This is a genomic window from Streptomyces sp. NPDC093149 (genome assembly GCF_044754145.1).
Classification (GTDB): domain Bacteria; phylum Actinomycetota; class Actinomycetes; order Streptomycetales; family Streptomycetaceae; genus Streptomyces.
Genome location: NZ_JBIVON010000005.1, coordinates 338594 through 396264, shown reverse-complemented (window position 1 = coordinate 396264; position 57671 = coordinate 338594). Strand labels below are relative to the sequence as shown.

At 67.7% G+C, this 57671-nt stretch carries 51 protein-coding genes, 1 pseudogene and 1 riboswitch (2 of these 53 running past the window's edge); of the genes and pseudogenes, 30 read left to right on the top strand and 22 right to left on the bottom strand.

All coding sequences use genetic code 11. The features are described from left to right. The 4 genes from cydD to hisC all read right to left on the bottom strand — a co-directional run. Positions 1–1460: the 5' portion of a thiol reductant ABC exporter subunit CydD gene (gene cydD, locus ACIQCZ_RS18325; RefSeq protein ID WP_402283360.1), read on the bottom strand. 2059 nt of this gene lie to the left of the window's left edge; 1460 of the gene's 3519 nt are visible here — the first part of the coding sequence; it begins with the start codon at positions 1458–1460; the stop codon falls past the left edge of the window. A 43-nt stretch (positions 1461–1503) separates the two neighbouring features. Continuing rightward, positions 1504–2505, bottom strand: a complete 1002-nt coding sequence (cydB, locus tag ACIQCZ_RS18320) for a cytochrome d ubiquinol oxidase subunit II (RefSeq protein WP_402283359.1) — start codon at positions 2503–2505, stop codon at positions 1504–1506. An 18-nt stretch (positions 2506–2523) separates the two neighbouring features. Further along, positions 2524–4035, bottom strand: a complete 1512-nt coding sequence (locus ACIQCZ_RS18315; protein WP_402283358.1) for a cytochrome ubiquinol oxidase subunit I — start codon at positions 4033–4035, stop codon at positions 2524–2526. Positions 4036–4342: 307 nt separating this feature from the next. Next, entirely contained in the window at positions 4343–5422 is a 1080-nt protein-coding gene (gene hisC, locus ACIQCZ_RS18310) for a histidinol-phosphate transaminase (RefSeq protein ID WP_376274506.1), read from the bottom strand. Between the two features lie 371 nt (positions 5423–5793). On the opposite strand from hisC, the gene ACIQCZ_RS18305 reads away from it, so the two are divergent. From ACIQCZ_RS18305 to ACIQCZ_RS18295, 3 genes are all read left to right on the top strand, one after another. Next, positions 5794–6906 (top strand): LacI family DNA-binding transcriptional regulator, encoded by a 1113-nt coding sequence (locus tag ACIQCZ_RS18305; protein ID WP_351076280.1) that lies wholly within the window; start codon positions 5794–5796, stop codon positions 6904–6906. A 173-nt stretch (positions 6907–7079) separates the two neighbouring features. Continuing rightward, positions 7080–8138, top strand: coding sequence for a metallophosphoesterase (locus tag ACIQCZ_RS18300; RefSeq protein WP_402283357.1), 1059 nt, complete (start codon positions 7080–7082; stop codon positions 8136–8138). 182 nt (positions 8139–8320) lie between these two features. Beyond that, positions 8321–9145: a hypothetical protein gene (locus tag ACIQCZ_RS18295; protein ID WP_402283356.1), complete on the top strand. Its 825-nt coding sequence runs from the start codon at positions 8321–8323 to the stop codon at positions 9143–9145. Between the two features lie 191 nt (positions 9146–9336). Here the strand turns inward: ACIQCZ_RS18295 and thiC are convergent, their stop codons facing one another. Then, on the bottom strand, positions 9337–11112 hold the full coding sequence (gene thiC, locus ACIQCZ_RS18290) for a phosphomethylpyrimidine synthase ThiC (protein ID WP_402283355.1): 1776 nt from the start codon (positions 11110–11112) through the stop codon (positions 9337–9339). After that, positions 11105–11238: riboswitch (TPP riboswitch) on the bottom strand. (Overlaps the previous gene by 8 nt.) Before the next feature lie 70 nt (positions 11239–11308). Between thiC and ACIQCZ_RS18285 the strand changes: the two genes are divergently transcribed. Continuing rightward, positions 11309–12631: a YibE/F family protein gene (locus tag ACIQCZ_RS18285; protein WP_402283354.1), complete on the top strand. Its 1323-nt coding sequence runs from the start codon at positions 11309–11311 to the stop codon at positions 12629–12631. 80 nt (positions 12632–12711) lie between these two features. Here ACIQCZ_RS18285 and ACIQCZ_RS18280 read toward each other — a convergent pair whose 3' ends face one another. The 4 genes from ACIQCZ_RS18280 to ACIQCZ_RS18265 all read right to left on the bottom strand — a co-directional run bounded on the left by ACIQCZ_RS18280 (position 12712) and on the right by ACIQCZ_RS18265 (position 14945). After that, on the bottom strand, positions 12712–13149 hold the full coding sequence (locus tag ACIQCZ_RS18280; protein WP_376275169.1) for an SsgA family sporulation/cell division regulator: 438 nt from the start codon (positions 13147–13149) through the stop codon (positions 12712–12714). Positions 13150–13250: 101 nt separating this feature from the next. Further along, positions 13251–14021: an IclR family transcriptional regulator gene (locus ACIQCZ_RS18275; RefSeq protein ID WP_402283352.1), complete on the bottom strand. Its 771-nt coding sequence runs from the start codon at positions 14019–14021 to the stop codon at positions 13251–13253. Positions 14022–14264: 243 nt separating this feature from the next. Further along, positions 14265–14477: a DUF5326 family protein gene (locus ACIQCZ_RS18270; RefSeq protein WP_093895169.1), complete on the bottom strand. Its 213-nt coding sequence runs from the start codon at positions 14475–14477 to the stop codon at positions 14265–14267. Positions 14478–14627: 150 nt separating this feature from the next. Further along, a complete protein-coding gene (locus tag ACIQCZ_RS18265) occupies positions 14628–14945 on the bottom strand; it encodes a cupin domain-containing protein (protein ID WP_351076305.1) in 318 nt (105 codons plus the stop codon). Positions 14946–15013: 68 nt separating this feature from the next. Here ACIQCZ_RS18265 and ACIQCZ_RS18260 point away from each other — a divergent pair, with 68 nt between their 5' ends. From ACIQCZ_RS18260 to ACIQCZ_RS18220, 9 genes are all read left to right on the top strand, one after another. Then, positions 15014–15391, top strand: coding sequence for a phage holin family protein (locus ACIQCZ_RS18260; RefSeq protein WP_351076307.1), 378 nt, complete (start codon positions 15014–15016; stop codon positions 15389–15391). Positions 15392–15456: 65 nt separating this feature from the next. Then, the gene (locus ACIQCZ_RS18255) at positions 15457–16587 is read left to right on the top strand and encodes a cystathionine gamma-lyase (RefSeq protein ID WP_402283350.1); all 1131 of its coding nucleotides are present in this window, start codon (positions 15457–15459) and stop codon (positions 16585–16587) included. A gap of 192 nt (positions 16588–16779) precedes the next feature. After that, positions 16780–17676: a LysR family transcriptional regulator gene (locus ACIQCZ_RS18250; RefSeq protein WP_402283349.1), complete on the top strand. Its 897-nt coding sequence runs from the start codon at positions 16780–16782 to the stop codon at positions 17674–17676. Positions 17677–17739: 63 nt separating this feature from the next. Next, positions 17740–18219, top strand: coding sequence for an NUDIX hydrolase (locus tag ACIQCZ_RS18245; protein ID WP_351076314.1), 480 nt, complete (start codon positions 17740–17742; stop codon positions 18217–18219). Positions 18220–19027: 808 nt separating this feature from the next. Then, the gene (locus ACIQCZ_RS18240) at positions 19028–19549 is read left to right on the top strand and encodes a DUF2269 domain-containing protein (RefSeq protein WP_402283348.1); all 522 of its coding nucleotides are present in this window, start codon (positions 19028–19030) and stop codon (positions 19547–19549) included. A gap of 5 nt (positions 19550–19554) precedes the next feature. Further along, the gene (locus ACIQCZ_RS18235; RefSeq protein WP_402283346.1) at positions 19555–20424 is read left to right on the top strand and encodes a GNAT family N-acetyltransferase; all 870 of its coding nucleotides are present in this window, start codon (positions 19555–19557) and stop codon (positions 20422–20424) included. Between the two features lie 169 nt (positions 20425–20593). Further along, positions 20594–21061 (top strand): MarR family winged helix-turn-helix transcriptional regulator, encoded by a 468-nt coding sequence (locus tag ACIQCZ_RS18230; protein ID WP_376208315.1) that lies wholly within the window; start codon positions 20594–20596, stop codon positions 21059–21061. A gap of 78 nt (positions 21062–21139) precedes the next feature. Continuing rightward, positions 21140–21592, top strand: coding sequence for a GNAT family N-acetyltransferase (locus ACIQCZ_RS18225; protein WP_402283345.1), 453 nt, complete (start codon positions 21140–21142; stop codon positions 21590–21592). A gap of 28 nt (positions 21593–21620) precedes the next feature. Then, positions 21621–22784, top strand: coding sequence for a winged helix DNA-binding domain-containing protein (locus ACIQCZ_RS18220; RefSeq protein ID WP_402283557.1), 1164 nt, complete (start codon positions 21621–21623; stop codon positions 22782–22784). A 38-nt stretch (positions 22785–22822) separates the two neighbouring features. On the opposite strand, the gene ACIQCZ_RS18215 is transcribed toward ACIQCZ_RS18220, so the two are convergent. Then, positions 22823–24205 (bottom strand): serine hydrolase domain-containing protein, encoded by a 1383-nt coding sequence (locus tag ACIQCZ_RS18215; protein WP_402283344.1) that lies wholly within the window; start codon positions 24203–24205, stop codon positions 22823–22825. Between the two features lie 228 nt (positions 24206–24433). On the opposite strand from ACIQCZ_RS18215, the pseudogene ACIQCZ_RS18210 reads away from it, so the two are divergent. Further along, positions 24434–25045 (top strand): annotated as a pseudogene (locus ACIQCZ_RS18210) (dienelactone hydrolase family protein); the annotation flags it as partial. A gap of 331 nt (positions 25046–25376) precedes the next feature. Here ACIQCZ_RS18210 and ACIQCZ_RS18205 read toward each other — a convergent pair. Beyond that, on the bottom strand, positions 25377–25862 hold the full coding sequence (locus tag ACIQCZ_RS18205) for a carboxymuconolactone decarboxylase family protein (RefSeq protein ID WP_402283342.1): 486 nt from the start codon (positions 25860–25862) through the stop codon (positions 25377–25379). Between the two features lie 199 nt (positions 25863–26061). On the opposite strand from ACIQCZ_RS18205, the gene ACIQCZ_RS18200 reads away from it, so the two are divergent. Continuing rightward, complete coding sequence (locus ACIQCZ_RS18200; RefSeq protein ID WP_402283340.1) at positions 26062–26985, top strand: RNA polymerase sigma-70 factor; 924 nt, start codon at positions 26062–26064, stop codon at positions 26983–26985. 161 nt (positions 26986–27146) lie between these two features. Here ACIQCZ_RS18200 and dnaB read toward each other — a convergent pair whose 3' ends face one another. Then, positions 27147–28625, bottom strand: a complete 1479-nt coding sequence (gene dnaB / locus ACIQCZ_RS18195; protein ID WP_402283338.1) for a replicative DNA helicase — start codon at positions 28623–28625, stop codon at positions 27147–27149. 459 nt (positions 28626–29084) lie between these two features. Here dnaB and ACIQCZ_RS18190 point away from each other — a divergent pair, with 459 nt between their 5' ends. Then, positions 29085–30419 (top strand): MATE family efflux transporter, encoded by a 1335-nt coding sequence (locus ACIQCZ_RS18190; protein WP_402283336.1) that lies wholly within the window; start codon positions 29085–29087, stop codon positions 30417–30419. A 151-nt stretch (positions 30420–30570) separates the two neighbouring features. Here the strand turns inward: ACIQCZ_RS18190 and rplI are convergent, their stop codons facing one another. The 4 genes from rplI to rpsF form a co-directional block, all read right to left on the bottom strand. After that, positions 30571–31017, bottom strand: coding sequence for a 50S ribosomal protein L9 (rplI, locus tag ACIQCZ_RS18185; RefSeq protein WP_351076346.1), 447 nt, complete (start codon positions 31015–31017; stop codon positions 30571–30573). Positions 31018–31035: 18 nt separating this feature from the next. Next, complete coding sequence (rpsR, locus tag ACIQCZ_RS18180) at positions 31036–31272, bottom strand: 30S ribosomal protein S18 (protein WP_003967857.1); 237 nt, start codon at positions 31270–31272, stop codon at positions 31036–31038. A 43-nt stretch (positions 31273–31315) separates the two neighbouring features. Then, the gene (locus ACIQCZ_RS18175; protein ID WP_351076348.1) at positions 31316–31915 is read right to left on the bottom strand and encodes a single-stranded DNA-binding protein; all 600 of its coding nucleotides are present in this window, start codon (positions 31913–31915) and stop codon (positions 31316–31318) included. Positions 31916–31989: 74 nt separating this feature from the next. Then, positions 31990–32280 carry a 30S ribosomal protein S6 gene (gene rpsF, locus ACIQCZ_RS18170; RefSeq protein ID WP_015609864.1) on the bottom strand — a complete coding sequence of 97 codons (291 nt, stop codon included), beginning with the start codon at positions 32278–32280 and terminating at the stop codon, positions 31990–31992. A gap of 278 nt (positions 32281–32558) precedes the next feature. Between rpsF and ACIQCZ_RS18165 the strand changes: the two genes are divergently transcribed. The 3 genes from ACIQCZ_RS18165 to ACIQCZ_RS18155 all read left to right on the top strand — a co-directional run bounded on the left by ACIQCZ_RS18165 (position 32559) and on the right by ACIQCZ_RS18155 (position 35387). Next, complete coding sequence (locus ACIQCZ_RS18165) at positions 32559–32873, top strand: hypothetical protein (RefSeq protein WP_376275213.1); 315 nt, start codon at positions 32559–32561, stop codon at positions 32871–32873. Between the two features lie 237 nt (positions 32874–33110). Then, positions 33111–34229, top strand: a complete 1119-nt coding sequence (locus tag ACIQCZ_RS18160; RefSeq protein ID WP_376208326.1) for a lipid II:glycine glycyltransferase FemX — start codon at positions 33111–33113, stop codon at positions 34227–34229. A gap of 126 nt (positions 34230–34355) precedes the next feature. Next, on the top strand, positions 34356–35387 hold the full coding sequence (locus ACIQCZ_RS18155; protein WP_351076358.1) for an alanine racemase: 1032 nt from the start codon (positions 34356–34358) through the stop codon (positions 35385–35387). 51 nt (positions 35388–35438) lie between these two features. On the opposite strand, the gene ACIQCZ_RS18150 is transcribed toward ACIQCZ_RS18155, so the two are convergent. Beyond that, positions 35439–36932 carry a glycosyltransferase family 87 protein gene (locus ACIQCZ_RS18150; RefSeq protein WP_402283333.1) on the bottom strand — a complete coding sequence of 498 codons (1494 nt, stop codon included), beginning with the start codon at positions 36930–36932 and terminating at the stop codon, positions 35439–35441. A gap of 119 nt (positions 36933–37051) precedes the next feature. Continuing rightward, entirely contained in the window at positions 37052–39400 is a 2349-nt protein-coding gene (locus ACIQCZ_RS18145) for a transglycosylase domain-containing protein (protein WP_402283332.1), read from the bottom strand. A 99-nt stretch (positions 39401–39499) separates the two neighbouring features. Between ACIQCZ_RS18145 and ACIQCZ_RS18140 the strand changes: the two genes are divergently transcribed. The 4 genes from ACIQCZ_RS18140 (at position 39500) to ACIQCZ_RS18125 (ending at position 43393) form a co-directional block, all read left to right on the top strand. Beyond that, a complete protein-coding gene (locus tag ACIQCZ_RS18140; protein ID WP_402283331.1) occupies positions 39500–39631 on the top strand; it encodes a hypothetical protein in 132 nt (43 codons plus the stop codon). 518 nt (positions 39632–40149) lie between these two features. Further along, complete coding sequence (locus tag ACIQCZ_RS18135; RefSeq protein WP_402283329.1) at positions 40150–40857, top strand: helix-turn-helix transcriptional regulator; 708 nt, start codon at positions 40150–40152, stop codon at positions 40855–40857. 61 nt (positions 40858–40918) lie between these two features. Next, positions 40919–42001 carry an inositol-3-phosphate synthase gene (locus ACIQCZ_RS18130; RefSeq protein WP_402283328.1) on the top strand — a complete coding sequence of 361 codons (1083 nt, stop codon included), beginning with the start codon at positions 40919–40921 and terminating at the stop codon, positions 41999–42001. A 123-nt stretch (positions 42002–42124) separates the two neighbouring features. Beyond that, entirely contained in the window at positions 42125–43393 is a 1269-nt protein-coding gene (locus ACIQCZ_RS18125) for an MFS transporter (RefSeq protein ID WP_402283326.1), read from the top strand. 175 nt (positions 43394–43568) lie between these two features. Here the strand turns inward: ACIQCZ_RS18125 and ACIQCZ_RS18120 are convergent, their stop codons facing one another. Then, positions 43569–45011, bottom strand: coding sequence for a CCA tRNA nucleotidyltransferase (locus tag ACIQCZ_RS18120; protein ID WP_402283325.1), 1443 nt, complete (start codon positions 45009–45011; stop codon positions 43569–43571). Between the two features lie 183 nt (positions 45012–45194). On the opposite strand from ACIQCZ_RS18120, the gene ACIQCZ_RS18115 reads away from it, so the two are divergent. The 7 genes from ACIQCZ_RS18115 to trxA all read left to right on the top strand — a co-directional run bounded on the left by ACIQCZ_RS18115 (position 45195) and on the right by trxA (position 54840). Next, on the top strand, positions 45195–47492 hold the full coding sequence (locus ACIQCZ_RS18115; RefSeq protein WP_402283323.1) for a DUF6049 family protein: 2298 nt from the start codon (positions 45195–45197) through the stop codon (positions 47490–47492). Positions 47493–47541: 49 nt separating this feature from the next. Beyond that, positions 47542–49701 (top strand): murein biosynthesis integral membrane protein MurJ, encoded by a 2160-nt coding sequence (gene murJ, locus ACIQCZ_RS18110; RefSeq protein WP_402283322.1) that lies wholly within the window; start codon positions 47542–47544, stop codon positions 49699–49701. Positions 49702–49828: 127 nt separating this feature from the next. Continuing rightward, positions 49829–51544 carry a protein kinase family protein gene (locus ACIQCZ_RS18105; RefSeq protein ID WP_402283320.1) on the top strand — a complete coding sequence of 572 codons (1716 nt, stop codon included), beginning with the start codon at positions 49829–49831 and terminating at the stop codon, positions 51542–51544. Positions 51545–51711: 167 nt separating this feature from the next. Further along, positions 51712–52416: an RNA polymerase sigma factor SigM gene (gene sigM / locus ACIQCZ_RS18100; RefSeq protein ID WP_402283318.1), complete on the top strand. Its 705-nt coding sequence runs from the start codon at positions 51712–51714 to the stop codon at positions 52414–52416. 188 nt (positions 52417–52604) lie between these two features. Further along, on the top strand, positions 52605–53366 hold the full coding sequence (locus ACIQCZ_RS18095) for a hypothetical protein (protein ID WP_402283317.1): 762 nt from the start codon (positions 52605–52607) through the stop codon (positions 53364–53366). Positions 53367–53498: 132 nt separating this feature from the next. Next, positions 53499–54461, top strand: a complete 963-nt coding sequence (gene trxB, locus ACIQCZ_RS18090) for a thioredoxin-disulfide reductase (protein WP_402283315.1) — start codon at positions 53499–53501, stop codon at positions 54459–54461. Between the two features lie 46 nt (positions 54462–54507). After that, the gene (gene trxA, locus ACIQCZ_RS18085) at positions 54508–54840 is read left to right on the top strand and encodes a thioredoxin (protein WP_351072285.1); all 333 of its coding nucleotides are present in this window, start codon (positions 54508–54510) and stop codon (positions 54838–54840) included. Between the two features lie 75 nt (positions 54841–54915). Here the strand turns inward: trxA and ACIQCZ_RS18080 are convergent, their stop codons facing one another. The 3 genes from ACIQCZ_RS18080 to ACIQCZ_RS18070 form a co-directional block, all read right to left on the bottom strand. Continuing rightward, positions 54916–55533, bottom strand: a complete 618-nt coding sequence (locus ACIQCZ_RS18080) for a GNAT family N-acetyltransferase (protein ID WP_402283313.1) — start codon at positions 55531–55533, stop codon at positions 54916–54918. A 303-nt stretch (positions 55534–55836) separates the two neighbouring features. Further along, complete coding sequence (locus tag ACIQCZ_RS18075; protein ID WP_402283311.1) at positions 55837–56931, bottom strand: ParB/RepB/Spo0J family partition protein; 1095 nt, start codon at positions 56929–56931, stop codon at positions 55837–55839. Continuing rightward, positions 56928–57671 carry the 3' portion of a ParA family protein gene (locus ACIQCZ_RS18070; RefSeq protein WP_376283908.1) on the bottom strand. The gene runs 333 nt beyond the window's last position, so only the last 744 of its 1077 coding nucleotides appear in the window; its start codon lies off the right edge, out of view; the stop codon is at positions 56928–56930. The genes ACIQCZ_RS18075 and ACIQCZ_RS18070 overlap by 4 nt, the downstream gene beginning before the upstream one ends.

Here is a 57671-nt window from a genome sequence, read left to right as displayed (position 1 = left end):
GCGAGGAAGGCCCGCGCGAGCGCGAGCCGCTGACGCTGACCGGCGGAGAGACCCGCACCGTCCTCACCGAGGAGTGTCCGGACACCGTCCGGCAGTTCCGCGACGAAGTCGTACGCGCCCGCGTCGCGCAGCGCCGCGGTCACCGCGTCGTCGTCCGCGTCCGGCCGCGCCAGCCGTACGTTCTCCGCGATCGTGCCCGCGAAGAGATAGGGACGCTGCGGCACCCAGGCGATCCGCTCCCGCCAGCGCTCGGGCGCCAGCGTCGCCAGATCGATGCCACCGACCCGCACCCGCCCCTCGTCGGGCGCCGTGAATCCCAGAACCACATCGAGCAGGGTGGACTTCCCGACGCCGCTCGGGCCGACCAGGGCGACGGTCTCCCCTTCGTCCACCACCAATGAGGCCCCGTCCAGAGAAGGTTCGGTACGGCCCTCGTGCCGTACGGTCACCCCCTCCAGTTCCAGCCGCAGCGACGTCGGGATGCCCGCGGTGCCGCCGGGCCGGGGTTCGGTCTCCAGGACCGAAAAGATCTCCTCCGCGGCCGAGAGACCCTCGGCGGCCGCGTGGTACTGCGCTCCGACCTGCCGGATCGGCAGATAGGCCTCGGGCGCCAGGATCAGCACCACCAGACCGGTGTAGAGGTCGAGTTCACCGTGCACGAGCCGCATGCCGATGGTGACGGCGACGAGAGCCACCGACAGGGTCGCCAACAGCTCCAGGGCGAAGGACGACAGGAACGCGATCCGCAGGGTCCGCAGGGTGGCCCGGCGGTACTGAGAGGTGATGGTGCGGATGGATTCGGCCTGCGCCTTGGCACGGCCGAATACCTTCAGCGTCGGCAGTCCTGCGACCACGTCAAGGAAGTGTCCGGAGAGCCGGGACAGCAGCCGCCACTGGCGGTCCATCCGTGACTGGGTGGCCCAGCCGATCAGGATCATGAAGAGCGGGATGAGTGGCAGCGTGACCACGATGATCGCCGCCGAGACCCAGTCCTCGGTGACGATCCTGGCCAGGACCGCCACCGGCACGACCACCGCGAGACCGAGCTGGGGCAGATAGCGCGCGAAGTAGTCGTCGAGCGCGTCGACCCCCCTGGTGGCGAGCGCCACCAGGGAGCCCGTGCGCTGCCCGCTCAGCCAGTTGGGGCCGAGCGCGGCCGCCCGCTCCAGCAGCCGGCCGCGGAGTTCGGACTTGACCGCCGCGCCGGCCCGGTACGCGGCCAGTTCGGTCAGCCACGAGACCAGCCCCCGGCCGAGTGCCACCGCGGCGAGCAGAATCAACGGGGTCCGTAGCCCCGAGACGGTCAGCCCGTCCTCGAACCCGCCCACCACCACTTCGGCGACGAGCATGGCCTGGGCGATGACCAGCGCCGCACCGACAACTCCGAGTGCCACCAGGGCTGCCAGAAAGAGGCGGGTCGCTCGGGCGTGGCGGAGCAGGCGCGGGTCGATCGGTTTCACGTGAAACAGCTCCCAGTGGGCTCGGTCGGCGGACCAGTTGCGCTCAGTGCGCTTCGGCGATGTGCTGCGTACCGATGCGCTTGCGGAACACCCAGTACGTCCAGCCCTGGTAGAGCAGGACGACCGGGGTGGCGATCCCCGCACACCAGGTCATGATCTTCAGCGTGTACGGGGTGGACGAGGCGTTGGTGACCGTGAGATTCCAGGCGTCGTTCAGCGAGGACGGCATGACGTTCGGGAAGAGCGTCAGGAAGAGCATGGCCACGGCGGCCGCGACGGTCACACCGGAGAACGCGAACGCCCAGCCCTCGCGTCCCGCAGCGATCGCGCCGATCGCGGCGACCAGTGCCACCGCGGCGATGCCCATCGCCAGCAGGCTCCAGCCGTCGCCGTTGTCGCGCTGGGTCCAGATCATGAAGCCGAGGGCGAGCACCGCGGTGACGGGCCCCAGCTTCAGCGCCAGCTTGCGCGACCGCTCCCGGATGTCCCCGACCGTCTTGAGTCCCGCGAACACGGCACCGTGGAAGGTGAAGAGGGTGAGCGTGACCAGTCCACCGAGGATGGCGTACGGGTTGAGCAGGTCCCAGAAGTTGCCCACGTACTCCATGTCGGCGTTGATCTTCACGCCGCGCACGATGTTCCCGAACGCCACACCCCAGAGGAACGCCGGGATCAGCGAGGTCCAGAAGATCGCGTGTTCCCAGTTGGTCTGCCACTTGTCCTCGGGCCGCTTCGCCCGGTACTCGAAGGCGACGCCGCGCACGATCAGACAGACCAGGATGATCAGCAGCGGCAGGTAGAAGCCGGAGAACAGGGTGGCGTACCACTCGGGGAAGGCGGCGAAGGTCGCACCGCCCGCGCTGAGCAGCCACACCTCGTTGCCGTCCCAGACGGGGCCGATCGTATTGATCAGAACCCGCCGCTCCTTGCGGTCGCGGGCCAGCAGCTTGGTCAGGACACCGATTCCGAAGTCGAATCCCTCCAGGAAGAAGTAGCCGGTCCAGAGGACGGCGATGAGCACGAACCAGACGTCGTGGAGTTCCATCTCTCAGCTCCTCTGCTCTCAGTAGGAGAAGGCCATCGGCCGGTCGGCGTCGTCATGGTCGTCGCCGCCGATCTTGGTGGGCGGGTTGAGGTCGGCCTCCGTCAGCTCCGGCGGCCCGGCCTTGATGTACTTCACGAGCAGCTTGACCTCGATCACCGCGAGCGCGGCGTAGAGCAGGGTGAAGCCGATCATCGAGGTGAGCACCTCGGCCTGCGAGACGCCGGGGGAGACCGCGTCGCGGGTCTGGAACACTCCGTAGACGACCCAGGGCTGACGGCCCATCTCGGTGAAGATCCAGCCCCATGAGTTGGCGATCAGCGGGAAGAGCAGCGTCCAGAGCGCGACGATCCAGTAGCACTTGGCGAGCTTGGGGCTGAGGGCCTTGTTCTTGAAGAGGACCAGGTGAGGCACTTCGTCCTCGCCGGTCCGCATCCCCGGCGGCAGCATGAACTTCTTCCGCGTCAGCCACAGTCCGAGGAGGCCGAGGGCGAAGGACGCCATCCCGAAGCCGATCATCCAGCGGAAGCTCCAGAAAGCAACCGGGATGTTGGGCCGGTAGTCGCCGGGACCGAACTTCTCCTGCTCGGCCTTGTTGATGTCGTTGATGCCGGGGACGTGCGAGGTGAAGTTGTCGTCCGCGAGGAAGGACAGTATCCCGGGGATGGAGATCTCCACGGTGTTGTGGCCCTTGGCCACGTCGCCGACCGCGAAGATCGAGAAGGGTGCCGCGTCCTGCCCCTCCCAGAGCGCCTCGGCGGCGGCCATCTTCATCGGCTGCTGCTTGAACATGACCTTGCCCAGCTGGTCACCGCTGATTGCGGTGAGGAGCCCGGCGATCACCACGGTGACCAGACCGAGCCGCAGCGAGGTCCGCATCACCGGGATGTGCTTCTTGCGTGCCAGGTGGAAGGCGGCGATACCGACCATGAACGCGCCTCCGACCAGGAAGGCGGCGGTGATGGTGTGGAAGAACTGGGCGAGCGCGGTGTTCTGGGTGAGCACATGCCAGAAGTCGGTCAGCTCGGCCCGGCCGCGTTCCTTGTTGATCCGGTAACCCACCGGATGCTGCATCCAGGAGTTGGCCGCCAGGATGAAGTACGCGGACAGGATGGTCCCGAGGGAGACCATCCAGATGCAGGCGAGATGGATCTTCTTCGGGAGCTTGTCCCAGCCGAAGATCCACAGTCCGATGAAGGTGGACTCGAAGAAGAAGGCGATCAGCGCCTCGAACGCGAGCGGGGCACCGAAGATGTCACCGACGAACCGCGAGTAGTCGGACCAGTTCATGCCGAACTGGAACTCCTGGACGATGCCGGTGACGACGCCCATGGCGATGTTGATCAGGAAAAGCTTGCCCCAGAACTTCGTCGCTCTGAGGTACTTCTCCTTGTTCGTACGCACCCACGCGGTCTGCAGGCCGGCGGTGAGCGCGGCGAGAGAGATCGTCAAGGGGACGAACAGGAAGTGGTAGACGGTGGTGATACCGAACTGCCATCGCGCCAGGGTTTCCGGCGCCAGAGCTAGCTCCACGTCGTCTTCTCCTTACGTCACCGTAGTCGCACCGGCAATTTGCCCTTTAAATCCGACTAATCACGGGATGAAACAGGACAGGCTTGTGAACGCGTTCACATTCACAAGCAATTATGGCGCACGGACTTTCGGGACGTTCGGGCGGGGTACCCCTCTTGGGATGTTCCGATCAATCCCCCCGAAGCAGACATCCCCGGACCGCCGCGGTCCGGACTCCGCCCACGGCCTCGAACGCGAAGGCCCCGCACCTCGCGAACGAGGTACGGGGCCCGGAGCCTCACATGCGCGCAGGTCGCCGCGCGCCGCTCTACAGGTCCTTGCGGTACGACTCCGTCACCTTCAGGAACAGATCGTTCGCCTCGTCCTCCCCGATCGAGACCCGCACGCCCTCGCCCGCGAACGGCCTGACCACCACGCCGGCCCGCTCGCACACCGCGGCGAAGTCGGCGGTACGGTCCCCGAGCCGCAGCCAGACGAAGTTCGCCTGGGACTCCGGCACCGTCCAGCCCTGCTCCGCCAGCGTCCGCTGCACCCGGTCGCGCTCGCACACCAGGGAGCCGACCCGCCCCAGGAGTTCGTCCTCGGCGCGCAGCGAGGCCACCGCCGCGTCCTGCGCGAGCTGGCTGACCCCGAAGGGCACCGCCGTCTTGCGCAGGGCCGCCGCCACCGGCTCATGGGCCACGGCGAAGCCGACCCGCAGACCGGCCAGGCCGTAGGCCTTGGAGAACGTCCGCAGCACCGCCACATTGGGCCGGTCCCGGTAGATCTCGATGCCGTCCGGCACCTCGACGTCGCGGATGAACTCCTTGTACGCCTCGTCGAGCACCACCAGGACATCGCTCGGCACCCGGTCCAGGAACCGCTCCAGCTCGGCCCGGCGCACCACCGTGCCGGTCGGGTTGTTCGGATTGCAGACGAAGATCATCCGGGTGCGGTCCGTGATCGCGTCCGCCATCGCGTCGAGGTCGTGCACCTCACCGTCGGTCAGCGGAACCTTCACCGAGGTCGCACCGCTGACCTGCGTGATGATCGGGTACGCCTCAAAGGAGCGCCAGGCGTAGATGACCTCGTCGCCCGGCCCCGAAGTGGCCTGGAGCAGCTGCTGCGCCACACCGACCGAGCCGGTTCCGGTGGCGAGATGGGAGACGGGCACACCGAAACGGTCGGCCAGCTCGTTCATCAGACCGGTGCAGGCCATGTCCGGGTAGCGGTTGAAGTTCGCGGCCGCGGCGAGGGCAGACTCCATCACGCCGGGCAGCGGCGGATACGGGTTCTCGTTGGAGGACAGCTTGAACGCAACCGGTCCGTCGGCAGCAGCCGGCTTGCCCGGCACATAGGCGGGGACGCCGTCCAGCTCGGCGCGCAGCTTGGGGCTCGTCTCGCTCACCGCAGGTCCTCCTCGACCGTCTGTACACATCAATACTGCTCACCTTATGAGGATTGGGCGCTGCTGCGAATGGTCGAAGCGTCCAATCGTCCGGTGCGACCGGGAATCGGGGGGAGCGCTTCTCTCCTTGACGCGCGCCGGTGGCTCACGCCGTGGCGCGCGTCCCCCGAAGAGGTGAGATGAGACCTCTTCGAGACATCGGCCGTTTAGTAGGCCCAGCGGGTTCGATGCATGACACATAACGGTGGATCCAGCCAACGCTCTTGCTTTGCAAGGCATTTGACACCTAATGATCATGCAAAAACGTGCCTGCCAATGAGTGAATATGCAGCCGGGCCAACCGCCTGTCCGAGCCCTACTATCGGCTCGCCATGACAGCAGCAGGGAAGCACCAGGTGAGCCGGACGGAGACACCCCGGCGCGGCGGCCGGCAGGGACGAGCGGGAATCCGGGACGTGGCCGCCGCCGCCGGCGTCTCCATCACGACCGTCTCCGACGCGCTCAACGGCAAGGGCAGGCTCCCGGACGCCACCCGCCGCCATGTCCGTGAGGTCGCTGAGCGCCTGGGCTACCGCCCTTCCGCCGCGGCCCGAACCCTCCGTACCGGCAAGTCCGGCCTCATCGGCCTGACCGTGACGACGTACGGGGACGAACCCTTCACCTTCACGGAGTTCGCCTACTTCGCAGAGATGGCCAGAGCGGCCACCTCCGCCGCGCTCGCCCGCGGCTACGCCCTCGTCATCCTGCCCGCCACCTCACGCCACGACGTCTGGTCGAACGTCGCTCTCGACGGCACCGTCGTGATCGACCCCTCCGACCAGGATCCGGTCGTCACGGAACTCGTACGCCAGGGTCTGCCCGTCGTCTCGGACGGCCGGCCGGCCGGAACGCTCCCGGTCACCGCGTGGGTCGACAACGACCACCGGGCCGCCGTGCTCGACCTCCTCGACCATCTCGCCGCCGCCGGGGCCCGCCGCATCGGCCTGCTCACCGGCACCACCACCGACACGTACACCCGGCTCTCCACCACCGCCTACCTCCACTGGTGCGAGCGCGTGGGCCAGGATCCGGTGTACGAGTCCTATCCCGCCCACGACCCGTGCGCGGGCGCGGTCGCCGCCGACCGGCTGCTGGCCCGCCCCGACCGGCCCGACGCCGTCTACGGGCTCTTCGACCCCAACGGCACCGATCTCCTGGCGGCCGCCCGCAGATACGGCCTGCGCGTCCCCGAGGACCTCCTGCTGGTCTGCTGCAGCGAGTCCACGGTGTACGCGACGACCGAGCCCCCCATCACCACCCTGTCGCTCAAGCCGCGCAGAATCGGCACGGCGGTCGTCCAACTGCTGATCGACGCCATCGAAGGCGTCGATCACGACGGACCGGTGGAGCAGGTGATACCGACGGAGCTCATCGTCCGGACGTCCTCGCAACGCCGTCCACCCCGCACCACGGTCAGCGCGCCCCGCTCCCCCGCAGGGGACTGATCAGGCGATTTCAGACCAATCGGCCGGTGAACCTGACGTGCGCCCGGATTCACCACCCCTGGTGCGTCACAGAGCACGATTCGCATTCCTATGATGGGCGCACGACACCGCGGACCACCCCGACCAGCAGGGCCCGTCAGGTGTACGGCGGCGCGACGGTGGTGGAGGGGTCGATGACACAGGGGGCCGGTCAGGAACCCGTGGTGCGGACTGCGACGTTGCGTGACTTCCGCGTACCGCCCTATGCGCAGACCCCGGTGCCGCCTTCATCGCCGCACCCGGGCAACGCGGTCCCGGAAGACGGACTGCCTGAGGGGTACACCCCCACCGAGCGCGATCTCCCCGTGATCAACCGCGGTGACACCGTCCAGGTGCGGGCCGTCCCCGACCCCCGGCCCGTTCCGGAGCCGGGGCTCGGACCGCTGTACGTCGTCGGCGATGTCCACGGCTATCTGGACGAGCTCCACACCGCCCTCGCCGAACAGGGCCTCATCGACGCCGAGGGCAACTGGTCCGCGGGCAATGCCCGGCTCTGGTTCCTCGGCGACTTCACCGACCGCGGCCCCGACGGCATCGGCGTCATCGACCTGGTGATGCGTCTCTCCGCCGAGGCAGCGGCCGCCGGCGGCTACTGCAAGGCCCTGATGGGCAATCACGAACTGCTGCTCATCGGCGCCAAGCGGTTCGGCGACACCCCGGTGAACTCCGGCGCGGGCACCGCCACCTTCCAGGCCGCCTGGCTGCTCAACGGCGGCCAGAAGAACGACATGGAGCGGCTTCAGGATGTCCACCTCCAGTGGATGTCCCGGCTCGACGCGATCGTCGAGGAGGACGGGCATCTGCTGATGCACTCCGACACGACGGCGTACCTCGACTACGGCACCAACATCGAGGACGTCAACGACACCGTGCACGCCATTCTCACGCGTAACGACGCCGACGAGTGCTGGGACCTGTTCCGGAAGCTCACCAAGCGGTTCGCCTTCCGCGACGAGGCGGGCCCGCAGGCCGTCCGGGAGCTGATGTCGGCCTACGGCGGACAGCGCATCGTCCATGGTCACAGCCCCATTCCGTACCTTCTCGGCGAGGTCGGCTCGGAGGACGGAGAGGACGGTTCCGGCCCCGTGGTCGAAGGGCCGCACGTCTACGCGGACGGCCTCGCCATCGCCATGGACGGCGGAGTGACCATGGCCGGAAAGCTACTGGTCGTCCAACTGCCCCTGCATGACTGACGTTCTTCCGGGAAGACGCTTCCACGACCTGACCGCGCCGATCACTGGGCCTATTTCCGGAAACCCCCTGTCACCCCGTGCCGTGGGCGCTCTACCATCGGCGTATCAGTAGCAGGCTCTCCTCCGTTTCCGCCCAACTGCCCGGTACGAGCGGGTACTCAGGCCCAACGGAGCATCGGGGGATGCACATGAAAAGCGCTCCGCACCTGCTGACCGAGGACCGCCCCGAGTACGAGCGGATCCTCGACGACGCACTGCGCCACGCACATGAACGACCGGATCTGGCCGCGGTCGGCGAGCGGCTCAATGCCGTCCAGCTGCGCACCATGGCGCTGGACGCCACGGCGCTGATCACCGCCACGGCCGCCACCGAGTACGAGCACTATGTGAAGGCCCGGCAAGAGCTGCGTGGACCGGCCGAAGAAGCGGGCGAGGATTCGGGCGTCGGTCCCGGAACGGGCCGTCAGAACCGGTCGGGCGCCGGCATAGGGGCTGTCATAACGGTCCTGGCGCCCGTACTCGCCGGCACCGCCGCGTTCATATTCCTGCTGGCCGGCTATCTGCTGAAACTGCTCAGCCCGCCGCCGTCCTTCGCCTCCACCATGGTCACCGCGGGCTGGTTCTTCGCGGCGGTGATGGCCGCCGCGATCCTCGCCGCCGCCGTCGGACTGCTCATCACCGCGCTGCGCAACGGCTCGGCGTCGCAGCCCTCCGAGGACGCCGAGGACGAGCTGCCGGAGGATGTGGCACGCGCCCGGGAGGCATGGCGCCACGCACTGCTGGAACGCGGCATCCTGCCGTTCCTCAGGGACGCGCTCGCCGACCCCGAGGCCGGCCGCGCATCGCGCACACCGCATCGCTCGGCGAACCGCATCCCGAAGATCGGCTACAGCAGCCCGGACTTCACGAGCCCGGACGAGGGCCCGGCGGCAGGCCCACGCCCGACGTTCACCAGTCCGGACTTCACCAGCCCCGACTTCGGCGGGCCTGAGCACGAACCGGACTGACCGGGTCCGTTCGTATCGACGACGGCCGGTAAGTCCTCTGCCGCAGAGCGCTCCTGACGATCAGTCGACTCCCACGCGCCGCCCCGTTCGCCGCCACCGCTCCCCGGTCCCGTCGCGCCCCCGGAGAGCGGCGGACGGGTGGTGAAGGTCCGCGAGAAGACCTTCACCACCCCCGGCGCCGTGCGACGGGCTCAGTCCGCGATCGGCAGATAGACGCGGTTGCCCGCCGCCGCGAATTCTCTGGACTTCTCCGCCATGCCCGCCTCGATCTCCGCCTGGGAGCCGCCGTGTTCACGACGGATGTCCTGGGAGATCTTCATCGAGCAGAACTTCGGGCCGCACATCGAGCAGAAGTGCGCCGTCTTCGCAGGCTCGGCCGGCAGCGTCTCGTCATGGAACTCCCTTGCCGTGACCGGGTCGAGAGCCAGGTTGAACTGGTCCTCCCAGCGGAATTCGAAGCGGGCGTCGGAGAGCGCGTCGTCCCAGTCCTGCGCCCCCGGATGCCCCTTGGCGAGGTCCGCCGCATGGGCCGCGATCTTGTACGTGATGACGCCGGTCTTCACATCGTCCCGGTTGGGCAGGCCCAGGTGCTCCTTGGGCGTGACGTAGCAGAGCATCGCCGTGCCCCACCAGGCGATCATCGCCGCACCGATGCCCGAGGTGATGTGGTCGTACGCCGGAGCGACATCGGTGGTCAACGGGCCGAGCGTGTAGAACGGCGCCTCCTCGCAGATCTCCTGCTGCAGGTCGATGTTCTCCTTGATCTTGTGCATCGGGACATGGCCCGGCCCCTCGATCATGGTCTGCACACCGAACCGCTTGGCGATCGTGTTCAGCTCACCGAGCGTGCGCAGTTCGGCGAACTGGGCCTCGTCGTTGGCATCGGCGATCGACCCGGGGCGCAGCCCGTCGCCCAGCGAGTACGTCACGTCGTACGTGGCGAGGATCTCGCAGAGCTCCTCGAAGTGCTCGTACAGGAACGACTCCTTGTGGTGCGCGAGGCACCACGCCGCCATGATCGAGCCGCCGCGGGAGACGATGCCGGTCTTGCGGCGGGCGGTCAGCGGAACGTACGGCAGGCGCACACCGGCGTGGACCGTCATGTAGTCCACGCCCTGCTCGGCCTGCTCGATGACGGTGTCCTTGTAGATCTCCCAGGTCAGCTCCTCAGCCTTGCCGTCGACCTTTTCGAGGGCCTGGTAGAGGGGAACGGTGCCGATCGGCACGGGGGAGTTGCGCAGAACCCACTCACGGGTGGTGTGAATGTTGCGTCCGGTGGAAAGGTCCATGACCGTGTCGGCGCCCCAGCGCGTCGCCCATGTCATCTTCTCCACCTCCTCCTCGATGGAGGACGTCACCGCGGAGTTGCCGATGTTCGCATTGACCTTCACCAGGAACCGCTTGCCGATGATCATCGGCTCGGTCTCGGGATGGTTGACGTTGGCCGGCAGCACGGCCCGGCCCGCGGCGATCTCCTCGCGCACCACCTCGGGTTCGACGTCCTCCCGGATCGCCACGTACTCCATCTCCGGAGTGATCTCGCCCCGGCGGGCGTACGCGAGCTGGGTGACCGGCCGGCCGTCCCGGCTGCGGCGGGGCAGCCGCGGGCGGCCGGGGAAGACGGCGTCGAGGTTGCGCAGCCCACCACGCGGTGAGGTGTGCTTGAGCCCGTCGTCCTCGGGGCGGGCCGGGCGGCCCGGGTACTCCTCGGTGTCGCCGCGCGCGATGATCCAGTTCTCCCGCAGCGGTGCGAGACCGCGACGGACATCGGTCTCGGTGGTGGGATCGGTGTACGGCCCCGACGTGTCGTACAGCGTCACGTCCTTGCCGTTGGTGAGGTGCACCTGACGGACCGGCACCCGGAGGTCCGGGCGTGAGCCCTGGACGTACCCCTTGTGCCAGCCGATGGACTTCCCGGCCTCGTCGCTCTGGTTCGAGGCAGGCGTGCGTGTGTCCGATGTGGTCATGAGACCTACTCCCTACGCCGGCATTACCCGGTAACAGGTTCGGCGGTCGGCGCAGCCTGTCCCGTACAGATGTACGGATATCAGCGCCCTCTCAGCCCGGTGCTCCGAGCTCCCGCGTGTGCAAAGGTCCCCCCACGCTAGCGCCCTGTCCGGCGGAATGAACAGAGGGCCCTTTTCCTCTTGCGATGATCGGCCGGTGACGTCCCCCCAGAACGACTCCGACCCGCAGGGCCATCAGCACGGCCATTCCCACGGCCACGGCCCCGCAGCTCCCGTCTCCAAACATCTGCGCAAGGTCATCGCCGCCGTACTGATCCCGTTCGCCACCGCGGTCGTCGTCGGCCTGGTGGCGCTCTGGCCGGGAAGTGCGCCCCCGCACGAGCGGACCGGTGTCGGATTCGACCGGCAGACCCAGCAGGCCAAGGTGGTGAGGATCGACAAGGTGGACTGCAAGGAAGTGAACGCCGCCCAGATGCCCACCAGTGGCGACCCCACGACGCCGCCGGGGAACGGGGCGGGGTTGTGCGAGAAAGCCACCGTCGAAGTGACGACCGGTCACGACAAGGGCCGGACGTTCCTCGAGATCGTCCAGCCCGACGCACCGCGTCAGTTGCGCGAGGGACAGGGCGTGGTCGTGGCGTACGCCCCGGACGCCCCCCATGATCTGCAGTACTCGGTGACGGATGTGAACCGGAAGTTCCCGATGACACTGCTCGCCGGAATCTTCGCCCTGGTGGTGGTCGCGGTGGGCAGGATGCGCGGCGTGATGGCACTGGTCGCGCTCGCCGTGTCGTTCGCCGTGCTGACGCTGTTCATCCTCCCGGCCGTCCTCCAGGGCTCGAATCCACTGCTCGTCGCAGTGATCGGGGCCAGTGCGATCATGCTGATCGCGCTCTACATGTGCCACGGCCTGACCGCCCGCACCTCGGTCGCCGTCATCGGCACCCTGATCTCCCTGCTGCTGATCGGGCTGCTCGGATCACTCTTCATCGGCTGGGCCGGCCTGACCGGCAACACCGATGACAGCACCGGCCTCATCCACGGCCTGTACCCGCACATCGACATGAGCGGCCTGCTGCTGGCCGGTGTGATCATCGGCTCGCTCGGGGTGCTCGACGATGTGACAGTCACCCAGACATCTGCGGTCTGGGAACTGCACCAGGCGAACCCGACGATGGGTGCGCGGGGTCTCTACCGGGCAGGGATCAGGATCGGGCGTGATCACATCGCCTCGGTCGTCAATACGCTGGTGCTGGCCTACGCGGGCGCCGCGCTGCCGCTGCTGCTGCTGTTCTCGATCGCCCGGAGCAGCGTGGGGACGGTGGCCAACAGCGAACTGGTGGCGGAGGAGATCGTACGAACGCTGGTCGGCTCGATCGGGCTGGTCGCCTCGGTGCCGGTGACGACCTTGCTCGCCGCGCTGGTCGTCTCCGCGGACCGCACGGGGCTCGGCGCGGAAGCCGTAGCTCCAGCACCCGTACGGACCGGGAAGGGCCGCCGTCGAAGGGCGAGGGCTTGAACGCCCCCACACGGAGAGCGATTCACCCATTCGGCGGGTGTCGTGTTCGACCGGCGGGCCGACCTGCGGCGCCGCGCTCTTCAGCCGGCGTTCTGTTCCTCCGTGAGGATCCGGCCCAGGGCCTCTTCCAGATTGCCCTCGAAGTCACCCAACGTGCACTCCTGCCCGAGCGGCACGAGCTTGTCGGTGCGGTCGAGAAAGGCCACGAGCGGCGCCGTACCGGCCCTGAAGAGGGCGCGATCCGCGCCCACCTGGAGACGGATGTGTACGTCGGACAGCCCCTCGGGCTCCGTGGGCCCGATGTGTACATCGCCGTCCCCGCTGGGGCTGTTGAGGCCGTCGAGCAGCAGCTCACGGCCGAATGCCCAGGTGACGGGGGCGTCGCCGGGCAGATGGAAGGTCATCCGGATCGCATATGGATCGCAGACTTCGTATCGGAGCTCCACCGGGATCCTAAAAGAGAGCTCCTCGGAGACGAGGAAGCTCATCATGACCTCAGCTTGAACCGACTCGCGCATCGTTCAACCCCGCAGTAGATGAATCTGGCCAGGAATGATCCCCCGTGGCCCTATTGACGCCATCGTGGTGCACGCGATAGCAGATCACAAGGAGTGATTTTTCAGATACTGATAGAGAACACGAACGAGCGCAAGAGGCTGGACACTTCGCAACGTAGTTGTTCGACTGCGGGGAGCAACCGGTCTTCCTGCTCCAGGGGTACGGAAATAGCCATCGCCGCGGCAGTGAAACCGGCGGCGATCGGGATGGCCGCACAGACCGTCCCCAGGGCGTACTCCTGTCGTTCGATGACAGGTTCCATTCGCTCCAACGACCGCAATCGCTCGAGAAGCGCCGCGCGGTCCCGCACCGAATAGCGGGTCAGCGGACGTACCGGGTGCCGGTCCAGATGATCCTCGCGGGCCCTCTCGTCGAGCCGGCTCAGCAGACACTGGCCGATCGCATGGGCGTGGCCGGTCTCCCGGAAGGATGCCCACTCGTCGACCGCGGGTGTGGCGGGGTCGTCGGCGACTGCGACGAGTTCGATCTCGCCCTCGCGGTAGACGGCGCAGTACACCGGTGCGCCGATGGTGTCGCGCCAGCGACTCAGCGACTCCGCCATCCGGCTGCGACGATTCCGCAGCGTTCCACGGCCGACCAGGCGCTCCGCGGCGGCACCGAAGAGGAAGACGCCGCTCTCCCGGCGCAGATAGCCCTCATGGGTCAGGGTGCGCAGCAGGTGGTAGGCGGTGGGAAGGGGAAGACCCGCTTCCCTGGCAAGCTGCTTCGCGGGCGCCCCGTCTCGATGGGCGCCCACAGCTTCCAGCAGCCTCAGCGCTCGCTGTACCGAACCGATCAGCGTCGGGACAGCAGTGCTCGATGCCGTGGTCAACGGTCACCCCCAGGCATGGTGACGGACAGTCAGCCCGCCTGTGGGGGCCGCCCCCACGAACCGCCGCGTGTCTGGGGTCCGGAGGCCGAACGCCGTACAAACCACTGGTCAGAGTGGTGACAGACAGTCAATTCCCAGGTGGCGGCAGCGGTTTTCCACCATATCGGCCGTATCCGCCAGGAGTGTCGTTTCGTCTTGTACTTAGCTCAGCTGGGCTAATCCTCCGCCCGGTTTCCGATCTTCCTACCAGTCGCTGCGCGAGGAGGAGGACGACATGAACTTGCGTACGACGAAGACGAGTCCTCCGACCAGGATCACGAAGACCAGAACCTTGAAGAGCAGACCGATCACGAACCCGACCACGCTGGCGATCAGACCGCCGAACACGACGATCGCGATGACCGGCACCGCGATCCACTTCACCCACCAGGGCATCCCAGCGAATATCTCCCGCACCGCCATCGTCCTTACCTCGTCTCTGTGAGTTCCTGCTTTCGATGCTAGAGGCGCGGAGGGGGCCGGCGGGGGTTCCGCAGCCCTTGAAGTCCCCTGATCGACCCCCTAGGGATCCCCGAGACCGGAGTCCGGCCCTCCGTAGGAGCGGGCTCAGCTCTCCGGCGGGGAGAAGACCACCATGACCCGCAGGTCCTCGGTGATGTGGTGGAACTTGTGGGCCACACCGGCGGGCACGTACACCACGCTTCCTCTGCCCACCTGCGTGGTTTCCATGCCGACCGTGATCGAGGCGCGGCCGCTGACGACGAAGTAGACCTCGTCCTCCTTGTGCGGCTGCTGCGTGTCCAGCTCACCGGCGTCCAGCGCGTACAGGCCGACGGACATGTTCCGTTCCTTCACGAACTGCAGGTACGCACCGTTGTTGGCGGCCCGCTCCGCTTCCAGTTCGTCCAGTCTGAATGCCTTCATGGCCCGTCCGCCCCTTGCCTCTGCTCTGCCGGTGTCAGCCACCGATCGTGTCTGCCACGATCAGACACATGAAGAATTTCGTAGTCAAGACGATCGCCAACGCAGGTGCGCTGGCCGTGGCCATCTGGTTGCTCCAGGACATCACGCTGAACGGCGGCGGCACCGGGCGCAAGGCGCTCACGCTGATCCTGGTCGCCCTGCTCTTCGGCCTGGTGAACTTCGTGGTCAAGCCGATAGTGAAACTGCTCACCTTCCCGCTCTTCATCCTCACGCTGGGCCTGATCACCCTGGTGGTCAACGCGCTCATGCTGCTGCTGACCTCCTGGCTGGCCGGTCTGTTCGATCTCAGCTTCCATGTCCATGGCTTCTGGACCGCCGTACTCGGCGGCCTGATCATCTCGATCGTGTCGTGGGCGCTGAACGTGGTCCTGCCCGACGAGGACTGACCCGACACCTACTGAGACAGTGCAGGTCGGACCGGTGGTACACCGGGGGAGAAGCGAGGAGCGGTATGAGCACCATGGGTGACGGGACCCGGGCGGTACGGGCCGGGCTGCCCGAGCCGGAGCAGTTCGAGCCCACCCTGCCCGGGCCGGTCTTCGCCGCACATTTCCACCTCTCCGGTGAACCGGTCGGCCCGTACACCTACGGTCGGGACACCAATCCGACCTGGACCCATCTGGAACGCGCCATCGGCGAGCTGGAGGCGCCGGGGGAGCAGGTCGAGACCATCGTCTTCGCCTCCGGAATGGCGGCGATCTCGGCGGTTCTGCTGTCCCAGGCGCGCACGGGCGATGTGGTCGTGCTCCCCGACGACGGATACCAGGCGCTGCCGCTGGTGCGTGAGCAGCTGGAGGCGTACGGCGTCGAGGTGCGGACCGCGCCGACCGGCGGCGATGCCCAGCTGGCGGTTCTGGAGGGTGCCAGGCTGCTGTGGATCGAGACCCCGTCCAACCCGGGGCTCGATGTCTGCGACGTGCGCCGGCTCGTCGGGGCCGCTCACGCGGCCGGCACCCTGGTGGCCGTCGACAACACTCTCGCCACGCCTCTCGGCCAGCGCCCGCTGGAACTGGGGGCCGACTTCTCGGTGGCCAGTGACACGAAGGGCATGACCGGGCACGGCGACATCCTGCTCGGCCATGTGACCTGCCGCGATCCCGAGCTGGCAGCGGGCGTGCGGCGCTGGCGCAAGGTCGTCGGCGCGATTCCCGGACCGATGGAGGCCTGGCTCGCACACCGTTCGCTGGCCACTCTGGAGCTGCGGCTCGACCGGCAGTGCGCCACCGCCCTGGCCCTGGCCGAGGCACTGGGCAGGCGCGAGGAGGTGACCGGGGTTCGGTATCCCGGCCTGCCCACCGATCCTTCGTATCCGAACGCCGTACGGCAGATGCGGCGCTTCGGCTCCGTGGTGTCGTTCGTGCTGCCCGACCGCGAGCGGGCCGAGCGCTTCCTCACCGAGCTGCGGCTGGTCGACGACGCGACGAGCTTCGGCGGCGTGCGCTCCACCGCCGAGCGGCGGGCACGCTGGGGCGGTGACGCCGTACCGGAGGGCTTCATCCGTTTCTCGGTCGGCGCCGAGAGCCCGGAGGATCTGGTGGCCGATGTCGAACGGGCACTGGACGCCGCGCTGCGCAAGAGCTGAGCCGGCCAGTGGTACGGACGGTCCGAGCCTCCCCCCTCGCGGCTCGGACCGTCCCGGTTCCGAGTGTGAAGAACCGTCCGAACAAGGCTAATTGACTCTCTGTCAGAGTCCAATCACGCTAGCGACAGCGACCTATCGACATATTTATAGTTGTACGGGTCGAAGCATCGCGAGCGTGGGAGGCGGCAGGACATGGACCTGGCCCTGCTGCGTACATTCGTCACGGTGCACCGGGCCGGCTCCTTCACCCGGGCTGCTGCCCTGCTCGGCCTCTCTCAGCCCGCGGTGACCTCGCAGATCCGAACCCTGGAACGGCAGCTGGGTCGTCCGCTCTTCCTGCGCAGGGCCCGTGGTGTGACCCCGACGACCATTGGAGACGAACTCGCGCACCGGGCGGCGCCCCATCTGGACGCGCTGGTCGAGATCGCCGAGGCTGGACTCGACGAGGAGTCGGGCGTCCGGACACTGCATCTGGCCGGGCCGCCCGAGTTCACGTCGATGCGGGCCCTGCCCGCGCTCACCCCTCTCATCGCCCAGGGCCTGGCTGTGCGCAGTTCGTTCTTCGCAGGCGCCGAGAAGGCGCTGGAGGGACTGGCCGCCGGGCATCACGATCTGGCCCTTGCGACGGCCCGCCCGCGCGGTGGACTGCTCACCGCGACCCCGCTCTGCGACGAAGAGCACGTCCTGATCGCCGCGCCGCGCTGGGCCGGGCGCCTGGGACCCGGGGCCTTGCGGCACAGAGGGCCCGCGGTGCTGGACGAGCTTCCGGTCGTGGAGGTCCACGAGAGCCTGCCGCTCGTCTCGCGCTACTGGGCCGCCGTCTTCGACCGCCGGCCCGCCGTTGCGGGCACGGTCATCGCACCGGATCTCCGGGCGGTCCTGGAGTGCGCGGTGGCGGGTGCCGGGCTCGCCGTGCTGCCGCGCTATCTGTGCGAGGCCGCACTGGAAAGGGGCGAGGTGGTAGCACTTCTCGACCCTCCCGTACCTCCCCTGCGCACCTATTTCCTGGCCGTGCGGACCGGCACCCTCGCGCTGCCGCACATCGCGCGGGCGCACGAGTGGCTGCTTCGCGCCGCCGCCGACTGGTGAGCGCAGGACGACCCGGCACCGCTCCGGTGTTTCAGAACCGGTTCGGTGGGCCACGCTCTTGCCATGACCGAACGTCCTGTGGTCAAGCGCACCGCACGCGCCATCCTGCTCGACGGCGACGACCTCGTCCTCATCAAGCGCACCAAGCCCGGGGTGGATCCGTACTGGCTCACACCGGGCGGCGGGGTCGAGCCCGAGGACGCGACCGTCGTCGACGCCCTGCACCGCGAGCTGGACGAGGAACTGGGCGCCAAGATCACCGATGTGGTCCCCTGCTTCGTCGACACCGTGGAGCACATCGAGGGCGGCGGGGTGAAGGGCGTCAAGGTCCAGCATTTCTTCGTCTGCCGACTGGAGTCGATGGACCTGTCCCGGCGCCACGGGCCCGAGATCGACGACCCCTGTGGGGAGTACGACGTCGTCCGGGTGCCGTTCAGCCGGATGGGGATCGCTGCAGTCCATCTCGTACCGCTGTCGCTGCGGCACTACCTGGACGGCAACATCGAGGGCGTACGGGCGATGCACGCACCCGACCTGGGCTGACCCTGCCGCTTCCGGGGGCAGGGCCCAGCCGTCGCCGCTCCCGCGGGGCAGGGCCTCCCCCACGGCGGGATGGTGCGTGGGCAGCGTGCTGTACTTGCGGTGTCCCCGCCCCAGTCCGCCGAGGTACTCGGCCGGCTCACGGGGGTCGTCCAGCCGGTCGGCCGCGGTGAGGATCGCGCGGAAGAGACGATCACGCTGAACATCCATGGCGACCGGGAACAGATCACGCAGGTCGGGGTGCCGGATGAAGCGCAGGGCGTAGAAGTACGAGGTCGCTCGGTCTGCGACCGGCGAGATCTCGGTCAGGGTGCGGTGGATCAGAATCGCGTCGGAAGATCTTCCCGCTCCGCCTTCGGTCCACCCGGTGGCCGGAGCATCCAAACTGCGCCTCGCCTGGAACGTCTCCTGGTCGCCTTGTACACCCGCACGGCTGCGGCCCCCGTCCGCGGACGCAGTCGGGTCCCGGTTGCGGTCGCCGGCCGGTCCCTGCTCGCGGTTCCCTGCCCCAGCATGCCCTGCCGTGAACGCAGGCCGGACAGACAGCGGGAAGCTTGAGTATCCGAACCGGCTTTCCCATGACGCTCCATTGCCCCATGTCCGAGCCATGAATCCACGACGGTCGTCCGCCTTCCGCGTTCGCGCGGGACCGCGTACCGGCCGGCCCACCGATAAAGCCGCCGCGGGGTGCTTCCCCCTGGGTCCGGCCCACAAAGCCGCTGGGGCGCGCCCGTCGTACGCCGAGGCTAGTACGTGCGATTACTCCCGCTGTCAGACGCTCGACTTCCTCGTTCCCGGCACCGTGTTTCACGTGAAACCACTCAACCGCTCCGCCCGCCGCGGCCTCCTCGTCGCGCATGTTTCGATATCCGTGAGCTGGCTGGGACTGACCGTCGGCCTGCTGGCGCTCGGAATCACAGCCTTCCTCACCGACGACCCCGCGACCGCACAGGCGACCACCCGCTCCATGAAGGTTTTCGGAGACTGGCTGCTCGTACCCGTCGCCCTTCTCTCCCTGTCCAGCGGACTCGTGCTGGCGCTCGGCACGCCCTGGGGGCTGGCCAGACACCGGTGGGTCTGGACGAAGTTCTGGCTCACCCTGATCACCACAGCGCTGTCGATCTTCTCGTTGCGCCCCGGCATCAACGAGGCGGCGCTCCGCGGCTCCCTCGACATCGACTTGGTGGTCGCTCCGTCGGTGGCGACGGCGACGTATCTGTTCATCACCGCGATATCGGTACTGAAGCCCTGGGGACCGACCCGGCGCGGCCGACGGCTGCGAGTCTCGGTCGGTAAAAGGGTGGACGAGCGATCGCCGCGTCGGACAGCCTGACCCTCATGTTCTCCCCGCTGCCCCGTCCGCTCACCGATCTGCCTGTCCGGCGCCTCACCCTGGGCGACCTGGTCGCCTGCGCCGACCTCTGCGAGGACCGCGGCTGGCCACGCGATGAGCACAGATGGGGGCTGCTCCTTGCCGCGGGAACGGGCTATGGCGTGGACGACCCCGGGGGCAAGGGTCTGATGGCAGCCTGCGTGGTGACCTCCTACGGTCCGAGCCTGGCTGCCATCGGCATGCTGCTCGTCGCCGAGCGGCATGCGCGACAGGGAGTCGCCCGGCGTCTGATGCGTCATGTCATGGCCGAGGCCGACGGGACGCCCCTCAGCCTGTACGCGACCTCCGCGGGACGACCACTCTATGAGCAGCTCGGTTTCGCGGTAGTGGGCCGCGTCGAGCGGGTCACCGGGTTCTTCCGGCCGACCGGTGAGAGAGCGTCCGCCGTGACCGTTCGTCCGGCCGCGGCAGAGGACCTGCGATCCATCGTCCGACTGGACTCGGACGTCTTCGGCTCCGACCGGACACACGTCCTTGCCCGGCTGCCCGCGTACGCCGACCACATCCGGGTCGCGGAGGACGAAGGAAGACTCACCGGTTACGCAGCGGCCTGGCCGAGCGACCGTACGCACGTGGTCGGCCCGCTGATCGCGTCCGACACCGCCACGGCTCAGGCACTCATCACCTCGCTCGCGGAAGCGACCGATCTGCCCTTGCGCGCGGATATCGACGCGCGCCATACGCGGCTGCTCGATTGGTTCGGGCAATGCGGTCTACGGACCGGTTCCGAAACCACGGTGATGACGTACGGGACCCCCGACCTGCCGGGCGACTGGACCCGTCGCTACGCTCCGCTGACCGTGGCGACGGGCTGACTCACTCAGACCTCCCCAGGCGGTGAGGGCGTCAGTCGAGAGCCTTCACGGCAGCCGTCACGAAGCCGCAGCCGGAATAGCAATTGCGTGCACGGGTTACTTACATACGCTGGCTATTGCGGTAGTCGCCTACCCTGGATGCAAGCGGCTCCACGACGGAGGAGAGACCATGACAGCGACGGACCCCGCACTGACCGCCCTCTCCCAGGGCTGGTGCGCCCTCTCCTTGCTCCACGGGAAGATCGAGGCCCGTATCGAGCGGGCGTTGCAGAGCGGGCACGGACTCAGCGTCCGGGAGTACTCCCTGCTCGATGTCCTCAGCAGGCAGCACAGCGGTCCGGGTGGCCATCTCCAGATGAAGCAGGTCGCGGACGCCGTCGTGCTCAGCCAGAGCGCCACCACACGCCTGGTCACCCGCCTCGAGGACCGTGGGCTGCTGACCCGATATCTCTGTGACACCGATCGCCGCGGCATCTACACCGATGTCACCGAGGCCGGACTCACGCTGCTCTCCGAGGCCAGGCCGACCAATGACACAGCGCTGCGCGCCGCACTCGACGAAGCCGCCAAGAACCCCGAACTGGCCCCGCTCATCAGGGCGGTCGAAGAGCTGAAAGTCCCTGTCAAGGCCGCGTGAATCGCCGCGCAGCCGCGGTCACCGCACGGTCTCGACGATCTCCCGCGCCACCGTCATGAACTGCGTACTCTGCCGATCATGAACGATCTGGAAATACGCCCTGCGACACTCACCGACATCGCCGCGATCGTGGCCATGCTCGCCGACGATCCACTGGGTGCACAGCGTGAGTCGCCGGACGACCTCAGCCCGTACCGCGTCGCGTTCCAGCGCCTGGCGGATGACCCGAACCAGCACCTGGTCGTGGCCGTGCGTGAGGGCCGCGTCGTCGGGACCCTGCAGCTGACAGTGATTCCCGGGCTCTCGCGGCGCGGCGCGACCCGCTCGCTCATCGAGGGCGTTCGCGTCCACGCCGACGAGCGCGGCAGCGGCCTCGGTAGCCTGCTGATCGAATGGGCCGTTGACGAATCCCGGCGCCAGGACTGCCAGTTGGTCCAGTTGACGTCCGATGCGACCCGGGTCGATGCCCATCGTTTCTACGAGCGGCTGGGGTTCACCGCCAGCCATGTGGGCTTCAAGCTCGCGCTCTGACCGAGACCCGGAACCGGAGAGGATGTCTGTGCACCACATCAGCGACGAACAGCGCAGGATCAGGCTCGGGCGGCGACACCTCCTGACCCCGTCGGTACGGGCCGTGTCCCCGGTGTCCGTGGCCGACGCGATCATCGCTCTGCACGCCACGGATGCCGCCACGGTCTTCCTCTCCACATGTGCCCGGATGTCCGAGGCAAGCGTCGCCTCGGTCGAGCAGGCTCTCTACGAGGACGTCTCCCTGGTCCGGCAACTCTCCATGCGCAACACCCTCTTCGTCGTACCGCAGGAACTCGCCCCCTGCGTCGACGCGTCGAACGCCCGGGCCGTGGCCGCCAAGGAACGCCGTACCCTTCTCAAGCACCTGGCAGATGACGGCAATGGACTGGACGAGCGCTGGCTCGCCGACACCGAACTCAAGGTGCTTTCCGCCCTGATGGCCAACGGTCCCGCCACCGGCAGCGAACTCTCCGCCTCCGTCGCCGCTCTGCAAACCAAGATCACGGTCTTTCCCGGCAAGAAGCAGCAGACGGTGCAGGGCGTCGCCTCCCGTGTCCTCCGGGTCCTGGCAGCCGAGGGCCGCATCCGGCGGGACCGGCCACGCGGTTCCTGGACGTCCAGCCAGTTCCGCTGGACCACGTCCGAGCCCTGGCGCTTCGAGGACACGGCACAGGCGCAGACCGAGCTGACCCGGCGCTGGCTCCGGTCGTACGGGCCGGCGACCGAGGCCGATCTCAAGTGGTGGACGGGCTGGGGGCTGGGCACGGCCCGCAAGGCCCTGGCAGCCGTCGAAGCAGAGGAGGTCCGGCTCGACAACGGTTCCGTGGGACGGGTCCTGCCGGAGGACCTGGAACCTGAACCGACCCCTGAGCCCTGGGCCGCGCTGCTTCCGGCTCTGGACCCCAGCGCGATGGGCTGGGCCGATCGTGACTTCCATCTCCCGCCCGAACACCGACAAGCACTTTTCGACCGGTCCGGCAATGTCGGCCCGACCGTGTGGTGGAACGGCGAGATCGTGGGCGGCTGGGCACAGCGTGCCGATGGCGAGCCGGTCTGGCGACTGCTCTCCGGCGTCGGCCGGGATGCCACCACCGCGATCGAGGCGGAAGCGTCCCGGCTGTCGCAGTGGGTGGGTCGGGCGCGGATCACTCCGCGCTTCCGAACCCCACTGGAACGGGAGCTGACGGCCTGAGGCGGCCGCCCTCTGCCGTTTCACGTGAAACGCGGCACTCAGGCCCGAAGGCCCCGCCAACCGCCCTCGTCCACACCACCGGGAACGGCCGCAGCAGGGTCGTACGGCTCCCGCGTGAAGACGAACGAACCCAGATCAAGATGGTTCACGCTGCCGTCGCCGTTTCGGACAATGCGCAACGTCTCCCCCGCGTAATAGCCATCGAGACCGGTCCAGGTGCCGTCGGGTTGTGCCGTGAACCGGGCGCCGCGGCCACTGCCGCGCAGGGGCTGAAGCTCCAGCCCGCCGTTTGCAGTCAGTCTCAGGATGTTCGCGCGCGTGCCCCAGTACCAGGGACCGGTCAACGCGAGCAGCTCGGTGTCCACCTCGGGCAGTGGTCGCCAGGGCTCCGGGATACGGGGCTCGGCCTCGGCGACGATCTTCACGAGATCGGCGGCCACGTCACCGATCATCAGCCCCGACGTGGTGTTGGTGAGGACAACAGCCGTCACATCGTCCTCGACGCTGATCCACAGGGCGGCCAGGAAGCCGGGCAGCGAACCCGTGTGCCCGAAGAGGCCGCGGCCATCGTTCCGTGCACACTGCACGCCCAGGCCGTACGCGGAATCCCAGGAACCGGGCTCGGTCGGCGCGGACGGTTCGCGCATCTGCTCCACGGAGGCCGCGCAGAGCACTCGGTCATCCCCCTCCGTCAGAAAGGCCGCGAAGCGGAGGAGGTCGCCCGTGGTGGACCAGAGCTGGCCGGCCGGAGCCATCAGCCCGAGATCCTCGGCCGGTTCGGGCAGCATGGCATCGGCCCAGGGGTGCACGGCCCAGCCGCCCGCGTGCGGTGCTTGCGGCTCGGGGCTCGTACGGTTCATGCCCAGCGGTTCGAGGATCTCGCGCCGCAATACCTCCGCCCAGCTCTCCCCGCGCACCTTTTCGATCAGCGCGCCCAGCAGTGTGTAGCCAGGGTTCGAGTAGTGATGGAGGCGGCCCGGGACGTGCGTCCTCGGCTGCTCACCGAGTACATCGGCAAGCTCGGGCCGCAAGGTGCCCGGTGTCCTCTCCCACCAGGGCGCGGGTGACTCGGCAGCCAGTCCCGCGCTGTGACCCAGGAGTTGGTGGACAGTGACTCCACCGACGCCCGTACCGGGCAGATGCTTCTCCAGCGGGTCGTCCAGGTCCACAAGACCCTCGTCCCGCAGGCGCAGGACCAGCACTGCCGTGAACGTCTTGGTGATCGAGCCGATCCTGAACTGCGTGTCGGCGTCGGGTGCGTGGCCGTCCACGCAGCTGCGGGAGCCGCTCCAGACGGTCTGCCCCTGCCTCTGTACCGCGGCGACGAGTGAAGGCGCCCGGCCTTCCGACTGTGCGGTGGCGATGCGGTGCAGCAGGGCGCGCTGCGTACCGGGGAGCAACTGTTCAGATGGGGAGGTCATCCTCAACAACTACCCGGAGAGCCCGAGCCGTGGCGAACACATTTCACATCCCCGGGCCGCTCGGCGCCTGCGATCAGGACGCGAACACGAGGCCCAGCGGCGGCCGAGCCCGTGCAGGTTCTCAGGTCCTCTGTCCTGGCGATGTTGTGACCTCCGGCTATGGTCGACGGCCCGGTTCGCTTCGGTGTCGATGCGCTCCGTCAGAACCAGAACCTTCCGCAGTGCCCACCCGAGGGGCCGGGGCTGAACGACTTCCAGCGCCGCCGGGCCGACGCCCTCGCCGAACTGGGTTACGTGGCGCTGCCTTCGACCTCCACGGCGGGCGCTGGTTCACCGACCCACAGGAGATGCTGGCGCGCGTGACCCCCCTGCTAGCCGTGCGGCCGGATGCGGGGCATCGGCCACGCGGCACTCGACGTGCTGCGCGCCGAACCGCGGACCGACCGCGACCGGATCGCCGGTATCGGCTACGGCACCGGGGGCGCGATCGTGCTGGAACTCGGGCGCGACGGCGTCGACCTGCGGGCGATCGGGACGGTCAACGCAACTGCCGCGGGCCGACCGGGCGAGGCGGCGCGCATCCGTTGCCCCGTGTGGGCCGGAGTCGGATCGAAGGACCCGATCATGCCCGCCGAGCAACGGGACGCCTTCGCCGCCGAGATGCAGGCCGCGGGCGTCGACTGGCGCCTCGTGGTCTACGGCGGAGCCCTGCACGCCTTCCACCACCCGCCGGGCGACCAGACCGTGCTCCCCGGCGTCGGCTACCACCCGCAGCACGCACAGCGAGCCTGGCGCGACGTCGTCGACCTGCTCGCCGAGTGCCTGCCCATGACGGAGTGAGCCGGAGCCCCTCCGCTGCCGTCGTCATGAACGACAGCGGAGAACATGACATGGAGCGTGACAAGCGTGACAACCCACAGCCCGCGTAGGAACTCGCGGCTCATGTCCCAGGGAGCAGCCCGTGGCCGGTGGGATTTCAGGTGGCCCCACACCGTGGCCAGATGCTCTTGTCCCAGGACGGGTGCTTCTTCTCGCGTCCCGTCAGAAGTCACGATGGCCGGGCTTGTGATTCTCCGACGGGCCGTGTCCCGGAGCTCCTCAGTGATCGTGTGCTGGGCCGGCCCCGTACGTTCGATCGGCGCCGGCCCAGCAGCTTTGATGGCTGCGGTGATCAGACGGCGACGGCGGCGAGATCGCCGGGCTCGTAGGCGCCGCCCTGGTTGTTGAGGATCACGCCGAGCCGGTTGGTTGCGTTGATCATGGCGATCAGGGAGACCAGAGCGATGACCTGGTCGTCGTCGTAGTGCTTGCGCACCCTGTCCCAGGTCTCGTCGGAAACACCCTCGTAGCCGTCGATGATGCGGGTGCCCTCCTCGGTGAGGGCAAGCGCGGCCCGCTCGGCCTCGGTGAACACGGTGGAGTGGCGCCAGGCGGCGACCAGGTTCAACCGGGCCGAGGTCTCACCGGCGGCAGCAGCGTCCTTGGTGTGGATGTCGACGCAGAATCCGCAGCCGTTGATCTGGCTGGCGCGCAACTGCACCAACTCCTGGGTCGGCTTGGGCAGCGGCGACTCCTGGATCACCTGGCTGACGGCGAAGATCCGCTTGCCGATCTTGGTGCCGATCTCGCGAGCGAACAGGTTCATACGGGGTTCCATCACATCGTCCTCGCTTGTGAAGTCGTGTGCCGCGCGGATCGTCCGCGCAACGTCCTGACGCTCACGAGGCGCCAGTCGCCGCGGTCATGTGACACCCCGGAGATGTGATGAAGGCCACCGAGCTTCCGTGTCACAGGAGAAGCGAGGGCGGCGTCTTGTGCGCGACACGGATGAAAGACGCAACGGGCAGGAGCCGACCATGGACGAGCGCACCGAGCGAGCGACTGGCGTGACCGGACACGGCCCGCGCGCCGGGGGGACGGACTCCGCCACCGAGGCGTTCGTCGCCCACCGCAACCTGTTGTTCACCGTTGCCTACGAAATGCTCGGCTCCGCCGCCGACGCCGAGGACATCCTTCAGGAGACCTGGCTGCGCTGGGCGGAGGTCGACCACGCCACGGTGCGGGAACCGCGTGCCTTCCTGGTCCGCATCACCACGCGCCAGGCACTGACCCGTCTGCGCACGCTGCGCCGGCGCAAGGAGTCCTACGTCGGCCCCTGGCTGCCCGAACCCCTGCTGACCGCGCCCGATGTCGCCGAGGACATCGAGCTGGCCGACAGCGTCTCCATCGCGATGCTCCTGATACTGGAGACACTCGCGCCGACAGAGCGGGCCGTGTTCGTGCTGCGCGACGTCTTCGATCTCGGGTACGACGAGATCGCGCAGGCCGTCGACAAGACCCCCGCCGCCGTCCGGCAGATCGCCCACCGCGCACGGGCCCACGTCACAGCACGCCGGCCACGCGAGGTCGTATCCCCGGCCCAGACACGCAGCGCTCTCGCCGCCTTCCAACAGGCCGTCGAAACAGGCGATCTGCAGCGCCTGCTCGACATGATCGCCCCGGACGTCGTACTGCTGACCGACGGCGGCGGAGTCGTACGGGCCGCACTGGAGCCCGTCGTGGGCGCCCAAGCGGTGGCCGACGTGCTCAGCAGGCTCACGCCCGCAACCTTGCAGTCGGCACAGATCAACGGTCGGCCGGCCCTGATCCTGCGCACGGGCGACCGGATCGACACCGTCCTGGCGGTACGCCTCGAGAACGGCCTCATCAGCGGGCTCTACGCCGTCCGCAACCCCGAGAAGCTGTCACGCATCGACCGGGAAACCGCGGTGGGCCGATGATCCGGGCACGGCCCATACAGCCAAGATATCGGCGCCGCATCCCTCGAAGGGCCGGACAAGAACCACCGCCGACGAGTCTCGCAAAGCCGACATGAGTGCCGCCGTTGTGCCTTCGTGGCTGAGTTCGTGCCGCGAAATCTGAGACCCCACAACACGGCCGCTCAGGTCTGTGCCATGTCCACGAAGCGCGAATAGTGGCCCTGGAAGGCCACGGTGATCGTCGCCGTCGGGCCGTTACGGTGCTTGGCCACGATCAGGTCCGCCTCGCCGGCTCGGGGGGACTCCTTCTCGTACGCGTCCTCTCGGTGCAGCAGGATCACCATGTCGGCGTCCTGCTCGATGGATCCGGATTCACGCAGGTCGGAGACCATGGGCTTCTTGTCCGTGCGCTGCTCGGGACCACGGTTCAGCTGGGAGAGCGCGATCACCGGGAGCTGCAGCTCCTTCGCGAGCAGCTTGAGGTTTCGGGACATGTCCGAGACCTCCTGCTGGCGGCTCTCGGCGCGCTTCGACCCACCGGACTGCATCAGCTGGAGATAGTCGATCACCACGAGCTTGAGGTCGTTGCGCTGTTTGAGACGACGGCACTTCGCCCGGATCTCCATCATGGAGAGGTTCGGGGAGTCGTCGATGTACAGGGGAGCGGCCGAGACGTCCGGCATTCGGCGGGCCAGCCGTGTCCAGTCCTCGTCGGTCATGGTGCCGGAACGCATGTGGTGGAGCGCCACTCGTGCCTCGGCCGAGAGCAGTCGCATGGCGATCTCGTTGCGCCCCATTTCAAGGGAGAAGATCACGCTGGGCAGGTTGCTCTTGATCGAACAAGCCCGAGCGAAGTCGAGCGCCAGCGTGGACTTACCCATGGCCGGACGAGCCGCGATGACGACCATCTGGCCCGGGTGCAGTCCGTTCGTCAGGGCGTCGAGGTCGGTGAAGCCGGTCGGAACCCCGGTCATCTCGCCGCTGCGCGAACCGATCGCCTCGATCTCGTCGAGAGCGCCTTCCATGATGTCGCCGAGCGGCAGGTAGTCCTCGCTGGTGCGCTGCTCGGTGACGGCGTAGATCTCGGCCTGCGCGGAGTTCACGATGTCGTCGACGTCGCCGTCGGCCGCGTATCCCATCTGCGTGATCTTCGTCCCGGCCTCGACGAGCCGCCTCAGGACAGCCCGTTCGTGAACGATCTCCGCGTAGTACGAAGCGTTGGCCGCGGTTGGCACCGACTGGACGAGGGTGTGCAGATACGGGGCCCCGCCCACCTTGGTGATCTCACCGCGCTTGACCAGCTCGGCCGCCACCGTGATCGGGTCGGCCGGCTCGCCCTTGGCATAGAGATCGAGGATCGCCTGGTAGACGGTCTCGTGCGCGGGGCGGTAGAAGTCGTGCCCCTTGATGATCTCCACGACGTCGGCGATGGCGTCCTTGGACAGGAGCATGCCGCCGAGGACCGACTGCTCGGCATCGAGGTCCTGGGGCGGGACCCGCTCGAAACCGGGGGGACCGTCCTCCCACCCGCCGCGTTCCCTGCCGCGTTCGTGCTGCTCGCCACGGTCCCGGCCGTCACCTCGGCGCTGGCGGGTGACGGGCAGACGGTCACTGGGACCGGTGTCGGCCCAGGGGTCGTCCAAAGGCTCGGGAATGCTCACCGGGCCACCTCCTCCCGTCCGCTCCGCGGACCTCGCCGTGCCACTCTTTCTTACGGCACAGCACCGACAAACAAGACGCCCGACTCCGGTTCCGGCGCATCGAGTTCTACGGGGTTCCAGGGCCGGAACGGGCTGCGGGCGCCGGACCACGGTAGGCCGCTCTGCACCGTCAGCCAATCTGGTTATCCACAGGGCATGTGGACGACAGACCAGATGCTGTGGAGAACTCCGCAGAACCTGTGCACGGAGCGGGGGACAGCACTGTGGACAAACTCATAGCACCCTCCCCACCAGCCCCCTGACCTGGGCTTTCTCCATCCACGGGCTGTGGGGGAGAAAAACTTTTCAACTCAGCTCAAGATCACGACAAACAGCACGCAGGAGAACCCTGCCTGCTAGCAAATGTAAGGATTGCTAGCGCATTGCATCCATTACCTGTGGAAGATTAGATTGGCCCCCATGACCCAGGCCCCGGCAACCTCGCCGCCCAGTCGTCGACGGCACGACCGCGAGATCATCTCGCTCGCCGTCCCTGCCTTCGGCGCACTCGTCGCCGAGCCTCTCTTCGTGATGGTCGACAGCGCTATCGTCGGTCATCTGGGCACACCGCAGCTGGCCGGTCTGGCCGTCGCCGCGGCACTGCTGACGACCGCCGTCAGTGTCTTTGTCTTTCTCGCGTATGCCACCACCGCGGCAGTGGCGCGTCGGGTCGGAGCGGGCGATCCGGCCTCCGCGATCCGACAGGGCATGGACGGAATCTGGCTGGCCCTTCTGCTCGGCACAGGTGTCATCGCCGTCGCACTCCCCACGGCCCCGTGGCTCGTGCACGTCTTCGGTGCCTCAGACACCGCCGCCCCTTACGCGATCACCTATCTGAGGATCTCCAGTCTCGGCATCCCGGCCATGCTCGTGGTGATGGCTGCGACCGGTGTACTCCGTGGCCTGCAGGACACCAGAACCCCGCTCTATGTCGCCATCGGAGGCTTCGCGGCCAACGGGGCCCTCAACGCGGGACTCGTCTACGGTGCCGGGCTCGGCATCGCAGGATCGGCCTGGGGAACAGTGATCGCCCAGATCTCCATGGCCGCCGCCTATCTGGTCGTGGTGGTCCGAGGGGCACGTCGACATGGGGCCTCTCTGCGTCCCGATGCCGCCGGTATCAGGGCCAGCGCCCAGGCCGGCGTCCCACTGCTCGTCCGCACGCTGTCGCTCCGCGCCGTCCTGATGATCGCCACAGCAGTGGCCGCCCGCCTCGGCGACACCGAGATCGCCGCGCATCAGATCATTCTCTCGCTCTGGAGCCTGATGGCCTTCGCGCTCGACGCCATCGCCATCGCAGGGCAAGCCATCATCGGTCGCTATCTGGGAGCCGGCGACGCCGCGGGCGCACGAGAGGCATGCCGCCGCATGGTGCGGTGGGGCATCGTCTCCGGAGTGGTGCTCGGGGCGCTGATCGTCCTTGCCCGGCCACTGTTCGTGCCCCTGTTCACGGATGACCAGTCCGTTCAGGGCACCCTGCTCCCGGCGCTGCTGGTGGTGGCGCTGTCCCAGCCGATCTCCGGCGTGGTCTTCGTCCTAGACGGGGTGCTGATGGGCGCCGGAGACGGTCGCTATCTGGCATGGGCCATGCTCGTGACTCTGGCCGTCTTCGCCCCGGTCGCCCTGCTGGTGCCGAGCTTCGGCGGCCTGACTGCCTTGTGGTGGGCGATGGCGCTGATGATGGCCGTCCGCATGATGACGCTCTGGCTGCGCACTCGGTCGGGCAAGTGGATCGTCACCGGCGCCACCCGTTGAGCACCACCGAGCGGTTCAGCCGTTTCACGTGAAACGGCTGAACCGCCAGACTGCAGAACCGTGCAAGAGCGGAGACGCGGATCAACGCCGAACAGTGAAGGGCCGTACCCCTCGGGGTACGGCCCTTCACCTGCTCTGGTGAGCTGTGCCCTTAGGCAGCAACAACCTCGATGCCGAGGTTCGCAGCGACCTCGGGGTGCAGACGCACGGACACCTGGTGCCCGCCGAGCGTCTTGATCGGCGAGCCGAGCTCGACGCGACGCTTGTCGACGTCCGGGCCACCGGCAGCCTTGATCGCCGAAGCGATGTCGGCCGGGGTCACGGAGCCGAAGAGGCGACCGGCTTCGCCGGAGCGAACGGCCAGGCGGACCTTGACGGCCTCAAGCTTCGTCTTGACCTCGTTGGCCTGCTCGATCGTGGCGATCTCGTGGATCTTGCGGGCGCGGCGGATCTGCGCCACGTCCTTCTCGCCACCCTTGGTCCAGCGGATGGCAAAGCCACGCGGAACCAGGTAGTTACGGGCGTACCCGTCCTTGACGTCGACGACGTCGCCCGCAGCGCCGAGGCCGGAGACCTCGTGGGTGAGGATGATCTTCATGTTTCGGTCACCCTTCCCTTATCGCGCGGTGGACGTGTAGGGCAGCAGCGCCATCTCACGGCTGTTCTTGACTGCCGTGGCGACGTCACGCTGGTGCTGCGTGCAGTTGCCGGTCACGCGGCGGGCACGGATCTTGCCACGGTCGGAAATGAACTTCCGCAGCATGTTCGTGTCCTTGTAGTCCACGTACTGGGTCTTGTCCTTGCAGAACGCGCAGACCTTCTTCTTAGGCTTGCGCACAGGCGGCTTCGCCATGGTGTTTCTCCTGTGTGATCAAGAAGTGGGGGTACGAGCTGCCCTAGAAGGGAGGCTCGTCCGAGTAGCCGCCGCCGGAACCGCCGGAGCTTCCGCCCCAACCGCCTCCTTGCTGGCCCCCGCCCTGCTGGCCGCCGGACGGCGCGCTCGTGGCCCACGGGTCGTCGGCGGGAGCGCCGCCACCACCCTGCTGGCCACCGCCGCTGGGACCGCCGCCCCAGCCGCCTCCGCCCTGCTGGCCACCGCCGTATCCACCCTGGCCGCCCTGACCACCGCGACCGGTGGTCTTGGTGACCTTGGCCGTGGCGTTCTTGAGGCTGGGGCCGACTTCCTCGACGTCCAGCTCGTAGACCGTGCGCTTGACGCCCTCGCGGTCTTCGTACGACCGCTGCTTCAGCCGGCCCTGCACGACAACGCGCATGCCTCGCTGAAGCGACTCGGCGACGTTCTCCGCCGCCTGCCGCCAGACCGAGCAGGTGAGGAACAGGCCTTCGCCGTCCTTCCACTCATTGGTCTGCCGGTCGAAGATGCGGGGAGTGGACGCGACACGGAACTTCGCGACCGCCGCACCGGACGGGGTGAAGCGCAGCTCGGGGTCGTCGACGAGATTGCCGACGACCGTGATGACGGTCTCGCCTGCCATGGGTGAACCTCTCGGCGGGGATTGCTTCTGGCTGCTTGCTGCTACTCGAACCCGATGACCACTGAGCTAGATGCTCAGTGGATCTCGGGACGGAGGACCTTGGTCCGGAGGACCGACTCGTTCAGGTTCATCTGGCGGTCGAGCTCCTTGACGACCGCAGGCTCGGCCTGCAGGTCGATGACCGAGTAGATGCCCTCGGGCTTCTTCTTGATCTCGTAAGCGAGACGACGACGGCCCCAGGTGTCGACCTTCTCGACCTTTCCGTTGCCCTCACGGACGACGGAGAGGAAGTTCTCGATCAGCGGGGAGACAGCGCGCTCCTCGAGATCGGGGTCGAGGATGACCATCACCTCGTAGTGACGCATGTGGAACCCACCTCCTTTGGACTCAGCGGCCACGGTCGTTCCGTGGCAGGAGGGTCGTGATGCGTGAGCAACAGTGTCTCCGAGTAGAACAGCCACCACTGACAACGCCCTCCTCCTGGAGGGGGCCGCAGTGCTGGCCTGGGCAGACACCAGTGCAGACGTTACAGACTACCCGCACACCCGCTTCCGGTTGAAATCCGGTGCTCAGGAGACGCAATCTGGACACATCGGGTGTGAGCGGCGCCACGAGGCGCCGCCCTTCGGCCAGGAGGTACTCCATGGCACAGGCAGTTCGACCCCGTCCCCGCGTCTCCCTTCTTGCCACGGACGGCAAGAAGCATCCGCTCCAGGAGACCCTGGTCGCGGTGACCCTGGTGCTCGGTGCGCTCGCCTTCGTGACGGCGATGTTCCACAACCTGCACCTGATCAGTTCGTGGGCCGGGCTGATCGGAATCCTCACCGCCGCGTACGGGCAGTACGTGTCGGCGACCACGCGCGAGAGGTTCCCGCTGATCATCGGCATGGGCGCGTCCGCCATCGGGTTCTTCCTGGGCATGGCTCACGGCGGCCTCTTCGGCGGCATAGTGGGCTGATTCGAGAAAGAAACAACCACACACAACCAGACAGATCCGGACAGATGAGTCGGCGCGAGGGCCCTCGCAGGGACCTGGCGCCGCTCCCCGTTCAGGGGCCCGGCCACCCGGGTCCCGGCGGGACGAACCGGCAAGGTCGCACAGGGCCAGACGGGGCGCTCCCCGGTCGCAGTAGGCTTCGGCGCGAGAGCCGGAGCCCCTGACCGATGGGGACACACCTGCCGAGGAGCGCCCCGCATGAGCCTGACCCTGAGGACCATCAGCCGAGAGCAGCATCTGGCTTACATCCAGAATCTGCCCGCGGCGAGTCACATGCAGGTCCCGGCATGGGCAGATGTGAAAGCCGAGTGGCGCTCCGAGAGCCTGGGCTGGTTCGACAAGAACGAACAGCTCGTCGGCGTCGGCCTGGTGCTCTACCGGCAGCTTCCCAAGATCAAGCGGTATCTCGCCTACCTGCCCGAGGGCCCGGTCATCAACTGGTACGCCCCGAACCTGGACGACTGGCTGCGGCCGATGCTGGCGCACCTCAAGCAGCAGGGCGCCTTCTCCGTGAAGATGGGCCCGCCGGTCATCATCCGTCGCTGGGACGCGCCCGCCATCAAGTCGGGCATCCAGGACCCGGACGTGAAGCGGCTGCGCGACGTCGAGGCCACCCACATCGAGCCGCGCGCCTTCGAAGTGGCGGACCGGCTGAGGAAGATGGGCTGGCAGCAGGGCGAGGACGGCGGCGCCGGTTTCGGCGACGTGCAGCCGCGCTACGTCTACCAGGTGCCGCTGGCGAATCGTTCGCTCGAAGACGTCCACAAGGGCTTCAACCAGCTGTGGCGACGCAACATCAAGAAGGCCGAGAAGGCCGGCGTCGAGGTCGTGCAGGGCGGCTACGCCGAGCTCGACGAGTGGCAACGGCTGTACGAGATCACGGCGGAGCGCGACCACTTCCGGCCGCGGCCCCTCGGCTACTTCCAGCGCATGTGGACCGCCCTCAACAACGAGGACCCCAACCGGATGCGGCTGTACTTCGCCCGGCACGAGGGCGAGAACGTCGCGGCCGCGACCATGCTGATCGTCGGCGGCCACGTCTGGTACTCGTACGGCGCGTCCGCCAACCACAAGCGCGAGGTCCGCCCCTCGAACGCGATGCAGTGGCGGATGCTGCGCGACGCGTACGCCATGGGGGCCACCGTCTACGACCTGCGCGGCATCTCCGACTCGCTGGACGAGACCGACCACCTCTTCGGTCTGATCCAGTTCAAGGTGGGTACCGGCGGGCAGGCTGCCGAATACCTCGGCGAGTGGGACTTCCCGCTCAACAAGCTGCTGCACAAGGCGCTCGACATCTACATGTCGCGTCGCTGATACGCGTCGTCCCGCTGACGAAACCGGCTTCATTCGTTTCAATGGGGACTTCGGCCCGACAGTCACCCCACAAAACCCCGCACCCCTCTGATCCACCGCAGCCACCAGAAAGGTTCCGGACCGGCCATGGCGCTCTCCCTCTACGTCGACACCGCGCGCTGGCGGGCGCACCAGAAATCCGTCCTCGACCAGTTCCCCGGCCTCGTCCCGGTCTGCAAGGGCAACGGATACGGTTTCGGTCACGAGCGGCTCGCCGACGAGGCCATCCGCTTCGGCTCCGACACGCTCGCCGTCGGCACCACCTACGAGGCGGCCCGTATCAAGGACTGGTTCAGCGGCGATCTGCTGGTCCTCACCCCGTTCCGCCGGGGCGAGGAGCCGGTGCCGCTGCCCGACCGTGTCATCCGGTCCGTCTCCTCCGTGGACGGAGTGCACGCCCTGGTGGGCGCGCGGGTCGTCATCGAGTGCATGAGCTCGATGAAGCGCCACGGTGTCAAGGAGGAGGAGCTCGGGCTGCTGCACGCCGCCATCGAGGACGTACGCCTCGAAGGCTTCGCCCTGCACCTGCCGCTGGACCGCACGGACGGCTCGGACGCGGTCGAGGAAGTGATCGCCTGGATGGACCGGCTCCGCGCCGCCAGGCTGCCGCTGCACACCATGTTCGTCAGCCATCTGCGCGCCGAGGAGCTGGGCCGGCTGCAGCAGCAGTTCCCGCAGACCCGCTTCCGCGCCCGCATCGGCACCCGGCTGTGGCTCGGCGACCACGAGGCGACGGAGTACCGGGGCGCCGTTCTGGACGTCACACCTGTCGTCAAGGGTGACCGCTTCGGCTACCGCCAGCAGAAGGCCGCCTCGGACGGCTGGCTGGTGGTCGTCGCGGGCGGTACGTCGCACGGTGTGGGGCTGGAGGCTCCGAAGGCCCTGCACGGGGTGATGCCGCGCGCCAAGGGCGTCGCGCGGGCGGGTCTGGCCACGGTCAACCGCAACCTGTCCCCGTTCGTCTGGGCGGGCAAGCAGCGCTGGTTCGCCGAACCGCCGCACATGCAGGTGTCGATCCTGTTCGTTCCCTCGGACGCGCAGGAGCCGAAGGTCGGTGACGAGCTGGTGGCCCATCTGCGGCACACGACGACCCAGTTCGACCGCCTCGTCGACCGCTAGGAAGGCTCCGGTGGCTCTCTCCGTGGGCTCCGGCCCCCGGAGAGAGCCGGATCAGTCGGCGGCGGGACCGCGCGCCGCGCCCCAGTCCACCTGCGGCCCTTCGACGGCAGGCTGGGCAAGCCGCGGCGGACGCGCCGCGCGCCTCAGCACGAATACGTCCGCGGAGCCGTCGAGCACCCCGCCGGACGGATCGTCCGACCCGTCACGCCGCACGACGTCCCGCTCCGGCACCAAGATGTCCCGTACGACAACGGCGCAGAGGTACAGCGTGCCCAGCAGATGCAGGGCGATCGCCAACTGATACCCCTCCGTGGGCAGGCCCTGATGCTTGTCCCCACTCGTCGTGTAGGCGAGGTACATCCAGATGCCCAGGAAGTACATGACCTCGCAGGCCTGCCAGATCAGGAAGTCGCGCCACCGCGGCCTGGCCAGGACGGCCAGAGGAATCAGCCACAGCACGTACTGCGGTGAATAGACCTTGTTGACGAGGATGAACGCGGCGACGACGAGAAAGGCGAGCTGCGCGAAGCGCGGCCTGCGCGGAGCCATCAGCGTCAGTGCGGCGATGCCCGCGCACAGCAGGACCATCAGCAGTTCGGAGACGTGGTTGACCGTCGATGTCTCGATGGACATGCCGGTGCGCTGGGTGATGATCAGCCAGAAGGAGCCGAAGTCGATGCCCCGTTCCTCGCTGAACGTGTAGAACTTGCTCCAGCCCTCGGGCGCGAAGATCATCACTGGCAGGTTCACCACCAGCCAGGAGCCTGCCGCCCCGAGCGTCGCCAGCCCGAATTCCCGCCACTTGCCCGCCCGCCAGCACAGCACGAGAACGGGCCCCAGCAGGAACAGGGGATAGAGCTTGGCGGCCGTGGCGAGCCCGATGAGGACGCCGAACGCCAGCGCCCGCTTCCGGGACCACATGAGCATCGCCGCGGCCGTCAGTGCGACGGCCAGCAGGTCCCAGTTGATCGTGGCGGTGAGCGCGAAGGCAGGTGCGAGGGCGACCAGCAGCCCGTCCCAGGGGCGGCGCCGGTGGGTACGCGCTACACAGACGGCGATGATCACGGCGCAGATCATCAGCATGCCGGCGTTGACCATCCAGTACATCTGCTCGCGGTGCTGAACGTCCCCGCCCGGTGTCAGCCAGGACGCGATCTGCATGAACACACCCGTCAGAACGGGGTACTCCAGGTACTGCATGTCGCCGGCCAGCCGGTCGAAGTACGGGACGAGGCCGTCGGAGAAGCCGCGTGCGACATAGAGATGTGGAATGTCCGAGTAGCAGGCGTGCGTGTACTGCGAACCGGCGCCTCTGAACCACGCCCAGTTGTAACAGGGCAGCTTCTGCACCATGCCGAGCGCGAACATCCCGACAGCCACCAGCGCGATGACGCCCACGGGCGTGAGTGCCGTGGTGCCGAGCCGTGTCCAGCGCCCCGACCGCCCACCGATCAGCTCGCTGCCGGCCTCGGCGATCTCGTCCTGGTGCGTGGGCCGCACAACGGGCCGTGTCTGGTCCACACTCGTGTCTTCTCGGCTTGGCATGCCGCTCATCCTGCCGTACAGGGCTGTGGAAACGTCGAGGGCCGCCGCACCATGTGGTGCGACGGCCCTCGACGGGAACCCAGCCGGCTCGATCGCCTGTCTACCCGGCAGGGGAGCCGCTAACCGGCCGGGCCTCCGAAGATTCCACCGTTCCCGTTCCCGTTCCCGTTGCCGTTCCCATTACCGTTCCCGTTGCCGCCGACCGGTGGCGTGGTGGATGTCGACGGGTCGGGATCGGGGCCACCGACGTCTCCGCCGTTCGCAGCACCGGTACTGGTTCCACCGTTGCTGTTCTGGCAGTTCCGGTCCCAAACGCTGCAGGTCTCGCTGGGGTCGGGCGCGGGCGGGGACGGGGGTGCCGAAGGCGACTCGGACGCCGGGGCGGTCGGCGTCGGCGACGTCTCCATCGTGGGCGTCGGCTTGGGGCTCTGCGCACCGCCACCGTAGACCTTCTCACCGATCGGCGTCGGCTCCGGGAAGGTCAGGACCGGCTGGCCCTGCAGCGCGCCCGCCATGTAGTCGTGCCAGATCTGGGCCGGGAACGAGGCACCGTGGATGGTCTTCTCACCACCCGTCCCGTACATCTTCTCGAACTTGCGGTTCGCGTTCTTCTCGTTGTCGTCCAGCCGGTACATGCTGATGGCCGTCGACAGCTGCGGGGTGTAGCCGACGAACCAGGCCGACTTGTTGTCGTCCGTCGTACCCGTCTTGCCCGCCACGTCGCGGCCGGGGAGCTGTGCGGGGGTACCGGTTCCCTTCTCGACGACGTTCTTCAGAACATCGGTGACGTTGTCGGCGATGTCCGGGCCGAAGGCGCGCTTGGACGCCTCCTTGTGCCGGTAGATGACCTCACCCTCGTGCTTCACCTCGGTGACCGAGTACGGCTCGCGCTGCATACCGCTGTCGGCGAAGGTCGCGTACGCGCCGGCCATGCGGATCGCACTGGGCGAGGACGTACCGATGGAGAACGACGGCACATTCGAATTCGCCATGTTGTTGTCGTCCTTGAGCCCTGCGGCGAGGGCGACGTCCTTCACCTTGTCGGTGCCGACGTCCATACCCAGCTGTACGTAGGGGGAGTTGGCGGACCACTGCATCGCCTCACGAAGGGTGATGTTGCCCCGCGACTCATGGCCGTCGTTGGCCTGCAGCCACTCCTTGCCGTTCTCGTCCTCCCAGATCTCGCCGTTGTACTTCTTGATCTTCAGCTTGTCGTCGGCGTTGTAGATGCTCAGCGGCGAGACCTTCTCACGCTGCGCGTCGGCCTGGTCCGCGGGGAGCGAGGGGTCGCGCTTGCCGTACTGCATCGCTGCCGCCAGCACGAACGGCTTGAAGGTCGAGCCGACCTGCGCACCGGTGGGATCGGCGTTGTTGGTGTAGTGCTTGGTCGCGTCCTCACCGCCGTAGATCGCCACGATGGCACCGGTCTTGGGATCCACCGACCCGCCGCCGAACTGGACGTGGGTGTCCGTCTCGGGGCGCTGCTTCGGCTTGATCTTGCTGTCGTAGACCTTCTGGACCGCGGCGTCGAGCTCCTTGACCTTCTTCTTGTTGAAGGTGGTGTGGATCTCGTAGCCACCCTGGGCGAGCTTTTCCGCCGTGACGCCCCGGTCGTTGTTGTTGAGGAAGTACTTCTTGGCGAGGTCGACCAGGTAGCCGGTCTGACCGCCCAGCTGGGCGTTCTTCTTCGGCGGCTTGGGCGTCGGGAACTCGGTGTACTTGGCGCGCTCCGTCGCCGAGAGGCGGTTGTCCTTCACCTCTTCGTCGAGGATCCACTTCCAGCGCTTCTTGGCCCGTTCGGTGTTCTTCGCCTTGGTGGCCTGCACTTCGTCGATCTCGGGGGCGCCCGCCGGGTCGTAGTAGGAGGCTCCCTTGAGCAGCGTGGCCATGAAGGCGCACTCGCTCGGGTTCAGATCCTTGGCGTCCTTGCCGTAGTACGTGCGGGCCGCGGCCTGGATCCCCGACGCACCCCGCCCGTAGTACGAGATGTTGAGGTAGTCACGGATGATGTCCTTCTTGTCCTTCGTGTTCGTGACTTTGAGCGTGATGAAGAGTTCCTGGAACTTCCGGCTCAGGGTCTGCTCCTGAGACAGGTACGAGTTCTTCACGTACTGCTGGGTGATCGTGGAACCACCCTGGGTCTCGCCGCCACTGGCCATGTTGTACAGGGCACGGGCGATACCCATCGGGTCGATGCCGCTGTCGTGCTCGAAGGACTTGTTCTCTGCCGAGATGACCGCGTTCCGCATGGCTTCAGGAATCTGGTCGTAGCCGATGATCTGACGGTTGACCTCACCGCCCGTGGCAACCATCTGCGAGCCGTCGTCCCAGAAGTAGACGTTGTTCTGCGCTTTCGCGGTGGACTTCACGCTGGGCGTGGTCACCATCGCGTACGCGAGACCGGCGAGGCCCATGATCAGGCCGAGAAAGCCGACGCAGAGACCGGAGACCAGCTTCCACGACGGCACCCAGCGTCGAAAGCCGTACTTCCCGGCGCGCGGGTAGTCGATGAAGCGCTTCTTGACAGGACCCTGGCCACCCCGGCCACGTCCCCTGCCCGGGCCCTCGTGTCCACCGTCGCCGCCACCACGACGACGGCCACCGCCGCCGCCACGGCTCCCGCCGCCGCGCTGGGCGGCCCTTCTGGCCGCCGCGCGCCCGCCGTACGGACTGTCACCACCATCCGCACCGGAAGGTGATTCTGATGTTACTCCGCGTGACGGAGCTGCGCGGCGTCCTGAGGACTGCTGGGCGGCTCGTCTGGCCGCTGCACGCCCCCCACCTTGCGGTTGCGGCGTTTTGCGACGGTGCTCGCTCATGGAACGACTACTCCTCGGGCAGGCGAGAGCGCCTGGAAGCGGCAGTTGAGATCCGGTCCCCCGAATTGCGGGCCAGCCCTGCGACGGGCTCGTCCGCAGTGCATCCGGCTAGTCCGCGAAAACCGACGCGTATGCGCGTCTCGCGGTTCCCGGTGGTCTGCATGCCGGACAGACTACGCACGGCCAAAACCCCCCTAGGGCCGAACTTCACCTCAAACAGCGCAAGTCGGTGCCTACGAATTCACGATGTGACGCCGTTCACGATGGCCCCTCTTGTCGCAGAGCGGCGACCGATCTATCGTCGTGATGTATCGAGCCGATACATCAGCTCGGTACATCGACTCGACACAGGGCTCCGCAGGAGCACTCGGTGAAGCGCGGAGAAGGAGGAGGCCAACTTGAGCAGACGCTCCGGCATCCTCGAATTCGCCGTTCTCGGTCTGCTCCGCGAATCCCCGATGCACGGGTACGAGCTGCGCAAACGCCTCAACACTTCGTTGGGGATCTTTCGCGCCTTCAGCTACGGCACCCTCTACCCCTGCCTCAAGACGCTGGTCGCCAACGGCTGGTTGATCGAGGAGCCGGGCAGCCCCCCGGTCGATCTTCCACCCGCCGCCGGCCGCTCGGTCGCCCCCGCCTCCTCACTGGCCGGGCGCCGCGCCAAGATCGTCTACCGGCTGACGGCAGAAGGTAAGGAGCACTTCGAGGAGCTGCTCTCGCACACCGGCCCCGACTCCTGGGAGGACGAGCACTTCGCGGCTCGTTTCGCCTTCTTCGGTCAGACGGAGCACGAGGTGCGGATGCGGGTGCTGGAAGGCCGGCGCAGCCGACTGGAGGAGCGCCTGGAGAAGATGCGCGCCTCTCTGGCCCGCACGCGCGAGCGCCTCGACGACTACACGCTTGAGCTGCAGCGACACGGCATGGAATCCGTGGAGCGCGAAGTGCGCTGGCTGAACGAGCTCATCGAGAGCGAGCGGTCGGGACGGGATCAGCGACGATCCTCGCCCGGGAGCGAAGCTCAGCAGAACACAGCAGGAGAGACGGACGGCCTGCCCCGGCACCGGGGTGACACCCCGCCGGATCCGTCCGACGACACCTCAAAGTGAGGTCCCCGCAGAACCGCGGGGCCTCATCGGGAACATCCATTACACACAGGGAGCAACCGGAATGGGTTCGGTTCGCGTAGCCATCGTCGGCGTGGGCAACTGCGCCGCCTCGCTGGTCCAGGGCGTCGAGTACTACAAGGACGCCGATCCGGCCGGCAAGGTGCCCGGTCTGATGCACGTCCAGTTCGGCGACTACCACGTGCGCGACGTCGAGTTCGTCGCCGCCTTCGACGTCGACGCGAAGAAGGTCGGACTCGACCTCGCGGACGCCATCGGCGCCAGCGAGAACAACACCATCAAGCTCTGCGACGTGCCGAACGCCGGCGTCACCGTCCAGCGTGGCCACACCCACGACGGTCTGGGCAAGTACTACCGCCAGACCATCGAGGAGTCGGCCGAGGCCCCGGTCGACGTCGTCCAGGTCCTCAAGGACCGCAAGGTCGACGTTCTCGTCTGCTACCTGCCGGTCGGGTCCGAGGTCGCCGCGAAGTTCTACGCCCAGTGCGCCATCGACGCCAAGATCGCGTTCGTCAACGCTCTCCCGGTCTTCATCGCCGGTACCAAGGAGTGGGCGGACAAGTTCACCGAGGCCGGTGTCCCGATCGTCGGCGACGACATCAAGTCGCAGGTCGGCGCCACCATCACGCACCGCGTGATGGCGAAGCTCTTCGAGGACCGGGGCGTCATCCTGGACCGCACGATGCAGCTGAACGTCGGCGGCAACATGGACTTCAAGAACATGCTCGAGCGTGAGCGCCTGGAGTCGAAGAAGATCTCCAAGACGCAGGCCGTCACCTCCCAGATCCGCGACCGCGAGCTCGGTGCGGACAACGTCCACATCGGCCCGTCGGACTACGTGGCCTGGCTGGACGACCGCAAGTGGGCGTACGTGCGCCTCGAGGGCCGCGCCTTCGGTGACGTTCCGCTGAACCTGGAGTACAAGCTGGAGGTCTGGGACTCCCCGAACTCCGCCGGTGTCATCATCGACGCCGTCCGCGCCGCGAAGATCGCCAAGGACCGCGGCATCGGTGGCCCGATCCTCTCCGCTTCCTCGTACTTCATGAAGTCCCCGCCGGTCCAGTACTTCGACGACGAGGCCCGCGAGAACGTCGAGAAGTTCATCAGGGGCGAGGTCTCCAACTGACGCGACCGAACACGGCGCGTCGGCGTGAACGGTGACGAGCGGCAACGCTCCTCCCGTTCCGAACCGTTGAGGGTCCCTGGGTAATCCGCCCAGGGACCCTCAACGTATGTGACTCTTGAGCACATGCCCGTCGTAGGTGATCTGCGCGTACTTCTGCGCCTTCGGAACTTCCGTCGTCTGCTCGCCGTACGACTTCTTTCCCAGTCGGCCGACGGCGTCTACCAGGTGGCGCTGGCAGCGCATGTCGTCTTCTCCCCGGAGAAACAGGCATCGGCGGGGGCCATCGCCTCCGCGATGGCTGTGCTGCTGCTGCCCTACTCGCTCGTCGGCCCGTTCGCCGGCGTTCTGCTGGATCGCTGGCCGCGACGCCAGGTCTTTCTGTACGGCAATCTGCTGCGCGCCGCACTCGCCTGCTGCACCGCACTCCTGATCCTCGGCTCCGCACCGGACTGGCTCTTCTACACCTCGGCGCTGTGCGTCACCGCGGTCAACCGTTTCGTGCTGGCCGGACTCTCGGCCGCACTGCCGCGAGTCGTCGACAGGGACCGGCTGGTGCTGGCGAATTCACTCTCACCGACCGCGGGCACGCTCGCCGCCACGGCCGGCGGCGGACTCGCCTTCGTCGTGCGGCTGGTACTCGCCGATTCCGATGCGGCGGTGGTGTTGCTGGGCGCCGTGCTCTACCTCGCTTCGGCACTGGTCTCGTTGAGCCTTGCCACCAGGCTCCTGGGCCCGGATCAGGATGGGCGTCGCATCCGGCTAGGGAAGGCGCTGGCCATCACCGCCCGGGGTCTTGTGGACGGGCTGCGCCATCTGGCGGAGCGGAGGCAGGCCACCCGGGCACTGGCCGCCATGACCGTGCTCCGCTTCTGCTACGGGGCACTCACCGTAATGGTGCTGATGTTGAGCCGGTACGCCTGGTCCGACAGCGAGTCCGAGGGCCTGGCCCTCCTCGGGCTGGCGGTGGGAATCTCCGGAGCGGGATTCTTCGCGGCGGCCGTGGTGACGCCTTGGGCGGTGGGGCGGCTCGGCCGGTTCCGTTGGATGGCCGTGTGCGCGGCGACGGCGGCCGTCCTCGAACCCGCTCTGGGGTTGTGGTTCGTTCCCGCACCGATACTCGCGGCGGCGTTCGTCCTCGGACTCGTCACACAGGGGGCGAAAATCACGACGGACACGGTGGTGCAGACCTGGGTGGACGACACCTTTCGCGGCCGGGTCTTCTCCCTCTACGACGTGCTGTTCAACGTGGCGTTCGTGGGCGCCGCCGCGGTCTCCGCCCTGATGCTGCCTCCTGATGGACAGTCGGCCGTGCTGGTGACCGGTGTGGCCGTTCTCTATGCGGTCGCCGCCCTACTGCTCTTCCGCTGGAGCCGAGCCGACAGAACGCTCTAAGAGCTGTCCCGTAGTCGTTCCGGTCGCAGCGTCGGCGTTCAGGTGTGACGAGGGGCGCTGTTTCACGTGAAACAGCGCCCCTCGTCATACCGGGTCCCGGTCGTGTTCGTGCTCATGTTTCACGTGAAACATGAGCACAGCCGCCGTACGGCCACTGACCGCACCGCCACCGGCCTCAGTTCTGCCCGGCCCACCATTGCTTGAGTTTCCCAACCGCCTCGTCATGCTCCATGGGCCCATGCTCCAGCCGCAGCTCCAGCAGGAACGCATACGCCTTGCCGATCACCGGCCCAGGTCCGATCCCCAGAGTCTTCATGATCTCGTTGCCGTCCAGGTCGGGCCGGATGGCGTCCAGCGCCTCCTTCTCCTGGAGCTGAGCGATGCGCTCCTCAAGCCCGTCATAGATCCTCGAGAGGGCAGCGGCCTTGCGCTTGTTGCGCGTGGTGCAGTCCGATCGGGTCAGCTTGTGCAGCCGCTCCAGCAGGGGGCCCGCGTCACGTACGTACCGGCGCACCGCGGAGTCGGTCCACTCTCCGTCGCCATAGCCGTGGAAACGCAGATGAAGCTCCACGAGCTTCGAGACGTCCTTGACCATGTCGTTGGAGTACTTGAGCTCGGTCATCCGCTTCTTGACCATCTTGGCGCCCACCACCTCGTGGTGATGGAAGGAGACGCGCCCGTCCTTCTCGAAGCGTCGTGTCCTCGGCTTGCCGATGTCATGAAGGAGGGCGGCCAGACGCAGAACCAGATCGGGACCGTCCTCCTCCAGGTCGATCGCCTGCTCCAGGACGGTCAGCGAGTGCTCGTAGACATCCTTGTGACGGTGATGCTCATCACTCTCCAGGCGGAGGGCGGGGAGCTCGGGCAGTACCTGCTGTGCCAGCCCCGTGTCGACCAGCAGCGCCAGCCCCTTGCGGGGGCGGGCGGAGAGAAGCAGCTTGTTGAACTCCTCCCGGACCCGCTCCGCGGAGACGATCTCGATACGCCCGGACATTTCCGTCATCGCCGTGACCACATCGGGGGCGACGTCGAAGTCCAGCTGCGCCGCGAAGCGAGCAGCGCGCAGCATGCGCAGTGGATCGTCCGAGAAGGACTCCTCGGGTGTGCCGGGAGTGCGCAGTACACGCTCGGCCAAGTCCTCAAGACCACCATGAGGGTCGATGAAGTCCTTCTGCGGAAGCACGACGGCCATCGCGTTGACCGTGAAGTCACGACGGACGAGGTCTTCCTCGATGGAGTCGCCGTAGGACACCTCGGGCTTGCGCGAGGTCCTGTCGTACGCCTCCGACCTGTATGTCGTCACCTCGATCTGGTAACCGTCCTTCTGGGCGCCCACCGTGCCGAAGGCGATCCCGACCTCCCATACCGAGTCCGCCCACGGACGGACGATCTTCAGCACCGCCTCGGGGCGGGCGTCGGTCGTGAAGTCCAGGTCGTTCCCGAGCCTGCCGAGGAGTGCGTCCCGGACCGAGCCGCCGACCAGGGCGAGACTGAATCCGGCATCCTGGAAACGGCGGGCGAGGTCGTCGGCGACCGGTGACACCCGCAGCAGTTCGCTGACTGCGCGGTGCTGCACCTGGGTCAGGGCACTGGGGCTGTCTTCATTGGCGTTCGACACAACAGAAAAGGGTACGTGCCCGGACCGGCCCGGTCGTCCTGGTTTCGTCCCGCCCTGCGAGACTCTTCCGATCATGTAGCGGACTCCGCAGCACTTGGTACCCGCGCACATCGTTACCATGCGGGGACGCAGCAACCGACAACCATCGACACCAACCGACGACGACGAGGGACGGGTAGGCGCGTGGCCGAGGCGGCAGACATCCAGGAGATCGGTCCGTCTCCTGCCCGTCGATGGCTGCGGCGCACAGCCTCCTTGATCATCGGGGCGCCACTCGTCGCCGCACTGCTGGCCGGTACGGCGGCGCCGGCCGCATCGGCCGGCGGAACGAACCGGGCCCCCACCGGCTCGGAGACGGTCAAGGTCTCCCTGGACTCCCTCGCTCCGAGCGCACCGGTGAAGGGGGACACCCTGACCGTCTCCGGCACCGTGACCAACCGCGGCAAGGAGACGATCACACAGACGGCGGTCGACCTGCGGGTGGGCCCGAAGCTCTACAGCAGGGCATCGATCGACACCGCCGCCAAGCGCACCGGGTACGTCCCTGGCACCGACCCCGCTCCGCTCGGCGGGAAGTACACGGTGAAGTTCGCCAAGCTCCCTGCTGGAATCAGCCAGGACTTCACGCTGTCCGTCCCGGTCGACAAATTGGGGCTCGGCGACGACGGCGTCTACCAGCTCGGTGTCTCGCTGTCGGGACAGACCTCCCGGGCCCGGTACGACCATGTGCTGGGGATCCAACGCACTTTCCTGCCCTGGCAGGAGGAGCAGCGTGATTCCAGGACGAAGATCACCTATCTCTGGCCGCTCGTCGCGTCGGCCCATGTCACTGCAGAGACCGGTTCCGACGATCAGCAGACCCCCGTGTTCGCCGACGACGAACTGGCCACCGAGCTCGCTCCGGGCGGCCGTCTCGAGCAGCTGGTCTCGTTGGGCAGCCAGTTGCCCGTGACATGGGTCATCGACCCGGATCTGCTGGCCAGTGTCGACGCGATGGCGCGGAACTACCGCGTCAAGTCCGGCGACACCACCGTCGCCGGGAAGAACCAGGCCGTCGCCAAGAAATGGCTCGCCTCGCTGGAGGCCGCGGTGTCGGACGGCAAGGTCGTCGCGCTGCCGTTCGGCGACCCCGATCTCGCCTCCATCGCGCACCGCGGCAAGAACGTGTCGGGCACCCTCAGCCACCTGCAGACCGCCACCGAGGTGGCCGGGACTACGGTGGAGACCATCCTGCACGTGAAACCGTCGACGGACTTCGCCTGGCCCGTCGACGGGGCGATCGACCCCTCGATCGTCGATGTCGCCACCTCGGCCGGCGCCCACAAGGTGATCGCCCGCAGCGACAGCCTCCAGGAGACCAGCGGTCTGCCGTACACACCGACCGCGGCCCGTCCGATCGGTGGTGGCACCACCGCGGTGGTCTCGGACGCCCGGCTCTCCACGGCCTTCCAGGGCAATATGTCGACGGCGGGGAACTCCACCCTCGCCGTGCAGAAGTTCCTCGCTCTGACCCTCGCTCTGACGGAACAGGACACCGACACGGAGCGGAGCATCGTCGTCGCACCGCAGCGGATGCCGACGGTCGCCCAGGCCCAGTCGATGGCCAGCGCCCTGCACGCCCTCGACGACGAGCGCTGGACGCAGCCTCTCGGGCTCGTGGACGCGGCCGAGGCGAAGCCCGACGCGGACGCGACGACCGGCGTCCCCGGGTCGTCCCAGTACCCGAAGAAGCTCCGCAGCCAGGAACTGCCCACCCAGGCGTTCCAGGACATCAAGTCCACCCAGGTCTCGCTCAACGACTTCCAGGTCATCCTCACCCACCCCGAGCGGGTGGTGACCCCCTTCGGCAACGCGATCAACCGGTCCATGTCGACGTCGTGGCGCGGCAGCCCGCTGAAGGCCCAGCAGTACCGGGACTCGGTACGCACCTATCTGCAGGGTCTCGTCAACGAGGTCCAGCTCATCTCGAAGTCGGACGTCACCCTGTCCGGCCGCAGCGCCACGATCCCGGTGACGGTGCAGAACCGGCTGTTGCAGGGTGTGGACCATCTGGTCCTCCGGTTGAAGTCGGAGAACGCCACCCGGCTCAAGCTGAACAACGGCGGAGCCGTGGCGGAGCAGCCGATCCGGATCGCCGGCGGTCACAGCCAGTCCGTGAAGTTCGACGCCGCGGCCAACGTCAATGGCCAGGTGCAGATGACCGCACAGCTCTACACCGAGGACGGCACTCCGTACGGCGAAGAGATGACCTTCACCGTGAAGGTCTCCGAGCTCACCCCGACCGTGCTGCTGGTGATCGCCGGCGGGCTGCTGCTTCTGGTTCTCGCGGGCATCAGGATGTACACCCACCGCAAGCGTGCCAACGCGGGCGGCGCGGCCGGGGACAACGGCAGCGGACCCGAGCAGCCGAGTGACCCGACGCCGGACACCGGTCCGGAAAGCGGGGCGCCGTCAGGCCCCGGTGAGAAAGTGGAACGTTGAGCGATGTCTTTCGTGGCCGGTCGGCCGGGGACGATGAGGTGGGGTTTCGATGAACGCGCCGTACGACGGTGACCGCGGTCAGGGTGCGGGCGGAGCCGGGTCTGCTGATGGGCCCGCGCCGCCTCCCGGACAGGGCCAGGTTCCGCCGACGCCCGATCCGTACCTGCAGGCCGCGTACGACTACGACCCCTACCGGGCCCAGGATCTGTCCGTCCAGGACCCGGTGAACGAGGCGCTGTACGACCGCGCCGCGCACCCGCCGCCACCTCCTGGCACCTATCAGCAGCCCCAGCCGCTGTACCAGCAGCCGCCCGCGGCGCAGTACGCACCCGACCCCCGCATCTGGGCGCAGACCCCGCCGCCCGAGCCCGACGGGCCGTCGCGGCACCTGCCGTACGGCGACAACCCGGCGACCACCCAGTTCGTCGGGGTCGACGACCTCGTCAGCCAGGCGTCCGACGACCGGGAGCAGCAGGACGCCTTCGCGCACCTGTTCCGGGACCAGGAGGGTCCGGCCGGACCACCGTCCGTTCCGGCCGAGCCCGAGCCTGCCCCGGCACCCGCACCGCCCAAGTCCGGCGGCCGGGCGTCCGGCCTGCTGAAGTCCAGCGCCGTGATGGCGGCGGGCACGCTCGTGTCCCGGCTCACCGGCTTCGTCCGCAGCCTGGTGATCACCGCCGCGCTCGGTGCTGCCCTGCTCGGCGACAGCTTCACCATCGCCTACACACTGCCGACGATGATCTACATCCTCACTGTCGGTGGCGGACTGAACTCGGTCTTCGTTCCCCAGCTCGTCCGTTCCATGAAGGACGACGAGGACGGCGGCGAGGCCTACGCCAACCGGCTGCTGACCCTGGTCATGGTCGCGCTCGGTGTCATCGTCGCCATCGCCGTCTTCGCCGCTCCGTGGCTGATCCACATGATGTCGCCGACGATCGCCGGGGACGCGGCCGCCAACAGCGTCGCCGTGACGTTCGCCCGGTACTGCCTGCCGACCATCTTCTTCATGGGCGTGCACGTCGTGATGGGCCAGATCCTCAACGCCCGCGGCAGGTTCGGCGCGATGATGTGGACCCCGGTCCTCAACAACATCGTCATGATCTTCACGTTCGGCATGTTCATCTGGGTCTACGGCACCTCCGCCGAATCCCAGATGGGTGTGCAGACGATCCCGCCGGAGGGCGTCCGGCTCCTGGGCATCGGCACCCTGCTCGGTCTGATCGTCCAGGCCCTGGCCATGGTCCCCTATCTGCGCGAGGCCGGCTTCCGCTTCCGCCCGCGCTTCGACTGGAAGGGACACGGGCTCGGCAAAACGGTCAAGCTGGCCAAGTGGACCTTCCTGTTCGTCCTGGCCAACCAGGCCGGGGTGATCGTCGTCACCCAGCTCGCGACATCGGCGGGCAAGCTGTCCGGCAAGGACGGCACCGGCTTCCTCGCGTACTCCAACGCCCAGCTCATCTGGGGCATGCCGCAGGCGATCATCACCGTGTCGGTCATGGCGGCCCTGCTGCCCCGCATTTCCCGGGCCGCCCATGACGACGACCCGGGGGCCGTCCGCGACGACATCTCCCAGGGGCTGCGGAACTCCGCCGTGGCGATCGTGCCGGTCGCCTTCATGTTCCTCGCCCTCGGCCTGCCGATGTGCACCCTGCTGTACGCCTCCGCGGGCACCGAAGCCGCCCGCTCCATGGGCTACATCCTCATGGCCTTCGGTCTCGGCCTGATCCCGTACTCGGTGCAGTACGTGGTGCTGCGTGGCTTCTACGCCTACGAGGACACCCGGACGCCCTTCTACAACACCGTCATCGTCGCCGCGGTCAACGCGGCCGCCTCCGCCCTCTGCTACGTGGTTCTGCCGGCCCAGTGGGCCGTGGTCGGCATGGCCGCCTCGTACGGACTCGCCTACGCCGTCGGCGTGGGCATCGCCTGGCGACGGCTGCGCAACCGGCTGGGCGGCGACCTGGACGGCGCCCACGTCGTACGCACCTACGCCCGCCTGTGCCTGGCCGCCGTCCCGGCGGCCGTACTCGGTGGAGGCGTGGGCTTCGCGGTTCTTCTGGGCCTCGGCGAAGGAGCCTTCGGATCACTCGTCGCGCTGATCTGTGGTGGGGCCGTTCTGCTGGGCGTCTTCTTCGTGGCCGCCAAGCGGATGCGGATCGAAGAGATCAACGGCATGGTCGGCATGGTCCGAGGACGTCTCGGGCGCTGAGGAGCACCGGCCGCACAACCATCACCGCCCCTGGCGTGTCGTGCATAGCGCCGGAGTGTGGGCACAATTGGCGTGACTGTGCAGAGCTGGCTGGCATCGCGCAACGGATGGGGAGGCAGGAACGACGGTGGCGGAACGTAGCACGGCTGCCGTCGACGTGGCCGACAACAGCGGTGATGAACCGCTGACCGCCAAGGCGGACGAGACCACGACCGACGGGACGGCAGAAGCTCAGGACACGACGGGCACCGAGCCGCAGGACACGGACGGAGAACACATCAGCTCCGAAACCACCCTGCCGACCCCCGATCTGCACAGTGGGCACAAACTTGCCAGACGTTACCGGCTTGAGGAGTGCGTCACCCGTCTGGACGGATTCAGCAGCTGGCGTGCTGTCGACGAGAAACTGCGCCGCGCGGTGGGCGTTCATCTGCTCCCGGCCGATCACCCGCGCGCCCGCTCCGTACTGGCCGCCGCCAGATCCTCCGCCCTGCTCGGCGACCCGCGCTTCGTGCAGGTACTCGACGCGGTGGAGGAGGACGACCTCGTCTACGTCGTCCATGAGTGGCTCCCCGACGCCACCGAGCTCACCTCTCTGCTGGCCTCGGGGCCGATGGAGGCGCACGACGCGTACCAGCTCGTCAGCCAGGTCTCCCAGGCCATGGCAGCAGCGCACCGAGAAGGGCTCGCGCATCTGAGGCTGACGCCCGGGGCGGTGCTGCGGAGTTCGACCGGCCAGTACCGCATCCGTGGCCTCGCGGTGAACGCCGCCCTGCGGGGCATCACCTCCGAAAGCCCCCAACGTGCGGACACCGAGGCGATCGGCGCCCTGCTCTATGCCGCGCTGACCCAGCGCTGGCCGTACGAGACCGACGCCTACGGCCTGACCGGGCTGCCCAAGGGAATGGGGCTGATCGCCCCCGATCAGGTGCGGGCCGGCGTGCATCGGGGCCTGTCCGAGCTCTCCATGCGCGCACTCGCCAACGACGGCGCCACTGCCTCCCGGCAGGAGCAGCCGTGCACCACCCCGGACGAGCTGGCCAAGGCCGTTGCCGCGATGCCCCGCATCCGCCCCCCGGAGCCCACCTTCACAGCGCCTCCGGAGTATCAGCGCACGACCTACCAGCAGGGCACCTACGGGCGTCCGGCCGCAAGCCCCGGCGCCACGCAGCCCGTGATCGCCGTGCCACCGGCCCCGCTTCAGAGCCGCACCGGCAAGGTCCTCAAGTGGGCGGTGTCCGCACTGCTCATTGCCGCCCTGGGCCTCGGCAGCTGGCAGCTCGCCGAGACGCTCTTGAACCAGGGCAAGGACTCGGGGACCGACGACACCACACAGACCACCCCGGAAAGCGGCGACGACAAGCCCTCGGCCCCGCTCAAGCCGCTGCGGATCGCCGGTGCCGAAGAGTTCATGCCCAATGGCTCGGGGATAAAGCAGGAGCTGGCGCCGAAGGCCATCGACGGCGACCCGAGCACCGCCTGGATCACTCTGCGCTATGAGGACTACGCGAACTTCGGCAACCTTCCGAAGCGCAGAGACGGCAGCGGCATAGTCGTCGATCTGGGCAGCGTGAAGAGCGTCGCCGGCATCAAGGTCACTATGTACCGCAGCGGGCAGAAGGCCGAAGTGCTCGCAGCCGATGCCGGTACTTCCGCCCCGTCGTCCCTCTCGGACTTCCCCCAGCGCCTCACGAAGCTCGAAACCGTGGGCAGCGACCTGAAGACGACCTTGGACAAGCCCATTCGGACCCGCTACGTGCTGATCCACATCACCGAACTCCCGTCGGACGGAACGTCCGACGGCTACCGGGGCGGGATCTCGGAGATCTCCGTGCTCAGCTGACGGAGCAGGCCGGTGGGAGCTCCTCCCACCGGCCTTTCGTACCGTCGGCCCGGTCGGCACACTGTCGCGGCCCCACATCGGACCATGCATCTTCTGCCCTCTGCCCTGCTCCCACGAATCGTGATAGACAGACGCACCTTGACGCAGAGACAGGGAGGGAGGGGGAGGTGGCCGTCGAGCCGTCGGAGCCGCTCAGCGACTCAGACCTCCTCGCTCGCCATGTGGCCGGTGAACCCGACGCCTTCGGCGAGCTCGTACGACGCCACCGCGACCGGCTGTGGGCCGTGGCACTCCGGACCCTGGGGGACCGCGAGGAAGCTGCCGACGCCGTCCAGGACGCCTTGGTCTCCGCCTTCCGGGCCGCCCACACCTTCCGCGGCCAGTCCGCCGTCACCACCTGGCTGCACCGCATCACCGTCAACGCCTGCCTCGACCGGGTCCGCAAGGCAGCCACCCGCAAGACCTCACCGGTCAATGACACCGAACGGTTCGAGCAGCTCCTCGACCCGCACGAGTCCGCCGAGGCACCGGCGGAGCGCCATGATCTGCACCGCGAACTCCTGGCCGCACTCGCCACTCTCCCCAGCGAGCAACGTGCCGCACTCGTCCTCGTGGACATGCAGGGGTACCCCGTGGCCGAGGCAGCACGCATCCTCGACGTACCGACCGGCACCGTGAAGAGCCGCTGTGCCCGGGGCCGGGCCCGCCTGGCCCCTCTGCTCACTCACCTCCGCAGTGAGAGTGCGGAGAGCGGTGAAGCCACCGCGGAAAGGAACCGGACGCCACGCGCGTCCGTCCCACCGGCATCGGGGCCGAGAGACACCGGGGCAAGCGATCCTGCTGCAGTGAAGGGCGGAGGTGGGCGCGCATGACATCAACGACCGGCACGACCCAGCACCCGGATGTCTCGGAGATCTCCGATCTCATGGAAGGACTGCTCCCACCGTCACGGGCGGCAGAGGTGGACAGTCATGTGGACGGCTGCGCACTCTGCGGTGATGTCCATGCCTCCCTCATTGAGATCCGAGGGCTGCTCGGCGCCCTGCCAGAACCACAGCCCATGCCCGACGATGTCGCCGACCGCATCGACGCCGCGCTCGCCGCCGAGGCTCTCCGCACCACGGCACCCGCCGACGCGGCACATGTTTCACGTGAAACAGAACACTCCGTGGCGCAGAAGCCGGGCACGGAGCCCACCGGCCCCTCGAACCGCCCTGCGGGGCATTCAAGGGCAGCGACCGGCCCTGGACGCCGGCCGGCCGGCCGTCGCCGCCGCGCAGCCGTCCTCGGCACCGCCCTCGGTGCAGCCGTGGTCGGTGTGAGCGTTTTCATGCTGCAGAGCCTTCAGCCGTCCCAGGAGGCTGCCAGCCTCAAGGCGGCGGACCGAAGCTCCGACTCCGCAGCAAAGAGCGCGGGGGGCTTTTCGGAATCCACGCTCGAAGACCAGGTGCACACGCTGCTTGCGAGTGCCGCCACGAAGCCCTCGACTTCGAACAGTGCTGACACGGAAAAGAAGGCGCCATCCGTCGAGGAGCAGTCGACGCCGAAGAGCGACTCCCCGGAGTCCGAGTCGCCTCGCACGCCGTTGCGCGCGCCCACCGTGTCCGTCCCGCCCTGTGTGGAGCAGGGCATCGGGCGGAAGACCGCGGCCCTCGCCATGGAAGAAGGCAGCTACGAAGGAAAGCATGCCTTCCTGGTCGTGCTGCCGCACCCGTCCGACGCGACGCGTGTCCAGGCGTATGTCATCGACGCGGCCTGCGTCGATGAGAGGCCCGCTGCCAAGGGGAAACTGCTGCTGACCCGCGCCTACACGCGCCCTTGAGAATCCCGCCGTACGCCGCCCGGCACGGCGGGAATGCATCCCCCGTAGGATCCGTTGGGTGGGGTGAGAGTCGTTGAACCGGCCCCAGTAGGCGTGGACAGTAGGCAGTCTGCAGAGACGAGGAAGAAACCCGTGAGCGACGTCCGTAACGTGATCATCATCGGCTCCGGCCCCGCGGGCTACACGGCCGCCCTTTACACCGCACGCGCCTCCCTGAAGCCGCTGGTGTTCGAGGGCGCCGTCACCGCCGGTGGCGCGCTGATGAACACCACCGACGTGGAGAACTTCCCGGGCTTCCAGGACGGGATCATGGGCCCCGAGCTCATGGACAACATGCGCGCCCAGGCGGAGCGCTTCGGCGCCGAGCTCGTCCCCGACGATGTCGTCTCCGTGGACCTCACCGGAGACATCAAGACGGTGACCGACACGGCCGGGACGGTGCACCGCGCCAAGGCCGTGATCGTGACGACCGGCTCCCAGCACCGCAAGCTCGGCCTGCCCAACGAGGACGCGCTCTCCGGTCGAGGCGTCTCCTGGTGTGCCACCTGTGACGGCTTCTTCTTCAAGGACCAGGACATCGCCGTGATCGGCGGTGGTGACACCGCGATGGAGGAGGCGACCTTCCTCTCCCGCTTCGCCAAGTCGGTCACCATCGTCCACCGCCGTGACTCGCTGCGGGCCTCCAAGGCCATGCAGGACCGCGCCTTCGCCGACCCGAAGATCAAGTTCGCCTGGGACAGCGAGGTTGCCGAGGTCCACGGCGAGCAGAAGCTGTCCGGTCTGACCCTGCGGAACACCAAGACCGGCGAGACATCCGAGCTCGCGGTGACCGGCCTGTTCATCGCTGTGGGCCACGACCCGCGCACCGAGCTCTTCAAGGGCCAGCTCGACCTCGACGACGAGGGCTACCTCAAGGTCGACGCCCCCTCGACACGCACCAACCTGACCGGTGTCTTCGGCGCCGGTGACGTAGTCGACCACACCTACCGGCAGGCCATCACCGCTGCCGGCACGGGCTGCTCGGCCGCTCTCGACGCCGAGCGCTTCCTCGCTGCGCTCGCCGACGACGAGAAGGCCGCTGCGGCCACCGTCTGATCCACGACTCTCCCACCCCACACCCCAAGTAGTTAAGGAGGCCGCCGTGGCCGGCGCCCTGAAGAACGTGACCGACGACTCCTTCGACGAGGTCGTCCTGAAGAGCGAGAAGCCCGTACTGGTGGACTTCTGGGCCGCTTGGTGCGGTCCCTGCCGCCAGATCGCGCCGTCGCTGGAGGCCATCGCCGCCGAGCACGGCGACCAGATCGAGATCGTCAAGCTCAACATCGACGAGAACCCGGCCACAGCCGCCAAATACGGCGTCATGTCCATCCCGACCCTGAACGTCTACCAGGGCGGCGAGGTCGCCAAGACCATCGTCGGCGCCAAGCCGAAGGCCGCAATCCTCCGCGACCTCGAAGGCTTCATCGGCGAGTAGGACCGCGGTCCTCTGTTTCACGTGAAACGGGTCCATCCCTCGGGGGGATGGACCCGTTTCACGTTTGTCCTTCGGTCACAGCGGCCGCAGCGCCGGTTCCTTCTGGACGGCACCCAGCAACCGGTCCAGCGCCAGCTCAACGTCTTCCTTCCAGGAAAGCGTCGTACGCAGCTCCAGTCTCAGCCGCGGATAAGCGTGATGCGGCCGTACAGTCTTGAAGCCCACTGCCAGCAGATGATCCGCGGGCAGCACACAGGCGGGTTTCTTCCACCGGGCATCCCCGAAGGCCTCGATCGCCTTGAATCCCCGACGCAGGAGATCCTTGGCGACGGTCTGCACCATGACCCGCCCCAGACCCTGCCCCTGGTAGCCCGGCATGATCCAGGCAGTCATCAGCTGCACGGCATCGGAAGAGACGGGACTGGTCGGAAAAGCCGTCGAGCGCGGCACATAGGCCGGTGGTGCATAGAGAACGAACCCCACCGGCACATCGTCGACATAGACGACGCGACCGCAGGAGCCCCATTCCAGCAGAACGGCCGAGATCCAGGCCTCTTTCTCCAGCTCGGGCCTTCCTGCCTTTACCGCAGCGTCCCCGCTGACCGGATCAAGCTCCCAGAAGACACACGAGCGGCAGCGTCTGGGGAGATCGGAAAGGTTGTCCAGTGTGAGCGGTACGAGCCGACGCCCCATGAAGGCTGTTCCTCGCTTCCTTCGCCCGCCGCATCGCGTACGGCAGTCAGTGCACTCCGTTCGAGGAGCAGGCTGCCGAAGAACCCTCCGACAGCCCCCAGGCCCAGCCCTGCTGTCACCAGTCGGCTGCGGCTCACTGATCGCATGGCCCTCCCTCCGCCGAGTCGACTCAAGCCGGATGTGCCATACCAGAACGCATCGTATCCACCCAGAGATGAAGCGGACACCGAGAGAAAGCAAAGGGCGGGCCGTGTTCCGGTATGCACCCGGACACAGCCCGCCCCTCAGCCCATCCGGCAGAGGTCAGCCCTCGTCACTGTCAGCGGGATCGTCGGACGGTCCCTGATCCAGCACCCGCCCCTCACCCGGTGCCAGGCTGCCGAGGATGCGGTCCAGATCCTCCATCGACGCAAACTCGACGACGATCTTTCCCTTCTTCTGTCCGAGGTCGACCTTCACCCGGGTCTCGAAGCGATCCGACAGTCGGGAGGCGAGATCAGTCAGCGCGGGCGACACCCGGCCACCGGCTCGGGGCCCCTTGGACTTGGTGGGACTCGTGGACCTGGACCCCATGAGGGTCACGATCTCTTCGACAGCCCGCACCGACAGCCCTTCGGCCACGATGCGATGCGCCAGCCTGTCCTGCTCCTCCGAGTCGTCCACGGACAGCAACGCCCGCGCATGACCGGCCGACAGAACCCCCGCCGCAACCCTGCGCTGAACCGGGGGCGACAGCCTCAGCAGACGCAGCGTGTTGGACACCTGAGGGCGCGAACGCCCGATCCTGTCGGCCAGCTGGTCATGCGTGCACTTGAAGTCCTTGAGCAGCTGATCGTACGCAGCCGCTTCCTCCAAGGGGTTCAACTGAGCCCGGTGAAGATTCTCCAGGAGCGCGTCCAGAAGAAGCTTCTCGTCGTCCGTGTCCCGGACGATGGCCGGGATCCGTTCCAGACCTGCCTCCCGGCAGGCCCTCCAGCGACGCTCACCCATGATGAGCTCATAGCGATCCGAACCCGTCTTCCGCACAACGACGGGCTGGAGAAGACCCACCTCCTTGATGGAGGTCACCAGCTCGGCAAGTGCGTCCTCGTCGAACACCTCACGGGGCTGACGCGGATTCGGGGTGATGGAGCCGAGCGGAACCTCGGCAAAGTACGCACCGGCAGCTCCTGCCACGCCGGCCTCGGGTGCCCCAACCGACGCACTCGGCTCCGGCGCAACCGGCATGGACGCGAGAGTGGTCACCTTCGCAGCGGCCACCCCCCGCTCTGCCGTCAGGACAGGACCCACCCCAGGAGACACTGAACCCGCCCCCGTGGACGGCACCTGCTTCTCCTGGGGAGCGGCGGGGATCAGGGCACCCAGCCCACGCCCCAACCCTCTTCGACGCTCGCTCACTGAATCCCCTCCGAAATGCTCTGCTGGCTGTTCCCAGTGCCCGTGTGGGCATGCTGGGCCTCGTACTGCACACCGACACCTCGCAGGGCGATCTCACGCGCCGCTTCAAGGTACGAGAGCGACCCGCTCGAACCCGGGTCATAGGTCAGCACGGTCTGCCCATAGCTCGGTGCCTCCGAGATCCGTACCGACCGCGGAATGCTCGTCCGCAGCACCTCCTTGCCGAAGTGGCTGCGCACCTCCTCCGCAACCTGCGAAGCGAGCCTGGTCCGGCCGTCATACATGGTGAGCAGGATCGTCGACACATGCAGGGCGGGGTTGAGATGACCCCGCACCAGGTCCACATTGCGCAGCAACTGCCCCAGCCCTTCCAGGGCGTAGTACTCGCACTGGATGGGAATCAGTACCTCGGCACCGGCGACCATGGCATTGACCGTCAGCAGACCGAGAGACGGCGGACAGTCGATCAGGATGTAGTCCAGCGGCTGCTCGTACGCCTGGATCGCCCGCTGCAGTCGACTCTCCCGCGCCACCAGCGACACCAGCTCGATCTCCGCACCGGCGAGATCGATGGTGGCGGGGGCGCAGAAGAGGCCTTCGACGTCCGGGACAGGCTGGACCACCTCGGAGAGCGGCCTGCTCTCCACCAGGACGTCATAGATGGAGGGGACTTCGGCATGGTGATCGATGCCCAGAGCCGTAGAGGCATTGCCCTGCGGGTCAAGATCGACCACCAGAAC

Coding starts and splice junctions, on each gene's coding strand:
- cydB (WP_402283359.1), bottom strand. CDS start 2,505: ATGGAACTCCACGACGTCTGGTTCGTGCTCATCGCCGTCCTCTGGACC.
- ACIQCZ_RS18305 (WP_351076280.1), top strand. CDS start 5,794: ATGACAGCAGCAGGGAAGCACCAGGTGAGCCGGACGGAGACACCCCGG.
- ACIQCZ_RS18300 (WP_402283357.1), top strand. CDS start 7,080: ATGACACAGGGGGCCGGTCAGGAACCCGTGGTGCGGACTGCGACGTTG.
- ACIQCZ_RS18295 (WP_402283356.1), top strand. CDS start 8,321: ATGCACATGAAAAGCGCTCCGCACCTGCTGACCGAGGACCGCCCCGAG.
- thiC (WP_402283355.1), bottom strand. CDS start 11,112: ATGACCACATCGGACACACGCACGCCTGCCTCGAACCAGAGCGACGAG.
- ACIQCZ_RS18280 (WP_376275169.1), bottom strand. CDS start 13,149: ATGCGCGAGTCGGTTCAAGCTGAGGTCATGATGAGCTTCCTCGTCTCC.
- ACIQCZ_RS18265 (WP_351076305.1), bottom strand. CDS start 14,945: ATGAAGGCATTCAGACTGGACGAACTGGAAGCGGAGCGGGCCGCCAAC.
- ACIQCZ_RS18260 (WP_351076307.1), top strand. CDS start 15,014: ATGAAGAATTTCGTAGTCAAGACGATCGCCAACGCAGGTGCGCTGGCC.
- ACIQCZ_RS18255 (WP_402283350.1), top strand. CDS start 15,457: ATGAGCACCATGGGTGACGGGACCCGGGCGGTACGGGCCGGGCTGCCC.
- ACIQCZ_RS18250 (WP_402283349.1), top strand. CDS start 16,780: ATGGACCTGGCCCTGCTGCGTACATTCGTCACGGTGCACCGGGCCGGC.
- ACIQCZ_RS18245 (WP_351076314.1), top strand. CDS start 17,740: ATGACCGAACGTCCTGTGGTCAAGCGCACCGCACGCGCCATCCTGCTC.
- ACIQCZ_RS18235 (WP_402283346.1), top strand. CDS start 19,555: ATGTTCTCCCCGCTGCCCCGTCCGCTCACCGATCTGCCTGTCCGGCGC.
- ACIQCZ_RS18230 (WP_376208315.1), top strand. CDS start 20,594: ATGACAGCGACGGACCCCGCACTGACCGCCCTCTCCCAGGGCTGGTGC.
- ACIQCZ_RS18225 (WP_402283345.1), top strand. CDS start 21,140: ATGAACGATCTGGAAATACGCCCTGCGACACTCACCGACATCGCCGCG.
- ACIQCZ_RS18215 (WP_402283344.1), bottom strand. CDS start 24,205: ATGACCTCCCCATCTGAACAGTTGCTCCCCGGTACGCAGCGCGCCCTG.
- ACIQCZ_RS18205 (WP_402283342.1), bottom strand. CDS start 25,862: ATGGAACCCCGTATGAACCTGTTCGCTCGCGAGATCGGCACCAAGATC.
- ACIQCZ_RS18200 (WP_402283340.1), top strand. CDS start 26,062: ATGGACGAGCGCACCGAGCGAGCGACTGGCGTGACCGGACACGGCCCG.
- ACIQCZ_RS18190 (WP_402283336.1), top strand. CDS start 29,085: ATGACCCAGGCCCCGGCAACCTCGCCGCCCAGTCGTCGACGGCACGAC.
- rplI (WP_351076346.1), bottom strand. CDS start 31,017: ATGAAGATCATCCTCACCCACGAGGTCTCCGGCCTCGGCGCTGCGGGC.
- rpsR (WP_003967857.1), bottom strand. CDS start 31,272: ATGGCGAAGCCGCCTGTGCGCAAGCCTAAGAAGAAGGTCTGCGCGTTC.
- ACIQCZ_RS18175 (WP_351076348.1), bottom strand. CDS start 31,915: ATGGCAGGCGAGACCGTCATCACGGTCGTCGGCAATCTCGTCGACGAC.
- rpsF (WP_015609864.1), bottom strand. CDS start 32,280: ATGCGTCACTACGAGGTGATGGTCATCCTCGACCCCGATCTCGAGGAG.
- ACIQCZ_RS18165 (WP_376275213.1), top strand. CDS start 32,559: ATGGCACAGGCAGTTCGACCCCGTCCCCGCGTCTCCCTTCTTGCCACG.
- ACIQCZ_RS18160 (WP_376208326.1), top strand. CDS start 33,111: ATGAGCCTGACCCTGAGGACCATCAGCCGAGAGCAGCATCTGGCTTAC.
- ACIQCZ_RS18155 (WP_351076358.1), top strand. CDS start 34,356: ATGGCGCTCTCCCTCTACGTCGACACCGCGCGCTGGCGGGCGCACCAG.
- ACIQCZ_RS18150 (WP_402283333.1), bottom strand. CDS start 36,932: ATGCCAAGCCGAGAAGACACGAGTGTGGACCAGACACGGCCCGTTGTG.
- ACIQCZ_RS18130 (WP_402283328.1), top strand. CDS start 40,919: ATGGGTTCGGTTCGCGTAGCCATCGTCGGCGTGGGCAACTGCGCCGCC.
- ACIQCZ_RS18125 (WP_402283326.1), top strand. CDS start 42,125: ATGCCCGTCGTAGGTGATCTGCGCGTACTTCTGCGCCTTCGGAACTTC.
- murJ (WP_402283322.1), top strand. CDS start 47,542: ATGAACGCGCCGTACGACGGTGACCGCGGTCAGGGTGCGGGCGGAGCC.
- ACIQCZ_RS18095 (WP_402283317.1), top strand. CDS start 52,605: ATGCCCGACGATGTCGCCGACCGCATCGACGCCGCGCTCGCCGCCGAG.
- ACIQCZ_RS18080 (WP_402283313.1), bottom strand. CDS start 55,533: ATGGGGCGTCGGCTCGTACCGCTCACACTGGACAACCTTTCCGATCTC.